The sequence below is a fragment of the Streptomyces sp. NPDC002138 genome (assembly GCF_040296485.1).
GTDB lineage: Bacteria > Actinomycetota > Actinomycetes > Streptomycetales > Streptomycetaceae > Streptomyces.
On record NZ_JBEOXE010000053.1, the window covers coordinates 1 to 52143 of the forward strand.

At 73.9% G+C, this 52143-nt stretch carries 37 protein-coding genes and 1 pseudogene; 18 read left to right on the top strand and 20 right to left on the bottom strand.

Annotated features, from left to right (window positions below; translation table 11 throughout):
* Window positions 1-101: 101 nt before the first annotated feature.
* Window positions 102-1613 carry a glutamate synthase subunit beta gene (locus ABT084_RS28235; protein ID WP_351049599.1) on the bottom strand — a complete coding sequence of 504 codons (1512 nt, stop codon included), beginning with the start codon at window positions 1611-1613 and terminating at the stop codon, window positions 102-104.
* 244 nt (window positions 1614-1857) lie between these two features.
* Between ABT084_RS28235 and ABT084_RS28240 the strand changes: the two genes are divergently transcribed.
* From ABT084_RS28240 to ABT084_RS28260, 5 genes are all read left to right on the top strand, one after another.
* Window positions 1858-3339, top strand: a complete 1482-nt coding sequence (locus tag ABT084_RS28240) for an aldehyde dehydrogenase family protein (RefSeq protein ID WP_351049601.1) — start codon at window positions 1858-1860, stop codon at window positions 3337-3339.
* A gap of 92 nt (window positions 3340-3431) precedes the next feature.
* Complete coding sequence (locus ABT084_RS28245; RefSeq protein ID WP_351049678.1) at window positions 3432-4952, top strand: GMC family oxidoreductase; 1521 nt, start codon at window positions 3432-3434, stop codon at window positions 4950-4952.
* On the top strand, window positions 4949-6127 hold the full coding sequence (locus ABT084_RS28250; RefSeq protein ID WP_351049603.1) for a quaternary amine ABC transporter ATP-binding protein: 1179 nt from the start codon (window positions 4949-4951) through the stop codon (window positions 6125-6127). The genes ABT084_RS28245 and ABT084_RS28250 overlap by 4 nt, the downstream gene beginning before the upstream one ends.
* A 109-nt stretch (window positions 6128-6236) precedes the next feature.
* Window positions 6237-8282 (top strand): ABC transporter permease subunit, encoded by a 2046-nt coding sequence (locus ABT084_RS28255; RefSeq protein WP_351049605.1) that lies wholly within the window; start codon window positions 6237-6239, stop codon window positions 8280-8282.
* Window positions 8275-9252: an ABC transporter substrate-binding protein gene (locus tag ABT084_RS28260; protein ID WP_351049608.1), complete on the top strand. Its 978-nt coding sequence runs from the start codon at window positions 8275-8277 to the stop codon at window positions 9250-9252. Before ABT084_RS28255 ends, ABT084_RS28260 begins: the two co-directional genes overlap by 8 nt.
* A 57-nt stretch (window positions 9253-9309) precedes the next feature.
* Here ABT084_RS28260 and ABT084_RS28265 read toward each other — a convergent pair whose 3' ends face one another.
* Both ABT084_RS28265 and ABT084_RS28270 read right to left on the bottom strand, forming a co-directional pair.
* Window positions 9310-9561, bottom strand: coding sequence for an EF-hand domain-containing protein (locus ABT084_RS28265; protein WP_351049610.1), 252 nt, complete (start codon window positions 9559-9561; stop codon window positions 9310-9312).
* 176 nt (window positions 9562-9737) lie between these two features.
* Window positions 9738-11024, bottom strand: a complete 1287-nt coding sequence (locus tag ABT084_RS28270; RefSeq protein ID WP_351049612.1) for a virginiamycin B lyase family protein — start codon at window positions 11022-11024, stop codon at window positions 9738-9740.
* Between the two features lie 291 nt (window positions 11025-11315).
* Here ABT084_RS28270 and lanKC point away from each other — a divergent pair, with 291 nt between their 5' ends.
* The 3 genes from lanKC (at window position 11316) to ABT084_RS28285 (ending at window position 17870) form a co-directional block, all read left to right on the top strand.
* Complete coding sequence (lanKC, locus tag ABT084_RS28275; RefSeq protein ID WP_351049615.1) at window positions 11316-13982, top strand: class III lanthionine synthetase LanKC; 2667 nt, start codon at window positions 11316-11318, stop codon at window positions 13980-13982.
* The gene (locus ABT084_RS28280; protein WP_330328788.1) at window positions 13979-14122 is read left to right on the top strand and encodes a SapB/AmfS family lanthipeptide; all 144 of its coding nucleotides are present in this window, start codon (window positions 13979-13981) and stop codon (window positions 14120-14122) included. The genes lanKC and ABT084_RS28280 overlap by 4 nt, the downstream gene beginning before the upstream one ends.
* Before the next feature lie 79 nt (window positions 14123-14201).
* Entirely contained in the window at window positions 14202-17870 is a 3669-nt protein-coding gene (locus ABT084_RS28285) for an ATP-binding cassette domain-containing protein (RefSeq protein ID WP_351049617.1), read from the top strand.
* A 20-nt stretch (window positions 17871-17890) separates the two neighbouring features.
* On the opposite strand, the gene ABT084_RS28290 is transcribed toward ABT084_RS28285, so the two are convergent.
* The 4 genes from ABT084_RS28290 to ABT084_RS28305 all read right to left on the bottom strand — a co-directional run bounded on the left by ABT084_RS28290 (window position 17891) and on the right by ABT084_RS28305 (window position 22529).
* Window positions 17891-18499, bottom strand: a complete 609-nt coding sequence (locus ABT084_RS28290; protein ID WP_351049620.1) for a response regulator transcription factor — start codon at window positions 18497-18499, stop codon at window positions 17891-17893.
* 242 nt (window positions 18500-18741) lie between these two features.
* Window positions 18742-19638 (bottom strand): DUF8017 domain-containing protein, encoded by an 897-nt coding sequence (locus tag ABT084_RS28295; RefSeq protein WP_351049623.1) that lies wholly within the window; start codon window positions 19636-19638, stop codon window positions 18742-18744.
* A gap of 269 nt (window positions 19639-19907) precedes the next feature.
* Window positions 19908-21524, bottom strand: a complete 1617-nt coding sequence (locus ABT084_RS28300) for an outer membrane protein assembly factor BamB family protein (protein WP_351049625.1) — start codon at window positions 21522-21524, stop codon at window positions 19908-19910.
* Between the two features lie 66 nt (window positions 21525-21590).
* Window positions 21591-22529: a GDSL-type esterase/lipase family protein gene (locus tag ABT084_RS28305; RefSeq protein WP_351049628.1), complete on the bottom strand. Its 939-nt coding sequence runs from the start codon at window positions 22527-22529 to the stop codon at window positions 21591-21593.
* Window positions 22530-22712: 183 nt separating this feature from the next.
* Between ABT084_RS28305 and ABT084_RS28310 the strand changes: the two genes are divergently transcribed.
* The gene (locus ABT084_RS28310) at window positions 22713-24560 is read left to right on the top strand and encodes a serine/threonine-protein kinase (RefSeq protein WP_351049631.1); all 1848 of its coding nucleotides are present in this window, start codon (window positions 22713-22715) and stop codon (window positions 24558-24560) included.
* Window positions 24561-24567: 7 nt separating this feature from the next.
* Here ABT084_RS28310 and ABT084_RS28315 read toward each other — a convergent pair whose 3' ends face one another.
* From ABT084_RS28315 to ABT084_RS28325, 3 genes are read right to left on the bottom strand one after another with little or no spacing between them, the layout of a single operon-like run.
* Window positions 24568-26634: a dipeptide ABC transporter ATP-binding protein gene (locus tag ABT084_RS28315; RefSeq protein ID WP_351049633.1), complete on the bottom strand. Its 2067-nt coding sequence runs from the start codon at window positions 26632-26634 to the stop codon at window positions 24568-24570.
* Window positions 26631-27578 (bottom strand): ABC transporter permease, encoded by a 948-nt coding sequence (locus ABT084_RS28320; RefSeq protein WP_351049636.1) that lies wholly within the window; start codon window positions 27576-27578, stop codon window positions 26631-26633. The genes ABT084_RS28315 and ABT084_RS28320 overlap by 4 nt, the downstream gene beginning before the upstream one ends.
* 31 nt (window positions 27579-27609) lie before the next feature.
* Window positions 27610-28593, bottom strand: coding sequence for an ABC transporter permease (locus tag ABT084_RS28325; RefSeq protein WP_351049638.1), 984 nt, complete (start codon window positions 28591-28593; stop codon window positions 27610-27612).
* Between the two features lie 264 nt (window positions 28594-28857).
* On the opposite strand from ABT084_RS28325, the gene ABT084_RS28330 reads away from it, so the two are divergent.
* Window positions 28858-30549: an ABC transporter family substrate-binding protein gene (locus ABT084_RS28330; RefSeq protein WP_351049641.1), complete on the top strand. Its 1692-nt coding sequence runs from the start codon at window positions 28858-28860 to the stop codon at window positions 30547-30549.
* Window positions 30550-30572: 23 nt separating this feature from the next.
* Here the strand turns inward: ABT084_RS28330 and ABT084_RS28335 are convergent, their stop codons facing one another.
* Window positions 30573-31418: an SDR family oxidoreductase gene (locus ABT084_RS28335; protein ID WP_351049644.1), complete on the bottom strand. Its 846-nt coding sequence runs from the start codon at window positions 31416-31418 to the stop codon at window positions 30573-30575.
* A gap of 227 nt (window positions 31419-31645) precedes the next feature.
* Here ABT084_RS28335 and ABT084_RS28340 point away from each other — a divergent pair, with 227 nt between their 5' ends.
* From ABT084_RS28340 to ABT084_RS28350, 3 genes are all read left to right on the top strand, one after another.
* Complete coding sequence (locus ABT084_RS28340) at window positions 31646-32923, top strand: cation:proton antiporter (protein ID WP_351049647.1); 1278 nt, start codon at window positions 31646-31648, stop codon at window positions 32921-32923.
* Window positions 32924-33090: 167 nt separating this feature from the next.
* Window positions 33091-37059, top strand: a complete 3969-nt coding sequence (locus ABT084_RS28345) for a Pls/PosA family non-ribosomal peptide synthetase (RefSeq protein ID WP_351049650.1) — start codon at window positions 33091-33093, stop codon at window positions 37057-37059.
* A 36-nt stretch (window positions 37060-37095) separates the two neighbouring features.
* A complete protein-coding gene (locus ABT084_RS28350) occupies window positions 37096-38499 on the top strand; it encodes a M1 family metallopeptidase (RefSeq protein ID WP_351049653.1) in 1404 nt (467 codons plus the stop codon).
* A gap of 16 nt (window positions 38500-38515) precedes the next feature.
* Here ABT084_RS28350 and ABT084_RS28355 read toward each other — a convergent pair whose 3' ends face one another.
* Window positions 38516-38716 (bottom strand): hypothetical protein, encoded by a 201-nt coding sequence (locus ABT084_RS28355; RefSeq protein ID WP_351049656.1) that lies wholly within the window; start codon window positions 38714-38716, stop codon window positions 38516-38518.
* A 222-nt stretch (window positions 38717-38938) separates the two neighbouring features.
* On the opposite strand from ABT084_RS28355, the gene bla reads away from it, so the two are divergent.
* Both bla and ABT084_RS28365 read left to right on the top strand, forming a co-directional pair.
* Entirely contained in the window at window positions 38939-39883 is a 945-nt protein-coding gene (gene bla / locus ABT084_RS28360; RefSeq protein WP_351049658.1) for a class A beta-lactamase, read from the top strand.
* 252 nt (window positions 39884-40135) lie between these two features.
* Window positions 40136-40756 carry a GPP34 family phosphoprotein gene (locus ABT084_RS28365; RefSeq protein ID WP_351049661.1) on the top strand — a complete coding sequence of 207 codons (621 nt, stop codon included), beginning with the start codon at window positions 40136-40138 and terminating at the stop codon, window positions 40754-40756.
* Window positions 40757-40860: 104 nt separating this feature from the next.
* Here ABT084_RS28365 and ABT084_RS28370 read toward each other — a convergent pair whose 3' ends face one another.
* On the bottom strand, window positions 40861-41586 hold the full coding sequence (locus ABT084_RS28370) for a TetR/AcrR family transcriptional regulator (RefSeq protein WP_351049680.1): 726 nt from the start codon (window positions 41584-41586) through the stop codon (window positions 40861-40863).
* A 295-nt stretch (window positions 41587-41881) separates the two neighbouring features.
* Between ABT084_RS28370 and ABT084_RS28375 the strand changes: the two genes are divergently transcribed.
* Window positions 41882-43534: a CocE/NonD family hydrolase gene (locus tag ABT084_RS28375; protein ID WP_351049683.1), complete on the top strand. Its 1653-nt coding sequence runs from the start codon at window positions 41882-41884 to the stop codon at window positions 43532-43534.
* Here the strand turns inward: ABT084_RS28375 and ABT084_RS28380 are convergent, their stop codons facing one another.
* From ABT084_RS28380 to ABT084_RS28390, 3 genes are read right to left on the bottom strand one after another with little or no spacing between them, the layout of a single operon-like run.
* Window positions 43535-43921, bottom strand: a complete 387-nt coding sequence (locus ABT084_RS28380; RefSeq protein WP_351049664.1) for a hypothetical protein — start codon at window positions 43919-43921, stop codon at window positions 43535-43537.
* A 17-nt stretch (window positions 43922-43938) separates the two neighbouring features.
* The gene (locus ABT084_RS28385; protein WP_351049667.1) at window positions 43939-45300 is read right to left on the bottom strand and encodes an MFS transporter; all 1362 of its coding nucleotides are present in this window, start codon (window positions 45298-45300) and stop codon (window positions 43939-43941) included.
* Window positions 45297-45944, bottom strand: a complete 648-nt coding sequence (locus ABT084_RS28390; RefSeq protein WP_351049669.1) for an ArsR/SmtB family transcription factor — start codon at window positions 45942-45944, stop codon at window positions 45297-45299. The genes ABT084_RS28385 and ABT084_RS28390 overlap by 4 nt, the downstream gene beginning before the upstream one ends.
* Window positions 45945-46033: 89 nt before the next feature.
* Here ABT084_RS28390 and ABT084_RS28395 point away from each other — a divergent pair, with 89 nt between their 5' ends.
* Window positions 46034-47020, top strand: a complete 987-nt coding sequence (locus tag ABT084_RS28395; protein WP_351049671.1) for a hypothetical protein — start codon at window positions 46034-46036, stop codon at window positions 47018-47020.
* A 77-nt stretch (window positions 47021-47097) separates the two neighbouring features.
* A pseudogene (locus tag ABT084_RS28400) lies at window positions 47098-47262 on the top strand (aspartate/glutamate racemase); the annotation flags it as partial.
* A 78-nt stretch (window positions 47263-47340) separates the two neighbouring features.
* On the opposite strand, the gene ABT084_RS28405 reads toward ABT084_RS28400, so the two are convergent.
* The 4 genes from ABT084_RS28405 to ABT084_RS28420 all read right to left on the bottom strand — a co-directional run.
* Complete coding sequence (locus ABT084_RS28405; protein WP_351049673.1) at window positions 47341-47694, bottom strand: PRC-barrel domain-containing protein; 354 nt, start codon at window positions 47692-47694, stop codon at window positions 47341-47343.
* A gap of 240 nt (window positions 47695-47934) precedes the next feature.
* Entirely contained in the window at window positions 47935-48096 is a 162-nt protein-coding gene (locus tag ABT084_RS28410; RefSeq protein WP_053676175.1) for a hypothetical protein, read from the bottom strand.
* Between the two features lie 105 nt (window positions 48097-48201).
* A complete protein-coding gene (locus ABT084_RS28415; protein WP_351049675.1) occupies window positions 48202-50412 on the bottom strand; it encodes a catalase in 2211 nt (736 codons plus the stop codon).
* Between the two features lie 213 nt (window positions 50413-50625).
* The coding region (locus ABT084_RS28420; protein WP_502969216.1) for an alpha/beta hydrolase family protein at window positions 50626-52143 on the bottom strand (1518 nt) is incomplete at its 5' end.

Consider the following 52143-nt stretch of genomic DNA (forward strand, 5'->3'; position numbering starts at 1 on the left):
GAGTACGTCCAGTACACGGGCCTCCGGTCGGCGCACCGAGAGCACGCACCGGACACCCCTCCTTCCCCACGCACATCCGTCAGACACCCCCTAGGCGACGGTCACCAGGCGCCCTCTTCCAGGGGCAGGAGCAGGGGCCGGTCGTGGGCGCGGACGGGGGCGGGCAGGGCCGTCCCGCCCGTCAGGTAGCGGTCCACGGCGGCCGCCGCCGAGCGGCCTTCCGCGATCGCCCACACCACGAGGGACTGGCCGCGCCCGGCGTCGCCCGCCACGAACACCCCGGCGGGGGTCCGGCCCCGGGCGCCGAGGGCCGCGAAGTCGGCGTCCCGTGCGAAACGGCCGCCCGCGTCACGGGTGAGTCCGAGCTGCCCGCCCAGCGGGCAGGCCCGCTCGGGGCCCGTGAACCCCAGCGCCAGCAGGACCAGCCCGGCTTCGATCACCCGCTCGGTGCCCGGCAGGGAGCGGCGCCCGAGGGGCTCCACGGCGGTCAGGTGCAGGGCCCGCACCCGGCCCGCCGGGTCGCCCTCGAAGTGCACGGTCGCGCTGGAGAACGCCCGCGGGTCGGCGCCGTGGCGGCTGCGGGCCTCCTCGTGGGCGTGGGAGATCCGGTAGACCTTCGGGTAGAGCGGCCAGGGCTGGCCGTCGGGCCGGGTGGGGCCCGGTTCCGGGTTGATGTCGAGCTGGACCACCGAGCGCGCCCCCTGGCGCAGGGCGGTGCCCAGGCAGTCGGATCCGGTGTCCCCGCCCCCGACGATGACCACGTGGCACCCCTCGGCGCTCACCTCGGGTGCGGCGAGGTCGCCCTCCGCGACGCGGTTGGCGCCGGTGAGGTAGTCCATGGCCTGGTGGATGCCCCGGAGGCCGCGCCCCGGCACCGGCAGTTCCCGGCGCTCCGTCGCGCCGACGGCGACCACGACCGCGTCGTGCGCGCCGCGGAGCCCCGCGGCGTCGATCCGGCCGCCGATGTCCGCGTCCGTACGGAAGACGGTTCCCTCGTCCCGCATCTGCTGGACGCGCCGCTCCAGGTGGGACTTCTCCATCTTGAAGGCCGGTATGCCGTAGCGGAGCAGCCCGCCGATCCGGTCGGCCCGCTCGAAGACGACGACGGTGTGCCCGGCCCGGGTCAGCTGCTGGGCGGCGGCGAGCCCGGCGGGGCCCGAGCCGATGACGGCGACGGTCTTGCCGCTGAGCCGCCCCGGCGGCGCGGGCGCGGTGTATCCGTGCTGCCAGGCCTGGTCGGCGATGGTCTCCTCGACGTTCTTGATCGTCACCGGATCGGCGTTGATCGTCAGGACGCAGGCGTCCTCGCAGGGCGCCGGACAGAGCCGGCCGGTGAACTCGGGGAAGTTGTTCGTCGCGTGCAGCCGGTCCGAGGCGGCCCGCCAGTCGCCGTGGGCGGCGTAGGCGTTCCAGTCGGGGATGAGGTTCCCCAGCGGGCAGCCCGCGTGGCAGAAGGGGATGCCGCAGTCCATGCAGCGGTTCGCCTGCTCGGACACCAGGGGCAGCAGGGCCTGGCCGGCGTGGACCTCCCGCCAGTCGCCGAGCCGCTCGTCGGCGGGGCGCGCCGGGACGGAGCGCCGGGGCGTCTTGAGGAATCCGAACGGATCGGTCATGCGCCGCCTCCATGACTCACGTGCGGATACGGCGGTCCGACCAGGTTACGCCCGGTTCCTCCGCACTTCCCAGCGGCGGGAACCAGCCTCGCGCGGGCCCGTGGGGCCACGGCGAGCGGTGCGTCGAACGTGACACCGGTCACTTTCCGTGACGCATGGGACATGGCTTCCGGGGTCCAGGGCAGACGGCCCCCACCGCACACCGCGGAGAGGCCGCGGTGCGACATCGGAGGTACAGCGCGTCGTGTCCCAGCAGAGCATTCACACAGCCGGAAGGTGGCGGCCGTCCTCGACGGGCGCCACGCGGGAGATCCTGGATCCCGTCGACGCCACCGTGCTCGCGGTGGTCGCCGAGGGTACCGCCGCCGACGCGGACGCGGCCGTCGGCGCGGCCCGCGCCGCCTTCGACGGCGGGGAGTGGCCACAGACCCCGGTGGCGGAGCGCGCCGCCCTGCTGCGGCGCACGGCCGACCTGCTCCAGCGCGACCGCGAGCGGATCGCCCTGCTGGAGAGCCGGGACGCGGGCAAGACCCTCGAAGAGGGCCGGGTCGACGTGGACTGCGTCAGCGACGCGTTCCGCTACTTCGCCGACCTCGTCCTCGGCGAGGGCGGCGGCCGGGTCGTGGACGCCGGATCCCCCGACATCCACAGCGTGGTCGTGCATGAGCCGGTCGGCGTGTGCGCCCTGATCACCCCGTGGAACTATCCGCTGCTCCAGGCCAGTTGGAAGGTGGCTCCGGCGCTGGCCGCGGGCAACACCTTCGTGATCAAGCCGAGCGAGCTGACCCCGCTCAGCACGGTCGTCCTGATCGAGCTGCTGCTGGAGGCCGGGCTGCCGGGCGGTGTCGCCAACATCGTGACCGGCGCCGGTGACCCCGTCGGGGCCCGTCTCGCCGCCCACCCCGACGTCGACCTGGTCTCCTTCACCGGCGGCCTCGCCAGCGGCACGAAGGTCGCGCACGCGGCGGCCGACACCGTCAAGAAGCTCGCGCTGGAACTCGGCGGCAAGAACCCCAACGTCGTCTTCGCCGACGCCTGCGCCACGGCGGCGGGCTTCGACACCGCCGTCGACCAGGCCCTCAACGCCGCCTTCATCCACAGCGGTCAGGTCTGCTCGGCCGGCTCCCGGCTGATCATCGAGTCGTCGGTGCGCGACCGGTTCGTCACCGAACTGGCCCGCCGCGCCGAGAAGATCCGCCTCGGCCGCGGCACCGACCCCGGCGTCGAGTGCGGCCCGCTGGTCTCGGCCGCCCAGCGCGAGCGCACCGAGTCGTACGTCGCCTCCGCCCTCGCGGAAGGCGCGGTCCTGCGCGCGGGCGGCGAACGCCCCGACGGGCCGGGCTTCTTCTACCGCCCGACCGTCCTGGACCGCTGCGACCGCACGATGCGCGTCGTGCGCGAGGAGGTCTTCGGCCCGGTGCTGACCGTGGAGACGTTCCTCACCGAGGACGAGGCCGTGGCCCTCGCCAATGACACCGAGTACGGACTCGCGGGCGCCGTCTGGACGGCCGACCCGGGCCGCGGCCGCCGGGTGGCGGGCCGCCTGCGCCACGGCACGGTCTGGATCAACGACTTCCACCCCTACCTGCCGCAGGCCGAGTGGGGCGGCTTCGGGAAGTCCGGCATCGGGCGCGAGCTCGGACCGTCGGGCCTGGCCGAATACCGCGAGGCCAAGCACGTCTACCAGAACCTCGCGCCCCGTCCCGTCCGCTGGTTCGCGGGCTGAGAGGAGACCTTGTGACCCCCCACACACCCACGCACACCCAGACCCGGACGCACACGCACCCGGGCACGCCCGCGCACACGGCCCCGGAGCACATCCGGGAGTACGACTACGTCATCGTCGGCGGCGGCACCGCGGGCTCGGTGATCGCCTCCCGGCTCACCGAGGACCCGGACGTCACCGTCGCCGTCATCGAGGGCGGACCGAGCGACGTCGACCGCCCCGACGTGCTCACCCTGCGCCGCTGGATGGGCCTCCTCGGCGGCGAGCTCGACTACGACTACCCCACCACCGAGCAGCCGCGCGGCAATTCGCACATCCGGCACAGCCGCGCCCGCGTGCTCGGCGGCTGCTCCTCGCACAACACGCTGATCGCCTTCAAGCCGCTGCCGTCGGACTGGGACGAGTGGTCGCAGGCGGGCGCCGAGGGCTGGCACGCCGCCGCCATGGACCCGTACTTCGACCGGCTGCTGAACAACATCGTCCCCGTCGGCGAGGCCGACCGCAACGCCATCGCCCGCGACTTCGTGACCGCGGCCGAACAGGCCCTGGGCGTACCCCGTGTCGAGGGCTTCAACGCGAAGCCGTTCCACGAGGGCGCCGGGTTCTTCGACCTGGCCTACCACCCGGAGACCAACAAGCGTTCCTCCGCCTCGGTGGCCTACCTGCACCCCGTCATGGACGACCGGCCCAACCTGACCCTGATGCTGGAGACCTGGGCGTGCCGCCTGGAGCTGGAGGGCAAGCGGGCGCGCGGGGTGCACGTACGGACCGCCGACGGCGCCACCTCGCTGGTGTCGGCCCGCCGCGAGGTGGTCGTGTGCGCGGGCGCGGTCGACACCCCGAGGCTGCTGCTGCACTCGGGGATCGGCCCGCGCGAGGAGCTGACGGCCCTCGGCATTCCCCCCGTGCACGATCTGCCCGGAGTCGGCGAGAACCTGCTGGACCACCCCGAGTCGGTGATCGTGTGGGAGACGGACGGTCCGATACCCGAGAACTCGGCGATGGACAGCGACGCCGGACTGTTCGTGCGGCGCGACCCGCAATCGGCGGGTCCGGACCTGATGTTCCACTTCTACCAGATCCCCTTCACCGACAATCCGGAGCGGATCGGCTACGAACGCCCGGCGCACGGCGTGTCGTTGACCCCGAACATCCCCAAGCCGCGCAGCCGCGGCCGGCTGTACCTCACCAGTGCGGACCCCGAGGTGAAACCCGCCCTCGACTTCCGGTACTTCACGGACGAGGAGGACTACGACGCGCGCACCCTGGTCGACGGCATCAGGATCGCCCGGGAGATCGCGGCGGCCGCGCCGCTGGCCGGCTGGCTGAAGCGCGAGGTGTGTCCCGGTCCGGAGGTCACCGGTGACGAGGAGCTGAGCGCGTACGCCCGCTCCGTCGCGCACACCGTCTACCACCCCGCGGGCACCTGCCGGATGGGGGCCGCGGACGACACCGGGGCCGTGGTGGGGCCCGACCTGCGGGTGCGCGGGCTGGACGGCATCCGGATCGCGGACGCGTCGGTCTTCCCGACGATGCCCGCGGTCAATCCGATGATCGGAGTGCTCATGGTCGGCGAGAAAGCCGCCGATCTGCTGGGAGGCGACGCACGATGAACACCACTGGAAGCACCCACGGCAGTTCCCACGGCACGGCCACCGGCGGCGGTACGGCGGGCAGCCGTACGGCGGCGGGCGCCATCGGCACCGGACGCCCCGCCGGCGGATCCGCACCGGACACCCGGCCGCCGGTCTTCGCCGTGGACGGCCTCTGGAAGGTCTTCGGCCCGCGCGCCGCGGCCGCCAAGGTGCCCGGCTCGCCCCTCGCCGACCTGTCCGCCGCCGAGCTGCGCGAGCGCACCGGCTGCACCGCCGCCGTCCGTGACGTCACCTTCGACGTCCGCAAGGGCGAGTCCTTCGTCGTGATGGGCCTGTCCGGTTCGGGCAAGTCCACCCTCGTGCGCTGCCTGACCCGGCTGATCGAGCCCACCGCCGGTTCCCTCGCCATCGACGGCGAGGACGTCCTCGCGATGGACCGGACCCGGCTGCGGGAGCTGCGCCGCCACCGCGCCGCCATGGTCTTCCAGCACTTCGGCCTGCTGCCCCACCGCACGGTGCTGGACAACATCGCCTACGGCCTGGAGATCCAGGGGATGGGCCGCGCCGAACGCCGCGCCAAGGCGGCCGAGATGACCGTCAAGGTCGGCCTCGACGGCCTCGAGGAGCGCCGCCCCCACGAACTCTCCGGCGGTCAGCAGCAGCGCGTCGGCCTGGCCCGCGCCCTCGCCGCCGACCCCGAAGTCCTGTTGTTCGACGAGCCGTTCAGCGCCCTCGACCCGCTGATCCGGCGCGAGATGCAGGAGGAGGTGGCCCGCCTGCACCACGAGGAGGGCCGCACCATGGTCTTCATCACCCACGACCTCAACGAGGCGCTGCGCCTCGGCGACCGGATCGCCCTGATGCGCGACGGCCGGATCGTGCAGACCGGCACGCCCGAGGAGATCGTCGGCTCCCCCGCTGACGACTACGTACGGGACTTCGTCCGCGACGTACCGCGCGAGCAGGTGCTCACCGTGCGCAGCGCCATGCGTCCCGCGACGGCGGGCGAGGCCGAGCGGGGCGTGTCCCTCGCCCCCGCCACCACCGTCGTGGCGGCCATCGAGGCGGTGGCCCGCAGCGGCGGGCCGGCCCGGGTCGTCGACCGGGGCCGCTGCCTGGGCGTGGTCGACGACGCGGCCCTGCTCGCCGTCGTCGCGGGGATACCCGGCCCGGCGACCGGGGAGGCCGCGTGAGCATGCGAACCGCCCTTCCCGTGACCCGGACCACCCCTCCCGTGACCCGGACCACCCCTCCGGGGAGCCGGACCGCCCGCCCCGCCACCGGAGCGCGGGGGTGGCGCCGATGACCTCCGCCACCACGTCCGTACGCGAACCCGCGCCGCCGGAAGCCGGCCGCGATCCGCGCTCGGCCGCCGCCTCGTCGTCCTCCGGGACGGCGCCGCGCCGCATCGGGTCCGCCGCCCGCTTCCGCGTCGGCCGCCGGGTCCTGCCCCTCGCCGTCGCCGCGGCCGTGCTGGGCACGCTGGGCGTCCTCTACCCCGGCGCGGGCAGCTGGCCCGGCGCCCTGGCCGTCGACCTGTCGGGCCCGCTCGGACGGGCCGGTGACTGGATCATCGACCACCGTGACAGCCACCCGCTGTTCCTCTACTTCTTCGGACACGTCAGCAACGCGGTCGTGGTGTCCGTGCGCGCCGTGTACGTCGTCCTGCTCGCCGCCGGATGGACCGGCGTGACCGCCCTGGCCGGGCTGGTCGCCTGGCGCCTCGCCGGTGTCCGGCTCGCGCTGACCTCCATGGCCGCCTTCGCCGCCTGCGGCCTGCTGGGCATGTGGGTGCCGACGATGCAGACCCTGGCCCTGATGGTGGTGGCCGTCGCCGCCTCCGTCGTCGTCGGCGGCCTGCTCGGCCTGGCCGGCGGGCTCTCGCCGCGCACCGAGCGCGTCCTGCGGCCCGTACTCGACACCATGCAGATCCTGCCCGCCTTCGCGTACCTGCTGCCGATGGTGCTCGTCTTCGGCATCGGGGTGCCCGCGGCCGTCCTCGCGACCGTCGTCTACGCCGCCCCGCCCATGGCCCGCCTCACCGCGCTCGGGCTGCGCGGGGCCGACGCGGGGGTCCTGGAGGCCGCGGCCTCTCTCGGTGCCACGGGCCGCCAGCGGCTGCTGACCGCACGGCTCCCGCTGGCCCGCGGGCAGATCCTGCTCGGCGTCAACCAGGCCATCATGACGGGCCTGTCCATGGCCGTCATCGCGTCGGTGATCGGCGCGGGCGGCCTCGGCGACCGGGTCTACCAGGCCCTGGCCTCCGTCGACGTCGGCGCGGCGCTCGCCGCGGGCATCCCGATCGTGCTGCTCGCCGTCGTGCTGGACCGCACGGCGGACGCGGCGGGCGCCCGACTCGGCGCCACCCCCCGGCCGAGCGCCGAACTGCACTTCCTGCGGCGCGTGTTCGCGGGCTGGTACGGACGGCTGCTCTGCCTCCTCGCCGCCGTCGCCGTGGCGGTCCTGGGCCGGATGCTGGGCACCGCCCAGTGGCCCGGGTCCTGGACGGTGCCGCTCGCGGACCCCGTTAACCGGGCCGTGGCCTGGATGACCGACCACCTCTACTCCGGGGTTCCCGTGGTCGGCGGCACCGCCGACTGGGCCGCCCGCTTCACCGGGCTGCTCCTCGACCCGCTGCGCTCCGGGCTCCAGGCGGCCCCCTGGTGGCTGCTGTTGCTGGCCGTGGCCGCCCTCGGCCTGGTGGTCGGGACCTGGCGCTCCGCCCTGACCGCCGTCCTGGCCCTGGCCGCCATCGGTGTGCTGGGCGTCTGGGATCCCGCGCTGGACACCCTCTCGCAGGTGCTCGCCGCCGTCGCGGTGACCCTCGTACTGGGCTTCGCGATCGCGGTCGGCGCGGCCCGCAGCGCCCGCGCGGAGCGGCTGCTGCGGCCCGTGCTCGACGTGTGCCAGACGATGCCGCAGTTCGTGTACCTCATTCCGGTCGTCGCCCTCTTCGGGGTCGGCCGCGCCCCGGCGGCGGCCGCCGCCGTCGTGTACGCGCTGCCCGCGGTCATCCGCATCACCACGCAGGGACTGCGCGGGGTGGAGCCCGCCGCGCTGGAGTCCGCCCGCTCCCTCGGAGCGACCGGATCCCAGCAGCTGCGGCAGGTCCAACTGCCGCTCGCCCGGCCCGCCTTGCTGCTGGCCGTCAACCAGGCCGTCGTCCTGGTCCTCGCCGTCGTCATCATCGGCGGCCTGGTCGGCGGGGGCGCCCTCGGGTACGACGTGGTCCTCGGGCTCGCCCAGGGCGACCTGGCCACCGGGCTCGTGGCGGGGGCGGCGATCGTCTGCCTCGGCCTCGTGCTCGACCGCGTCACCCAGCCCGCGAAGGAGGCCCGCAATGCCTGAGACACGACCGACCACCCGCCGCGGGGCCGTCGCCGCGCTCGCCGCGGCGACCGCCCTGGCCGTCCTCACCGGCTGCGGAGCGGCCGACATGACCCGCCAGACCTCCCCCTACGCCGCCGCCCGGGGCGCGAAGACCGTCACGCTGTCCGTCCAGTCCTGGGTCGGCGCGCAGGCCAACACGGCCGTGGCGGGCTACCTGCTCGAACACGAGCTGGGCTACCGGGTGGACACCGTGCAGGTGGACGAAGTGCCCGCGTGGGACGCCCTCAGCCAGGGCCGGGTCGACGCGATCCTGGAGGACTGGGGCCACCCCGAGCAGCAGAAGCGGTACGTGGAGGACAAGAAGACCATCGTCGGCGGAGGCGACCTCGGGGTCACCGGCCACATCGGCTGGTTCGTGCCGACGTACTTCGCCGAGCAGCACCCGGACGTCACCGACTGGAAGAACCTCGGCAAGTACACCGACCAGCTGCGCACGCCGGAGAGCCGCGGCAAGGGCCAACTGCTGGACGGCTCCCCCTCGTACGTCACGAACGACAAGGCCCTGGTGAAGAACCTGGGCCTGGACCTGGACGTGGTCTTCGCGGGCTCGGAAGCCGCCCAGATCACCCAGATCAAGCAGTTCGCGAAGGAGAGGAAGCCCTTCCTGACGTACTGGTACAAGCCCCAGTGGCTCTTCGAGCGGGTCCCGATGACCGAGGTCAAGCTGCCCGAGTACACGCAGGGCTGCGACGCCGACCCCGGGAAGGTGGCCTGCGCCTACCCGCACACGCCGCTGCAGAAGTACCTCAACGCGCGCTTCGCCGAGGAGGGCGGGCGGGCCGCCGCCTTCCTGAAGAAGTTCCACTGGACGGTCGAGGCGCAGAACGAGGTGGCCCTGATGATCGCCGAGGAGAAGCTCACCCCGCAGCAAGCGGCCCGGAAGTGGGTGGAGCGGCACGAGGACGTCTGGCGGCCCTGGGTCGCCTGACCGGCCCGGGCCCGCCAGGACTGACCGGCCCGGGCCCGCCAGGACTGGCGGGCCCGGTCACCAGCCGAACCGGCGGTCGGCCTCGCGCTCGAACTCCGCGAAGGTGAGGACGTCGTCGCCGTCCAGGTTGGCCCGGTCGAAGAGGGCCGAGGAGGCGTCGACGTCGCCCACGCCCCAGAAGGGCAGGTCACCGGCGGCGGCCAGGGTGGGCCCCTTCGCCCGCAGGGCCGAGATCACCTCGACGCGCGTCAGGACGCCGTCGTTGTTCAGATCGAGTGCGTCGAAGAGCTTGCGGGCCTTCTCGCTCATGACGTGGTCCTTTCCGCAGGAGGGGCGGCGGGGCGGGTCCGCCGGCCGACAGCCTATGACCCGCCCCGCGCCGGCCCGCCGCCGGTCTCCCCCGCCCGTCTCCGGTCTCCCCCCACGGTCCGGAGGCGGGCGCCGGGGCACCGTGGTGTCCTCCGGGAAAGAGACGGCCCGGCGCTTCAGGGCCGCCCCGGCCGCACGGCGCCTTGCGCGGAGGCGGGGGCGTACACCGAGGTCCCCTCGTACCGGGCGAGGTACCCGTGCCGGTGGAGGGCCTCGGAGAGGTGGTCGAGCACGGGCTCCGGGGCGTGGACCACCGCGTCGCAGCGGGCCGTGCCGCGGTGGTCGGTGACGGCGGCGCACAGGGTGCGCTTGCGCCAGGCGTCGCTGAAGACCACCGTCTGGCCGGGTACGGGGGTGTGGCGCGCGGTGGTGAGGGTGGCGGCGAGGCCCCTGACGGTCAGCGTCTGCGGGTGGGACCCGTGCAGGGCGGTGGCGGGCGCCGCCGTGAGGCGGGTGCGGGTGGGCGGGACCGCCAGGCCGGTCGGGGTGTTCAGACCGGTGAGGGGCAGGACGCTCTGCCCGCCGCCGTCCGGGTCGAGGCGCAGCACCCGGTTGTTGAAGGCGTCGGCGACGAAGAGGTCGCCGCGCTCGTCGAGGGCCAGCCCGAGCGGATCGCTCAGCCCGGTCGCGGGGACGGTGCGCTGGCCCGAGCCGTCGGCCTCGACGCGCACCACCCGGTTGTTGCCGGTGTCCGAGACGTACAGGTTGCCCCGCGGGTCGAGCACGATCCCGGCGGGCTGGGAGAGGCCGGTGATGGGGACGGTGGTCTGCCGGGCGCCGCCGCCCGGGAGTTTGACGACCCGGTCGTTGACGAAGTCCGAGACGTAGAGGGCGCCTTCGCCGTCGAAGGCGAGGCCCCAGGGGTGCAGCAGCCCGGTGGTGGGGACGGTGACCTGGCCGCTGCCGTCGGCGGCCACCTTGACGACGCGGTCGTTGAAGCTGTCGGCGATGTACAGGTCGCCCGCACCGTCGAGGGCGAGCCCGAGCGGGCGGGACAGCCCGTCCGTCGCCACGGTGACCTGGGGGCCGCCGTCCGAGGGGAGGCGCACCACCCGGTTGTTGCCGGTGTCCGAGACGTACAGGGCTCCGGCGGCGTCGACGGCCATGCCCGTGGGGCGCACCAGGCCCGTGGCGGGGACGACGGTCTGCCCGCCGCTGCCGTCGGCCGGTACGCGCAGGACCCGGTCGTTGCCGTAGTCCGAGACGTACAGCGGGGTGGCCACGGCCCCGGTGCCGGGTGTCCCGGCGGGCTCCGGACCGGCGGCGGCCACCGCCCCGGAGGGGCCGAGCGCGAGCGCGCACAGCGTCAGCAGGGCCAGTACAGCGCCGATCCGGCGCCCGGCGGGCACCGGCCGGAGCGGCCCGGGGGCCTCGGGAGCCTCGGGAACTGCGGAGCGGGGCACGGCGCACCTACCTGTCCTGGTCGTCCGGCCGCCGAGGCTAGCGGCGCGGACCCGCCCGGTCCGCCGCACCACGCCACGGACCCGCGCGCGTGCACACGGATGGCAGCCGGTGGGCGGCCCCGGGCGCCGCGCCGCGGCGGCTCGAGCGCGCCCCGGTGCCCGCCCAAGTGACTCGTGCGTACTGCACACCGCATCGGTGACACGCGTGACTGTCGCGGCCCCCGGCGCGGATGACACCTTGATGCAGCCGGGCCAGCCGGGCCAGGCGGGCCACCGACCGAGGGAGTACGGGTGAACAAGGGGTACGCCGCCTTCTGCGACGCAGACCGCTGGTTCTACGACGCGCCCTACCGGCGTGCCGAGGAGAACTACCCGGCCGCGCTCGCCCCCGTACCCGAAGGGTGGCGCTCCCACCGCAGCGGCGACTGGTACGCGCTGCGGCCCATCGGATCCGAACTGCCCTCCCAGGGCTGGAAGATCCACGTGTCGGCCTGCCTGGACAACGCCGAATCCGTCCTGGAGCGCGTCCACGCCTACTGCTTGGCCCGGGACATCGCCTTCAAGTTCGTGCCGAGCCGCTACCTGCTGCACCTGCGCAACGCCAAGTACGCGGACCGCGCGGCCAGCGGCAAGTTCCTCACGGTGTACCCCGCCGACGAGGAGCAGTGCGGCCGCGTCGCCGAGGAGCTCGACGCCCTGCTCTCCGGCGAGCGCGGGCCGTACATCCTGAGCGACCTGCGCTGGGGGACGGGCCCCGTCCACCTGCGCTACGGAAGCTTCACCCTGCGGCACTGCTACGACGAGCACGGCGAGCTGGTCCCGGCGATCGAGGCACCGGACGGGCGGCTCGTCCCCGACCCCCGGGGGCCGGTGTTCCAGCCTCCGGAGTGGGTGGAGCCGCCCCCCTTCCTGAAGCCGCACCTCGACGCGCGCTCCGCCATCACCCTGGCGGACATCCCTTACACGGTCGAGCGGGCCCTGCACTTCTCCAACGGCGGCGGGGTCTACGCCGCCCGGGACGCCCGGACCGGGGAGGCGGTCGTCCTCAAGGAGGCCCGGCCGTACGCCGGACTGGCCGCCGACGGGGCGGACGCGGTGGCCCGGCTGCACCGCGAGCAGGCGGCGCTGGAGCGGCTCGCCGGACTGGACTGCGTCCCCTCCGTCCTCGGGGCGTTCACCGTGGGCGACCACCACTTCCTGGCGCTCCAGTACCTGGAGGGCAAGCCCCTCAACACCTACTTCGCCCGCAGGCACCCGCTGATCGAGGCCGATCCCGCGCCGGAGGAGCTCGCCGCCTACACCGCGTGGGCGCTGAAGATCCACGAGCGCGTGAGCGAGGCGGTGGACGCGGTGCACGCCCGTGGGGTGGTCTTCAACGACCTGCACCTCTTCAACATCATGGTCACCGAGGACTCCGCGGGCGAACCGTCCGTCGCGCTGCTGGACTTCGAGGCCGCCGCCCACGTCGACGAGGGGCTGCGGCAGACGGTCGCCAACCCGGCGTTCGTCGCCCCGGCGGGCCGCCGCGGCTTCGCGGTGGACCGCTACGCCCTCGCCTGTCTGCGCCTCGCCCTGTTCCTGCCGCTGACCAGTCTGTTCGCGCTGGACCGGGCGAAGGCGGCGCACCTGGCGGCCATCGCCGCGGAGCAGTTCCCCGTACCGCGCCGATTCCTGGACGAGGCCGTCGAGGAGATCCTGTCCGGGCCGGACGAAGCGGACTCCGCGGGGATCACCGCGGGCCGGGCGCCCGGCGGCCGGATACCGGCCCCGGCGGGTCCGTACCTGCCCGTCGCGCCCGGGGACTGGCCGGCCGCCCGGGACTCGATGACCGCGGCCCTGCGCGCCAGTGCCACACCCGGGCGGGAGGACCGTCTCTTCCCGGGCGACATCGCCCAGTTCAGCTCCGAGGGCGGTGGCACCGGATTCGGGTACGGCGCCGCGGGAGTCCTCTACGCACTCGCCGAGACCGGCGCCGAGCCCTGGCCGGAGGCCGAGGAATGGCTGCTGGCCAGAGCCGCGGAGCCCGGCTCCGGCACCCCGCTCGGCTTCTACGACGGCCTCGCGGGCACCGCCTGGACCCTGGACCGGCTCGGTCACCGGGAGCGGGCGCTCGACCTCGCCGAACTCCTGCTGGAGCAGCCGTGGCAGGAGATCGGCCGGGACCTGCACAGCGGGCTGGCCGGCCTCGGCCTGGCGCTGGACGCGCTGGGCACGGCGACGGGTGAGGGCGCGCTGCACGCGGCGGCCGTGCGCTGCGCCGAACTGGCCGCCCGGGACGGCGCCGCACCCCGGCGTGCGGGTCTGCTGTACGGCGGCTCGGGCCCCGCCCTCCTCTTCCTGCGCCTGTACGAGCGCACGGGCGAGCAGGAGTACCTGGCCCTCGCGCGCCGCGCCCTGCACCGCGATCTCGACCAGTGCGTGACCAGCGCCTTCGGCACCCTCCAGGTCGACGAGGGGTGGCGCACGATGCCCTACCTCGGGGCCGGCAGCGTGGGCATCGGAATGGTGCTGGACGACTGGCTGGAGCACGGCTCCGAGCCGCGTTTCGAGCAGGCCCGCCTGGAGATCGTACGGGCCGCCCAGGCCACCTTCTACGCGCAGCCCGGGCTGTTCCGCGGCGCTGCCGGGATGGTGCTGTACCTGGCGCGGACCACCACCCCGGGCCCGGGCACCCGCGCCGACGACGTCACGCGCCAGATCGACGCGCTGGCCCGGCACGCGGTCCCCTACCAAGGCCATCTGGCCTTCCCCGGCGAGCAGTTGATGCGCCTGTCCATGGACCTGTCCACGGGCACGGCCGGAGCACTGCTGGCCCTCGGCAGCGCCGCGCCCGACGGTCGCGCGCAGCTGCCGTTCCTCCCACCGCTGCGGCGCGCCGCGGCGGTCCCAGAGCCGGTCCCGTACCTCGGGGCCGTGACCCATCAGGATGACCCAGCGAAGAAGAGGAATCTGACATGACGCTTCTCGACCTGCAGTCGATGGAGACCATCAAGGAAGAGTCGACCGAGGCCACCTTCGGTGGCGGCGGCGGTGGCGGCAGCCGGGCCAGCCTGCTGCTCTGCGGTGACAGCAGCCTGAGCATCACGACCTGTCACTGATCAGGTCCCTTTCGGGCCCGGGCGGTTTTCACCGCCCGGGCCCGCACCCCTTTTCCCCCGTCCCGTGGAGCCCGTGCGGATGACCTCGCCCGATGTGTCCGACGAGGCGGCGCTCGCGCGCGGCGGCGACCGGGCCCTGGTGGCGGCGGCCCGCCACAGCGCCGGCCGCACCGCCGCCGTCGGCGTGTGCTCGATCGGCGCCGCCGTGGCGGCCCTCGCCGAACCGGCCGTCCTCGGCCACACCCTCGACCTGCTGCTGCGCGGCGATCCCCGCGGGCCCGCCTGGACGCTGTGGTGCGCGCTGGTCATCGCCGCCGAAGTCCTGCTGGACGCGGCCGTGACGCGGCTGACCGGGCGGGTCAACGGCCGCTCCACCGCCTGGCTGCGGCGCCTGGGCCTGACCCGGCTGCTGGGCACCGCCCCGCACCACGCGGCGCGCCACTCCCCCGGCGACGTCGCCGCCCGGCTGACGGCGCACGCCACCGAGGCCGGGACCGCTCCGGCGGCCGCCGCGGGCGGGGTGGCCTCGGTGCTGCCGCCCCTCGGGGGGCTGATCGCGCTCTTCGTCATCGATGTGTGGACCGGCCTCGCGTTCCTGGCCGGACTGCCTGTGCTGGCCGTGCTGTTGCGGTCGTTCGCGCGCGATTCGACGGCCAGCGTGAGCCGGTACCAGCAGGTCCAGCTGGCGATGGCGGGGCTCCTCGTCGAAGCCCTCGCGGGCGCCCGGACCATCGCCGCCGCCGGCACCCTCCCGCGCGAACGTGCCCGGATCCTGCGCCAGTTGCCCGCACTCGGCACCGAGGGTCGGCGGATGTGGCGGGTCTACGGCGGGACCACGGCCCGCACGTCGGCCCTCATGCCGCTCCTGTTGTACGTGGTCCTCGGCGTGGGCGGCATGCGGCTCGCGGCGGGGGCGCTGGGCGTCGGAGCCCTCCTCGCCGCCGTCCGCTACGCCGGGCTCGCGGCCGGGGTGGGCGCCGTGACCGGCCGACTGGCCGCGGTGGTGCGGGGCCGGGCGGCGGCCCGGCGGACGGCCGGCCTCTTCACCCTGCCGCATCTGCCGTACGGCACCCGGGAGTTGCCGCCGGAGGGGCCGGGCGCCCTGGAGCTGCGCGGGGTGCGCGTGGTACGCGAGGGCCGGGCCGTCCTGGACGGCGTCGACCTCGTCGTGCGCGGCGGCACGACGGTCGCCGTGGTGGGACGGTCCGGGTCGGGAAAGACGCTGCTCGCCGCGGTGGCGGGACGCCTGACCGACCCCGACGCCGGGCGGGTCCTGCTCGACGGGGTGCCGCTGGCGGAGCTGTCCGCGCGGGCGCTGCGGCGGGACGTCGGCCACGCCTTCGACCGGCCCGCGCTGGCGGGGCGGACCGTCGCCGGGGCGATCGCCTTCGGCGCGGCTCCGGAGCCCGGGCGCGAGGAGGTGCGGGCCGCGGCGCGGGCGGCGGGGGCGGACGCCTTCGTACGCCGCCTGCCCGACGGGTACGACACCCCCCTCGCGGACGCCCCGATGTCCGGGGGCGAGATCCAACGCCTCGGCCTGGCGCGGGCGTTCGTGCGCGCGGGGCGGCTGCTGGTGCTCGACGACGCGACCTCCAGCCTGGACACGCTCACCGCGCGCGAGGTCGAACGGGCCCTGGCCGAGCGGGTCCGCCCCGGCACCCGGCTCGTCGTCGCCCACCGCATCTCCTCCGCGGCCCGGGCCGACCAGGTGGTCTGGCTGGAGCGCGGCCGCGTCCGGGCCGCCGGCACCCATGCCGACCTGTGGCAGGACCCGGCCTACCGCGACGTCTTCGCCCCGCCGCCGGAGCGCGCCGGGGCCCTGCCCGGCCCGGCCACGGACCGGGAACCCGGGACCGGGCCGGTCCCGGGCGGCTCCCGGCCGGTCGAGGGAGCCGGGACCGTGGCGGCCCCCCTGCCGGATCCCGGGGACGGGCCGCGGCCCCCGGATCCGGGCGCCGACGCACCCCGGCCCGAAGGCCGGCGCGGGGCCGGGGTCTGGCGGCGGGTCGGGGGAGAGGGGCGGCGGTTCCTGCGGGGGCGGGCCCGGGTGCTGGGCACGCTCGCGCTCTGGTCGTTGCTGGAGTCCGCGCACACCTTCCTCGGGGGGTACGGCGTGGCCCGGGCCCTGGACGACGGGTTCCTCACCGGGCGGACCGGGACCGGGGTCGCCTGGCTGGCGGCGGCGGGAGCCGGGGCGCTCCTCGGCGGCGTCGCGCTGCGCGGGGTGTTCACCGCCCTCGCGGAGCTCGTCGAGCCCCTCCGGGACGGCCTCGTGCGCCGGGCCGTGCGCCACGCCCTGGGCGCGGCGGTCGCCGATCCCGCGCGGCCTGCGGACGCGAGCGCGGTGTCCCGGCTCACCCAGCAGACCGAGATGGCCCGCGACTCCTTCGCCGGACTGGTCCTGACCGCCCGTTCGTTCGTCTTCACCGCCGTCGGCGCGCTGCTCGGCATGGCCGCGCTGGCGCCCGTACTGCTCCTCGTCGCCGTGCCCCCGCTGCTGCTCGGGCTGGCCGCCTTCCTGGCCACGCTGCGCCCCATGGCGGCCGTGCAGCGGGACGCCCTGGACACGGACGAGGCGCTCGCCGCGCGGGTGGGCGAGGTGGCGGCCGGCCTGCGCGACATCGTGGCCTGTGGCGGCGGCGCGGCCGCGACCGCCCGGGTGGAGCCCCTGATCGCGGCGCAGGAGCGCCTGACCGGACGGCTCGCCCGCTGGGGGGCGATGCGGACCCTGGCGCTCGGGGTGGCGGGCCGGGCGCCCGTCGTCGCCCTGCTCGCGGCCGCGCCCTGGCTGCTCGGCCGCGGGGTCACGGCGGGCGCGCTGGCCGGTGCACTGACGTACCTCACCCAGTCCCTGCTGCCGGCGCTCAACACCCTGATGGCCGCGCTGGGTTCGGCGGGGACCCGGCTGCTGGTGGTGCTGGACCGCTTCTGCGAACCGGTGCGGCCCGCGGCACCCGCGCCGCCCCCGTCCGCCGCGCTTCCGGCCGGGCGGCCCACCGGCGCCGGCGCCGCGGCCGCCGAGTTCCGCGGCGTCGCCTTCGCGTACGGGCCGCACGCGCACCCCGTGCTGGACGGCCTCGACCTCACCGTCCGGCCCGGCGAACACCTCGCCGTCGTGGGGCCCAGCGGCATCGGCAAGTCCACGCTCACCGCCCTGCTGGCGGGTCTGCTGCGGCCCGACCGGGGCGCGGTCCTGGTGGCCGGAGCGCCCGCCCGGCGGCCCGGCGCGCCGGAGGGGCCGGACCCCCGGCGGACGCTCCTGCCGCAGCAGGCGTACGTGTTCACCGGCACGGTGCGCGAGAACCTGACCCACCTGTGCCCGGGAAGCGTGCCACCGGCCCGGCTGGAGGCGGTGGTGGCCGCCCTCGGGCTGGAGCCGCTCCTCGAGCGCCTCGGGGGCCCGGACGCGGTGCTGGATCCGGCCCGGCTCTCGCAGGGCGAGCGGCAGTTGCTCGCGCTCGCCGCGGCCCACCTCTCCCCCGCCCCGCTGCTCCTGCTCGACGAGGCGACGTGCCATCTGGATGCGGAGACCGAGGACCGCGCCGAGCGGGCCCTCGCGGCCCGCCCGGGCACACTGGTGGTGGTCGCCCACCGGATCTCCTCGGCCGCCCGGGCCGACCGGGTGCTCGTCCTGGACGGCACCCGGGCAGTGTGCGGCACGCACGCGGAACTCCCGGCACGGTCGGCCTTGTACCGGGACCTCGTGGGGATGTGGGACGCGGAGGACGGCGCGGTCAGGTCACGCTGAGCCGCCCGGGCGGCCGAGGGCTACACCCACCCCGCGCTGCGGGATATGCGTATGGCGTCGATGCGGTTGCGGGCGCCGGTCTTGCGGGTCACGGCCGCCATGTAGTTGCGGACGGTGCCGCTGGCCAGGTGCAGGGCGCGGGCGATCTCGGCGATCGAGTCCCCTTCGGCGGCGCGGGCCAGGACGCTCAGTTCGCGCGGGCTGAGCGGCACCGGGTCGGCCTCCAGGAAGGCCGAGGCGAGCGAGGCGTCGATGAAGCGCTCGCCCGCGGCGACCTTGCGGACGGCGCGGACGAGCTGGCCGGGCGAGCCGTCCTTGTCGACGTAGCCGAGGGCCTTCGCCTGGAACGCGCGGCCGAGCCGGCCGGGGGTCCCGGCCGTGGCCAGGACGAGCAGGGGGGTCGGCGGGTCGAGGACCTTGCGGTCGGCGCCCCCCTCCCCCGCGAGGACGGCCGTGGCACCCGGACAGTCGATGTCCACGACGGCCACGTCTGGTCGTAAGGACTCGGCACGGCGCGCCGCCGTCCTCCACCCCGCCGACGTGACGTCGAACTGGCCCTCTGATCTCAACAGGGCGGCCAGGGCGGATCCGACGAGGCTGACGCTGTGCAGGACGAGGACCTTCGTCATCAGGATGCTCCAGGGGACGGGCGGTTCGGGTGAAGACCAATCAGCACCTTCCGGCTGCCCCGGTACCGCCCTGGCGGAACGTCACCTCTGGGGGCGTGCGGGGGCGCATGGCCGTAAACGGGCGCCTCCCGGGTGCTCCCGCACGCCTCTGTGCTGACCGCTCACCTCCGACCGCCCCGCCCCGTCTTCCGGATACGGCCGAATCCCGCCCCTCGGCCCTTCCGCGGGCTGTGACGGCAGGGTCAGGGGGTCTCGTCCGGGTCGGCGGTGACGGCCGTCAGCCGGACCGTGCTCAGGATCCGCATGATCAGGTCGTCCGTGACGGCGCCCGGCACGCCCGTCCTGCCGTAGAAGTCCCAGGCCACGAGGTCGCCCTTGGAGTTCTTGAACCCGAAGACGATCGCCTGGCCGTCGCCCGCGCACTTGTTGGGTTTCGGCGCTCCCTGCGAGTGCGCCTTGACGTAACTGCCCTTGACGCCGGACTTGGTGGTGTAATCCACCGCCTTGTCCCACTTGACGAGGCTCTTGTCCGGTTGGGTGTACGCGGAGTAGACCCAGGTCGGCGCCATCTTCTCGGCGACCTCACGGGTGTCCTTGGCGCCCTGGGCGCCCTTGGTTCCGGTGGCGCCGAGCTTGTAGTCGTCGATCCTGCCGTCGCCGTTCCCGTCGAGGCTGCACCACTTCGACTTGTAGAAGGCGGGCGCCGTGTGCCCGATGAGGATCTTGTCCGGGTCCGTGTCGTCCGAGTAGCCGCTGAAGACGGTGGGCTCCGCGACCTCCCATTCCGGCGGTACGTCGAAGGCCGTGCCGCGTTCGGGGTTGACGACCGCCTTCCAGCCCTTGATCGTCGGCGGCACGGCGGCGGCACCGGAGGGCGACTCCGAGGCGGAACCCGACGGCGAGGCGGGGGCGGAGGCGGACGGGGACACGTTCTTGTCGTCAGCCGCCTTGTCGCCGGTCCCGTCGTCCCCCAGCAGGGCCACCGCGGTGACCGTGGCCGCCGCCACCACGACAACCGCGGCGCACAGGACGATGACGGCGGTCGTCCGCGCGCGCTTGACGTCCGGCGGCCGCGGCACCGGTGACTGCTGCGGGGTCATGAACGGACCGCCCGGCGCGTACGGCAGGGCCGACGGCACGGTGGGCGGCTGCGGGGGTTCGGCGGGCGGCGGCGAGGCGGGCGGGGGCGAGGGGACATGCGGAACCGGGGGGTCCCGATAGGGGTTGTGAAACTGCTGGTGAGGGTCCTGCTCGCCCCCGGGCGTCTGCTCTCCTGGCCACATGGCGAGTAACGATAGGCGTGCGCCGCCCCACTGACCACAGCAGGTCCGGCCCCGCCCGGGCGGAGCGAGAATTCCGGCCAGGGCGGGGCGTTGGCGCGGGCCGCGGGGCCCGATGCCTACTTGGCCTACTTGCCGAACGACAGGATCGCGTGGTCCACCTTGCCCGGCTCCGGGCCCTGCACCCGGCCGTTGAGCAGGAAGAGCCGGCCTCCCGCCCAGAGCGGGTGCACGCCGTGGGCGTAGAAGACGGATTCGGGACCGCGCGCGGCCGCCGGGCTCTGCAGGAACACCTGCGGCGCGCCGCCCGTCGGCGCGAGCGTCGCCATCGCTCCCGAGTGGCCGGCGCCGTCCTCGATGTAGACGACGGCCTTGCCGTCCTCGACGGCCAGGGGCCACATCGTGCGGCCCTTGTCGGGCGTCGCGGCGTGCCACTTCTCCTTACCGGTGTTGAGGTCGACGGCGATGACCTCGTCGGTGTCGTCGAGGCCGAGCGTGGAGCCGGTCTTGCCCCCCGCCATGTAGATCGTGTCGGCGTCGGCCGCGACGCCCGGGCATTCCTGCAGGCCGTCGGGGGTGCCGAAGCCGTTGCACCGGCCGGTGACGCCGAAGTTCTGCTCGCTCTGCGAACGGACCGCGCCGTCCGCGGTGAAGGCCGTGAGGCTCCAGGCCCCCTTGTCGGAGTGGTAGGCGGCGACGACCAGCGGATCCACGGAGAGGACGCGGCCGATCGTCCAGCCCGCCTCGAACTTGTGGCTCCACTTGGGCTCGCCCGTGGCCGGGTCGGCCTGTTGGACCATGCCGATCGAACCCGAGCCGCCCTTCGGATCGGGACAACTGCGGATGACGATCAGCTTGGAGCCCCCACCGAAAGCCGTCGGGTAACACCCCTCCGCCTTGAGGGTTCCGAAGAGCTTGTGCCCGTCCGTTACCGAGAAGGCGCTCGCGTTCGCCGACCGGGCGACCGCGACCGTGTCACCCGTGATCGCCATCTGGTACTCGTTGGTGGTGTCGAAGGCGTTCTCCTTCGGCACCGGTACCTTCCAGCCCGCCTGGCCGGTCGTGAGGTCGATCTGCTGGAGCTGCGTGCACTGCGCCTTCTCGGCGTCGCTCTCCAGGAGGCCGACGACCAGCTTCCCGGTGGCGGTGGGGGCGTGCGGGGCCCCGCACAGCGGAGTCGCCAGCGCGACCTTCCACTTCTCCTGGCCGTCGGCCACCGCGTATCCGACGACTTCCTTCCTCATCGCCTTGACCACGACGTCGCCGACCCGCCAAGGGCCGAACTGCTCGGCCCCCGAACCCGCCAGCTGGGTCTGGTTGTCACGCAGCCACACCCGCGCCTCACCGGGCTTGATACCGGCGTTGGGGTCGTAGGGCTCCGGGCCGCCGCCCGGGCCCTTGCCGTCGCCCTTGTCCACGGTGGGGGTACCGGACGGCTGCGACGGCCCGTCGTCGGCGATGGGCTTCACCGGCTTGTCGTCACCGCCACCGGTCACTGCGTACACCCCGCCACCGATCGCCAACAGGGCCACGATCAGGGCCCCGATCACCACGACGGGCCGCCTGCCCGCGAAACGGCTTGGCCGGCCGCCACCGGGCGCGGGGGGCGGGGGGCCGCCGAACTGCCCGTATCCCGGCTGCGTTTGTGGCTGCTGGGTCGGCTGCGGCTGCGGCTGCGCGTAGGGGTTCCCCGGAACCGGTCCGTGCGGGGGCTGCGGCGGTCCGCCGGGCTCGTGGCTGCTCATGGGAAGAGTGTGGCCCGTGAGGTTCTCACGAACCAGGGCACCCCCGGCCGTATCCGCCGCGGCGGCTCAGCGGCCGAGAGCGGCGAGGTGCCGGTGGAGCACCCGGTGCCCCTCGGGGGTGGGGTGCAGACCGTCGGTGAACAGTTCTCCGCTCCCGCGCAGCGGCTCCCACAGGTCGAGGAAGTCGACATGGTTCTCCTCGCACCAGGCCCGCGCCGACGCGCGCAGGGCCTGCGCGCGCTCCCGGGTGAACCGCAGGCCCTCGTAGTCGGCGGTGCGTTCCTCGTCGAGCCAGACCGGTCCCGCCACGACGAGCCGCGCGTTGTGGCCGAGGGCGGTGGCCGCCAGCGCACCGAGGTGCTCCGCGATCCGCGCCAGCCCGTCACGGTGGTCTCCGGGGACGACGACCGGCACGGCGGAGTCGTTGACGCCGGCGGCGACGAGCAGGGTGTCGGGCCTGCGGGCGGCCAGCAGCGCGGGCGTCTGCTCGCTGACGTCGGCCAGGGTGCTGCCGGGGACGGCGAGGTTGAAGACCCGGTGCCCGGACTCGTCGAGCGCGATGTGGGCGGCCGCCAGGCGGCCCGCCCAGCCACCGCTCGGATCGCAGCGCCCGTAGGCGATGCTGTCGCCCACGATCACGATGCGCTGCGCGGCGCGCAGCGGCTTCGCGTCCAGGTACGCCCAGGTGCTCTCGCCGGAGGTCAGCAGCACCCGCCGACGGGCATAGTCGTCCACCTCGTACGCGTCGGCCGCGGCGAGGTCCTGGTCGGTGAGGCACAGGACGACGCCCTCGACCGTGGCGCCGATCTCGCGCTCCAGGGTCAGGTGTACGTCGAGTCCGCTGGCGGCGATCACGGCCGGGTCGGTGATGGGCAGCGGCCGGGTCGTGTGACCTGCCAGCGCGGCCGGTGCGGTGGGCACGGGCCGGCCGAAGAGGGCGGTCTGCACGCGCTCGTCCTTCAGCGTGCCGAAGGAGAACAGGGTGTGGGGACGCGATGCGGTCACTGAGCCGGGTGGCCTTCCGTGCGGGGATGATCACGCCCACCCTAACGGCCCGGCGAACCGGGCCGAAGGGGGACGACCCGGACGTCCGTCGGCGGGCTGCCGGACAACCACCCCTGACGTATTGGCGGTTGGGGCCCCTCAGGTAGATTTCTAAAATCTGATTCCAATTCTGACGGGGCTGACGTGTTAGAGCTGAGCGGGAGCGGGGCCGGGCCGCTGGAGGCTGAGGATCCGCGGCGGATCGGGACGATCGCGCTGGCGGGCCGGCTCGGGGCCGGTGGCATGGGGCGGGTGTACCTCGGGGTCCACGAGGGGCGGTACGTCGCCGTCAAGCAGCTGCTCGCCTCCGTCGTCGGGGAGGACGCGGACTTCCTGCGCCGGTTCGGGCACGAGCTGGACAACCTCTCCAAGCTGCCCGACCGGGCCACCGCGCCGTTGCTGGCGAGTGACCGCGGTGCGCGGCCGCCGTGGTTCGCCACCGCCTACATCCCGGGACTCACCCTGGCCAAGGCCCTCGAGCTGCACGGCGGGCCGCTTCCCGCGGACGCGCTGTGGCTCCTGCTGCGCGAGGCCGCGGCGGGCCTGGCCGCGGTGCACGGGCTCGGGATGGTCCACCGGGACCTGAAGCCCTCCAACGTCATGCTGACGCCGGAGGGTCTGACCCTCATCGACTTCGGCATCGCCCGCGCCGCCGAACAGAGCCAGCTGACCCGGACGGGCATGGTCGTGGGCACGCCCGCCTACATGGCGCCCGAGCAGGCTTCCGGCAAACGCCAGGTCAGCGGTGCCACGGATGTGTTCGCGCTGGGCTCGGTCATCGCGTACGCGGCCTCGGGCCGGCCCCCGTTCGGCGAGGAGTCGGGGCACGGCGTGCTGTACCGCATCGTCCACGAGCAGCCAGAACTGGGCCCGTTGCGCGCGCTGGATCCGGAGCTCGCCGAACTCGTCGAAGCCTGCCTCGACAAGGACCACGAGGGCCGCCCCACCGCCGCCGAACTCCAGGAACGCGCGGCGCGCCGTGGGCCGTTCGCCGCCCCGCTGTGGCCGGCGGCCATCACCGCGTGCCTCGCCGAGCGGGCCGCCTTCGCCGCCGACGTCCAGCGGATCGACGTACCGACGCTGCCGCTCACCGGTCAGCAGCCGGAGCGGGCCGCGGACGCGGGCGGGGTCCCCGCCACGGGCGCGGACGGCGTTCCCGTCCCGCACGAGGACGCGAAGGCCGCCTCCGTGGCCACCTCCGACGCGCGCCGGTCCGAGCGGCCCGAGCGGCGCCGCCGCACCCGGATCGTGCTGGCCGTGGTCCCCGTCGTCATGGTCGCGGGCGGGACGACCCTGGCCATCCAGTACCTGCCGTTCGCGTTCTCGCCGCCGGGGGGCGTCCAGGGCGGTCCTGCGGTCTCGGTCTCCGTGCCAGCCGGCGGCCAACCGGGCGGTACGACGGCGAGCGGCTCCCCGTCGGCTCCCGTGTCACCGGGTCCCGGGCAGTCCCCGGCCGCGGGCACCCCGGGGGCGGACGGCAAGGGCGGTGCCCGGACGGGCGCCCCCGCGGCCTCGTCCCAGACCCCCGGCGGCGCGGGCGCCGGTCCCGCTCCGGGCACCGCGAGCACCCCCGCCGGGGGCGCGGGCGGCGCCGCGAACGGCCAGGGCGGCGGCGCCTCCTCCGCGCCCCCGGCCGCCGGGACCTACCGGTTCAAGAACGGCAACGACGGCTCGTGCATCACCCAGGTGTACGGCTCGTCGGACTCCGGCGAGTGCTCGGACGCCTCGGCGAAGTGGACCGTACGCAGCACCTCGGACGGCGGTTTCCAGCTCGTCAACCGGCAGAGCGGCGGCTGCCTGTACTCCAACGGCCTCAACCAGGCCGTCTTCGTGGGCGATTGCGGGCAGGGCGCCGCCCGGTGGCGTACGGGCTCGGGCGGCAGCCTGCGCGCGGAGTACGGCGGCGGCTGCCTCGACCTCGGGATGGCCGGCGGCCTGAACACGAGCACGTGCGCGGGGACGGCGGCCCAGCGCTGGACGCGCCAGACGTAGACACCCCCTAGACCACTTCCCGCACCGTCGGGAAGTGGCAGGAGGCCACGTGGTCGGCCGCGTGCGCGGTCGGCTCCGGGACCTCCGTCTCGCAGCGCGCGCGCCGATCCGGGTCCAGCCCCGCGTACACCGGGCACCGGCCCCTGAACCGGCAGCCCTCGTAGCGCCGGGTGGGGCTCGGCGGGTCGCCCGCCAGCAGGATCCGGTCGCGCTGCCGCTCGCGCTCGCGTTCCGGGTCGGGCAGCGGCACCGCGGACAGCAGCGCCTGGGTGTACGGGTGGCGGGGGCGCTCGAAGACGTCCCGGACGGCCCCGGCCTCGACGGTCCGCCCGAGGTAGACGACGCTGACCCGGTCGGCGATGTGCCGTACGACGGACAGGTCGTGCGAGACGAAGAGGTAGGCGAGCCCCAGCTCCGACTTGAGCCGCCGCAGCAGGTTCAGGACCCCGGCCTGGACGGACACGTCGAGCGCGGAGACGGGCTCGTCGAGCACCAGCAGCTTCGGCCGCACGGAGAGCGCCCGGGCGATCCCGATGCGCTGGCGCTGTCCGCCGGAGAACTCGTGCGGGAAGCGTTCGGCGGCGCCCCGGTCGAGCCCGACCTGGTCGAGGAGTTCGGGCACCCGCCGGGCGGCGCTCACCCGGTCCGTCCCTTGTGCGCGGAGCGGTTCGGCGATGATGTCACCGACCGGCATGCGGGGGTCGAGGCTGGCCATCGGGTCCTGGAAGACGATCTGCACCTGGCCGCGCAGGGCCCGTCGCTCGGCCTTGGTCAGCGTGGCCGAGGACTTTCCGAACAGCTCGATCTCGCCGCCCTCGGGCCGGGCGAGGTGGAGGAGTTCGAAGAGGGTGGTGGACTTCCCCGAGCCCGACTCCCCCACCAGCGCGAGTGTCTCCCCGCCGCGGATGGCGAGGTCGACCCCGTCGACGGCGTGCACCGTCCCGATCCGCCGCTTGAAGGCGCTCCCCTTGAGCACGGGGAACGTCTTGACGAGCCCGGTCACCTTGAGCACCGTTTCCCCGGTGGCGCGCTCGGGCGCCGGCGGGATCTCGGGCACGGGGTAGACGTCGAGCACGCCGAGCCCCTTGTCCACGATCTCACCGGCACGGAGGCACGCGGCGAGGTGCTCCGCGCCCTCCGCAGGGCCGTCCGGCGCCACGGGCGCGAGGCCCGGGTCGCTCTGCGCGCAGCGGTCCTGGGCCATCGGGCAGCGCGGCGCGAAGGCGCATCCCGGCCCCGCCTGCCCCGCCGCGGGCGGCGATCCGGGGATGGGGACGAGCGCGCCGCCGCCCCCGTCGAGCCGGGGCACCGCCCCGATCAGCCCCATCGTGTAGGGCATCGAGGGGCGCCCGAACACCTCGGAGGCCGTGCCCGTCTCGACGATGCGCCCCGCGTACATGACCGCGACCCGGTCCGCCGTGCCCGCGATGACCCCGAGGTCGTGGCTGACCAGGACCAGCGCCGCCCCGGTCTCGCGCTGGGCCGTGCGCAGCACGTCGAGGATCTGCGCCTGGATGGTGACGTCCAGGGCCGTGGTCGGCTCGTCGGCGAGCAGGACGTCCGGGTCGTTGGCCATGGCCATCGCGATCATGGCGCGCTGCCGCATCCCGCCCGAGAACTCGTGCGGGAACGCCTGGGCGCGCAGGGCCGGTTCGGGTATGCCGACCAGGTCGAGGAGTTCCACCGCGCGCGCCCGGGCGCGGTCCCGCGAGACGTCCTGGTGGGCGCGGACCGCCTCCGCGATCTGGTCGCCGATCCGGTACACCGGGGTGAAGGCGGACAGCGGGTCCTGGAACACCATCCCGATGCGCTGCCCGCGCACCGCCGTGAGCGCGGTGTCCGAAGCGCCGACCAGCTCGGTCGGACCGAGCCGGACCGAGCCCCGTACGGCGGCGTTGGCGGGGAGGAGGCCGAGCATCGCGAGCGCGGTCGCGGACTTGCCCGAGCCCGACTCCCCGACCAGGCCCAGGACTTCGCCGCGGGCGAGGGAGAAGCTCACCCCGCGCACGGCGGGGACGCCGTCGAAGTCGACTTCCAGGTCCGTGACGGACAGCACCGCGCCGGTCGCACTCATCGGCCGACTCCCTTCGCTCCGGTGCGGGCGGGCCCGGGGGTGCGCTTCGACCGCGTCGACGTCGGGTCGAGCGCGTCCCGCAGCCCGTCCCCCACCAGGTTCACCGCGAGGACGAACACGATCAGCAGCCCGGCGGCGAAGAAGAACATCCACGGGTAGGTGACCGCCGCCCCCGTGGTGCTCGCGATCAGCGTGCCGAGCGAGACGTCCGGCGCCTGGACGCCGAACCCGAAGTACGAGAGCGCGGTCTCGCTCATCACCGCGCCGCCGACGGCGATCGTCGCGTCGATGATGAGGAACGAGGCGATGTTGGGCAGGATGTGCCGCCAGATGATCCGCAGCGGCCCCACGCCCATGTACACGGCCGCCTTGACGAACTCCCGCTCCTTGAGCGACAGCGTCATCGACCGCACCACCCGCGCCGTGATCATCCAGCCGAACACGGCGAGCAGCGCGACGAAGGCGACCCAGCCGCCGCCGCGCAGCCGCGGCGAGACGATCGCGATGATCAGGAACGACGGGAAGACGAGCAGCAGGTCCACGAAGAACATCAGCAGCCGGTCCGGCCAGCCGCCGAAGTATCCGGCGCAGGCGCCGACCAGGGAGGCGAGGACCGTCGAGAACAGTGCCACGAGCAGCCCGATGATCAAGGATTTCTGGAGCCCTCGGACGGTCTGCGCGAAGACGTCCTGGCCGATCCGGTTGGTGCCCCACCAGTGGTCGGCACCCGGCGCGGACCGCAGCGCGGTGTAGTCGATGTGGCTGTAGTCCCACGGGCTGACGAGCGGCCCGGCGAAGGCGAGCAGGAAGAGGAGCAGCAGGACGGCGGCGCCCCCGAGCGCGCTGCGGTTGTGCAGGAAGCGGCGCAGTACGACGGTGGTGCGCCCGGCGGGGCGGGCGACGCCCGGCGTGCCCGGGACGCTGCTCTCGATGACGGCGGTCATGGTCGGCGATCTCCTGGATCAGGCGTCTGGGTCAGGCGTGGCGGATGCGCGGGTCGAGCGCGGCGTGCAGCACATCCGCGAGGAAGCCGGACAGGAGCACCGTCACGGCGGCGAACACGTTGACGGCGACGACCGAGTTGACGTCGTTCTTGCCGATGGAGGAGATGAACCATTCGCCCATGCCGTGCCAGCCGAAGATCGTCTCGGTGAAGGTGGCGCCGGTGAACAGGGCCAGGAATCCGTAGCTGAAGTACGTCGACATGGGGATCAGCGCGGTCCGCAGGCCGTGTGTGAGCAGCACCCGGCGGCGGCTGAGGCCCTTGGCGGCGGCGGTGCGCAGGTAGTCCGATCCGAGCACGTCCAGCATGGTGGAGCGCTGGTAGCGGCTGTAGCCGGCGATCGCGCCGAGCCCGATGGAGATGGTGGGCAGCAGCAGGTGGACGCCCCGGTCCTTGAACACCGCCCAGAAGCCCGACTCGACACCGGGGGTCTTCTCGCCGGTGAACTGGATGACGTCGGTGCCGGTCCTCGTGTTGAACCAGATCGCGCCGATCTTGAGCAGAACGGCCAGGAGGAACACGGGAGTCGAGAGCAGCACGAAGGAGGTGAGCGTCACCATCCGGTCGGACAGGCGGTACTGGCGCACGGCCGTCCAGGCCCCGATGAGCACGCCGATCACGGTCCCGGCGATCGTACCGAAGAGCAGCAGCCGCAGGCTGACGCCGATCCGCCGCCCGAACTCGGCGCCCACCGAGGTCCCGTCGATGGTCTGCCCGAGGTCGCCGCGCAGGGCGTGTCCGGCCCAGGCCGCGAAGCGGGAGACCAGCGGGGTGTGGTCGTTGACGCCGAGCGCGGTGAGGTGGTGGTCCACCGAGACGGGTGACAGAGGGGGCTGCCGGCCCTCGTAGTACGCCCGCGGGTCGAGGGCGTAGGAGGCGAGCAGGTACGAGAGGCAGACGGCGGCCAGCAGCAGCACGGCGTAGTAGCCGAGCCGCTTGGCCAGGTAGGCGGCCACGGGGTGAACCTCCGCATGTGCTCGTGATCCACGGGGGATCGTCAGGACAACGCGACACCCGGAGGTGGCCCGGGGATCACGGCCGCGGCAGGTCAACCTGGCGAATTAGTCGGCTTGTTGACACAGCTTGACCGCTGTTTGTTGCGGACATGCTAAGAAAACATATCGGGATTCCAGCAGGCCTCCCCGCGGAGCGCAAGATCTCCTACGGTCGGCCCAGCCTGCGGTCCCGCACAGGCCGCCCACAACCGGAGGAAGTGTCCGATGCGCAGAACCACGGTCGTCGCCCTAGCAGCAGCCCTGTCGGCCACCCTGCTGGTGTCCGCCTGCGACTCCTCCGGCGCGGACGACGACGCATCGGCGAAGAAGGAGGCGGCGCCCGCCGTCGACGGACAGAACATCAACGCACAGCCGGTGAGCGCCCTCAAACAGGGCGGCTCGCTGAGGATCGCCATCGACCAGTGGATCACCCAGTACAACATCAACCAGGTGGACGGGCAGCAGGGCGACGGCGCGGAGATCGCCAGGGCCGTCCTGCCGCACCTCTTCTACGCGGACGCGAAGGGGGTCGGTCAGCCGAACCCCGCCTTCCTGGCCTCGGCGAAGGTCGTCTCGACCAGCCCTCAGGTGATCGAGTACCAGCTCAACCCGAAGGCGCACTGGTCCGACGGAACACCGCTGGGCTGGAAGGACTTCGAGGCGCAGTGGAAGGCGCTGAACGGCTCGGACAAGGCCTACGAGGCCGCCGACACCTCCGGCTACGACCAGATCGCGAAGGTCGAGCAGGGCGCCGACGAGCACGGGGTGAAGGTCACCTTCACCACGCCGTACGCCGACTGGCAGCGGCTCTTCGACCCGCTGTACCCGGCCGCCTATACCGACACCCCCGAGAAGTTCAACAAGGGCTGGGCGGAGAAGGCACCGGTCACCTCGGGCGCCTTCAAGGTCGGTACCTACGACAAGACCGCGCAGACCATCACGCTGGTCCCCGACCCGCAGTGGTGGGGGGACAAGCCCAAGCTGGACTCGCTCGTCTACCGCGTCCTGGACCGCTCCGCGCGCACCGAGGCCTTCCTCAACAAGGAGCTGGACGAGGCGCCCGCGCTGCTGCCCGAGGACTACAAGCGGCTGGTCAAGGACCCCGCGACGGACATCCGGCGCGGCGCGCGCTGGGACGAGGTGCACATCACCCTCAACGCCGCGCGCGGCCCGCTCCAGGACGTCAAGGTGCGCAACGCGCTCCAGGCGGCCATCGACCGCAAGGGCATCAACGCCAGCTTCGCCAAGGACCTCTCCTTCGAACTGAAGCCGCTGAACAACCACTTCTTCATGCCGAACCAGGCGGGCTACAAGGACAACTCCAGCGAGTTCGACGCCTACGACCCGGCGAAGGCGGCCAAGCTCCTCGACGAGGCCGGCTGGAAGGACGCGGGCCAGGGCAAGCCGCGGACCAAGGACGGCAAGGAGCTGACCCTGGACTACACGCTCAGCGCGGGCGGTTCCTCCGCACAGGAGGACCAGGCCCAGCTGGTGCAGCAGCAGTTGAGCGCCGTGGGCGTCAAGGTCGACATCAAGAAGGTCCCGGCGAACGACTACTTCAGCAAGTTCGTCAACACCGGGAACTTCGACCTCGTCAGCTTCCGCAACGTCGACGAGGCCTACACCTCGAAGCTCATCCCGGTCTTCCAGCAGCCGCAGGGCAACAACCTCTTCCAGAACTTCGGTTCGGTCGGCAGCCCCCGGATCGACGAGCTGCTGAAGAAGGCCGGCCAGACCACGGACCGCGCCGAGGCCCTGCGGCTCTACAACGAGGCCGACGCCGAGATCTACAAGCTGGGCCACTCCATCGAGCTGTACCAGCGCCCCGAGATCACCGCGGACCGCAAGGGCCTCGCCAACTTCGGCGCGGGCGGCCTCGCGGACGTCGACTACACGAAGGTGGGCTGGCAGAACTGACCCGGGCGGGGCGGCCCGGCGGTTCAGCCGGCCGGCGGCGGCAGCGGCCCGGGCCCGACCAGGGCACGGGCCGCCGCGAACTCTTCCCGGGCCGCCTCCTCGGCCACCTCCAGGTACGCGAAGGCGTCCTCCCCGATCGGGACGCGCAGCGGAGTGGCCGCCTCGGAGGCGACGAGCGCCAGCACGGTGTCGGCGAAGTCCTCCGGTCTCCCGTACTCCTGGTTGTCCTCCATCCCCCGGAACCCGTCGAGCATCTCGCCGGTCGCCTCCGCGTAGACCGGGAGGCGGTGCGCCGCCTCCGCGAGCGAGGCCCCGTACCGGGTGGCGAAGACGCCGGGCTCGGCGACCGTGACCCGTACGCCGAAGGGGGCGACCTCCGCGGCCAGCGCCTGGCTCATGCCCTCCAGGGCGTACTTGCCCGCGACGTAGGACGCCAGCCCGGGGAAGGCCATGCGGCCGCCGAGCGAGGAGACGTTGACGACATGGCCGTGGCCCTGGGCTCTCATCAGCGGCAGGACCAGGCGCGTCAGGCGCCAGGGTCCGACCAGCAGGGTCTCCAGCTGGTCGCGCAGCTCGGCGTCGCCGACCTCCTCGACCGTGCCGAAGAGGCCGCTGCCCGCGTTGTTGACGAGGACGTCGATCCCGCCCATGCGCTCCACGGCGGTACGGACGGCCCGCTCGCACTGGTCGGCGTCGCGCAGCTCCAGTTCGACCGGCGTGACCCGCCCGGGCCAGGCCCGGACCAGCTCCTCCAGGGCCGCGGCCTTGCGGGCGGTCACCGCCACCCGGTCGCCGGCGCGGGCCGCGGCCGTGGCCACCGCCCGTCCCAGCCCCGAGGAACACCCCGTCACCAGCCAACGACGCTCCATCGGATCCCCCTTCGACGTCCACACCGGCCGCCATGGTCACCGCGTCCCGCCCGGGCCGCACAGCCCCCGGTATCGGCGCACGGGAGCGCGGGGGCGCGAACCCCCGGCCCCCGCACGCCGCCCGCCGCCGCGGGCCCGGCACCCGGGACCGCAGGCGTCACCTCACGCGTCACAAGCGTCACCTCACGCGTCACAAGAGGCGTCACCAACCCCGGGAAGGTGCGGTGGTGACACTCTCGGCAGCGGGCCCCGCCGTCCCCGCCACCTCCGGCGTCACCGCGAGCGTGCTGCTCGGGCTGGCGGTCGTCCTCGCCGTCGCCCACCTCTTCGGCCGTCTCGCCCAGCGGGTCCGCCAGCCCGCCGTGATCGGTGAGATCGTGGCCGGCCTCGCCCTCGGGCCCAGTCTGCTCGGGCTGCTCCCGGGCGGCCTCTGCGACCGGCTGTTCCCCGCGGACGTTCGCCCGTTCCTGACCGTCCTCGCCCAACTGGGCCTCGTCCTCTTCATGTTCGGCGTCGGCTACCGGGTCGAACCCGCCCGGCTGCGGGGCTCCGGCCGACAGGTGGCGGCCGTGTCGCTGAGCTCGCTCGCCCTCCCCTTCCTGCTGGGCGCGGGCCTCGCGGTGGTCCTGGCGGCTCGCTCCACCACGGCGCGGCCTGCCCCGCACGGCCTGCCGGCCTCCGCCCTCTTCCTGGGCGTGGCGATGTCCGTCACCGCCTTCCCCGTGCTGGCCCGGATCATCGACGAGCGCGGCCTGAACCGGAGCCGGCTCGGCGCGGTGGCGCTCGCCTGCGCCGCCGTCCAGGACGTCCTCGCCTGGTGCGCCCTCGCGGGGGTCGTCGCCCTGGTACGGGCCACCGGCCGGGCGTCGCCGGTGTGGCCGGCCGTCGAGGCGGCCGTCTTCCTCTGCGCCCTGCTCTACGCCGTCAGGCCGGGCCTGCGGTGGCTGCTGGCGCCCGGGCGGCGCCGGGCCGGGGGGCCGTTCACGCACGCGGTCCTGGTCACCGGGCTGCTGCTGAGCGCGTGGGCGACGGAAGCGATGGGTCTGCACGCGGTCTTCGGTGCCTTCGCCTTCGGCGCGGTGGTCCCCCGCGGGCACGTCGACGCGGGCGCGCCGCAGGCCGCCGAGCGCATCGAGCAGACCAGCCTCCTGCTGCTGCCCGCCTTCTTCACCGTGACGGGTCTCTCGACGGACCTCGGGGGGCTCGGCCTCCAGGGCGCGCTCGTCCTGGCGGCCGCGGTCGTGGTCGCCTGCGCGGGCAAGTTCGCGGGCGCCTTCGGCGCGGCCCGGCTCACCGGGGCCCCGGCGCGCGAGTCGGCCGCCCTCGGCATCCTCCTCAACACCCGCGGGCTGACCGAACTGGTCGTCCTGAACGTCGGCCTCTCGCTGGAGGTCCTGGACTCCAGGACGTTCACCGCGATGGTCTTCATGGCGCTGATCACCACCCTGATGACCGGGCCGCTGCTGCACCTGGTCCTGGGCGGCCGGCCCGGGGACCAGGCCTAGGCGGCGCCGTCCAGCGCTCCTTTTGCGCCGCCCGGGCGGCTTCGGCGAGAGAACCCATGACCGCGGCACTAGACTGACCGGCTGTTTGGTGCTGGACCGGAACAACCCTGGCAAACCTGGGCTCCACCGGCGACCCGGACGTTTCCGGGACCGAGACGCGAGGGCCGATGGCAGCCACACCTGAGCACGGTGAACTGACACTGCTCGCCGACGGGACCGCCCTCGACGACGGCGAGGGGCACGGGGACGACGAGGGGCCCGGCGGCCACGGAGGCGACGGGGGGCACGGGGAGCCCGGCAAGTCCGCCCTGTTCTCCGCGGGCCCCCCCGCCCCGGCACGCACCCTCGTCGACATCTTCGAGGCCACCGTCCGGGCGTATCCCGACGAGCCCGCCCTGGACGACGGCACCGCCCGGCTGACCTACCGGGCGCTGGCCGCCGAGGTCGAGCGCCGCCGGCGCGCCCTCGCGGCCGCCGGGGTGGGGCTGGGCGACCGGATCGGCGTACGGGTGCCGTCCGGGACGAACGAGCTGTACGTGTCCATCCTCGCCGTGCTCGCCGCGGGCGCCGCCTACGTGCCGGTCGACGCGGAGGACCCGGACGAGCGGGCCGAGCTGGTCTTCGGCGAGGCCGGGGTGCGGGCGGTGCTGGGCGCCGGGCGCCGCATCGACGTCACCGGCCTGCCGGACGCCCCGGCCGCCGCCGCGCGGCCCGGCCCCGAGCAGGACGCGTGGATCATCTTCACCTCCGGCTCCACCGGCAAGCCCAAGGGCGTCGCCGTGAGCCACCGCAGCGCCGCCGCCTTCGTCGACGCGGAAGCCGCGCTGTTCCTCACCGAGGATCCGATCGGCCCCGGCGACCGTGTCATGGCCGGGCTGTCCGTCGCCTTCGACGCGTCCTGCGAGGAGATGTGGCTGGCCTGGCGCTACGGCGCCTGCCTCGTGCCCGTCCCCCGCTCCCAGGTGCGCAGCGGCGCCGACCTCGGCCCCTGGCTGATGGAGCAGGAGATCAGCGTGGTCTCCACCGTGCCGACGCTGGCCGCGCTCTGGGAGCCCGAGACCCTGGACGAGGTCCGGCTGCTGATCTTCGGCGGGGAGGCCTGCCCGCCCGAGCTGACCCAGCGCCTGGTCACCGAGGGCCGCGAGGTCTGGAACACGTACGGACCCACCGAGGCCACCGTCGTCGCCTGCGCCTCCCTGCTGACCGGCGCGGAACCCATCCGGATCGGCCTCCCGCTGAACGGCTGGGAGCTGGCCGTGGTCGACGAGTCCGGCGAGCCCGTGCCCATGGGCGGCAGTGGACAGCTCGTGATCGGCGGCGTCGGCCTGGCGCGCTACCTCGACCCGGCGAAGGACGCCGAGAAGTACGCCCCGCTGGAATCCCTCGGCTGGGAGCGGGCGTACCGCAGCGGTGACCTCGTCCGCGCCGAACCGGAGGGGCTGGTCTTCCTCGGCCGCGGTGACGAGCAGATCAAGCTCGGCGGCCGCCGGATCGAGCTGGGCGAGGTGGACGCCGCGCTGCAGGCGCTGCCGGGCGTGGCCGGAGCGGCGGCCGCCGTGCGCACGGCGCGCAGCGGCAACCAGCTGCTCGTCGGCTACGTCGTGACCCAGGAGGGCTGGGACCGGGCGGCGGCCACCCGGCGGCTGCGCGCCGAGCTGCCCGCCGCCCTCGTGCCGCTGCTCGCACCGGTCGAGGAGTTGCCGACCCGGACCTCGGGCAAGGTGGACCGCGACGCGCTGCCGTGGCCGCTGCCCGACCTGGAGACCAGCGGTCCCACCGAGCAGCTGTACGGCACCGAGGCCTGGCTCGCCGAGCAGTGGAGCGAGACCCTCGGCGTGGCCGTCACCGGCGGCGCCGACGACTTCTTCGCGATCGGCGGCAACAGCCTCGCCGCCGCCCAGCTCACCACCCGGCTGCGCACCCGCTATCCGCGGGCGGCCGTCCTCGACATCTATCAGCAGCCCACCCTGCGCAAACTGGCCCGGCGGCTGGAGAAGTCCGTACGGGACGACGGCGCGGCCCGCGTCGTCGCGCCCGTCCCGCTCCGCTCCCAGCTGGTGCAATGGTTCCTGCTGCTGCCGCTCTTCACCCTGGCCGGGCTGCGCTGGACCGTGCCGGTGCTGGCCCTGGGCAACGTGCTGCACTGGTTCGGCCCGTATCCGTGGGCGCCCACCGCCTCGTGGTGGCTGGTCGGCGCGGGCGCCGTGCTGCTGTTCAGCCCGCCGGGCCGGCTCGCGATCTCGGCGGGCGGCGCGCGGCTGCTGCTGCGCGGGGTGAAGGCGGGGCGCTACCCGCGCGGCGGCAGCGTGCACCTGCGGCTGTGGACGGCCGAGCGGCTGGCCGAGTACTCCGGCGCGACCTCGCTCAGCGGTTCCTGGCTGGAGCGGTACGCGCGGGCGCTGGGCGCCAAGGTCGGCCCCGAGGTGGACCTGCACTCGCTGCCCCCGGTGACGGGCATGCTCAAGCTGGGCCGCGGCTGCGCCGTCGAGTCCGAGGTGGACCTCTGCGGGCACTGGCTCGACGGGGACCGGCTGGAGATCGGCCCGGTCAAGGTGGGCGCGGGCGCGGTGGTCGGCACCCGCAGCCTGCTCTTCCCCGGTGCGCGGGTCGGCAAGCGGGCGGAGGTGGCCCCCGGCTCCGCGGTGGCCGGGCAGGTTCCCACCGGCCAGCGGTGGGCCGGGGCGCCCGCCGTCAAGCTCGGCAAGGCCAAGCGGAACTGGCCCGGGGACCGCCCGCCGCGCCCGGTCCGCTGGCGCGCCGCCTACGGGGCGGCCGGGTTCTGCCTCACGGCCCTGCCCGTGCTCGCCACGCTGCCCGCCCTGCTGGTGGCGAGCCGGTTCGTACCCGCCGACGCGGAGGCGGGCCAGGCGCTGCGCGGAGCCCTGCTCGCCGTGGTGCCCGCGGCGCTCGCCTTCGGGTGCGCGTACGCGCTGCTCCTGCTGGTCTCCGTACGGCTGCTCAGCCTGGGGCTGCGCACCGGGGTCCACCCGACACACAGCAGGATCGGCTGGCAGGCCTGGACGGTCACCCAGCTGATGGACCTGTCCCGCGAGACGCTCTTCCCGCTGTACGCCGGGCTGATCACCCCGGTGTGGCTGCGGCTGCTCGGCATGAGGATCGGCCGGGGCGCGGAGGTGTCCACCGTGCTCGCGCTGCCGAGCCTCACCACCGTGGGCGAGGGCGCGTTCCTCGCCGACGACACCCTGACCGCCCCCTACGAGCTGGGCGGCGGCTGGATGCGGATCGGGCACTCCGCGATCGGCCGCCGGGCGTTCCTCGGCAACTCCGGCATGACCGCGCCCGGCCGTACGGTGCCGGACGGCGGGCTGGTCGGCGTGCTGTCCGCGACCCCGAAGAAGGCCAAGAAGGGCAGCTCGTACCTGGGTCTGCCGCCGGTCCGGCTGCCGCGGTCCACCGCGGACTCCGACCAGAGCCGGACCTACGACCCGCCCGCGCGGCTGCTGTGGGCGCGCGGCCTGGTCGAGACGTGCCGGCTCCTCCCGGTGTTCTGTTCGGCCGCGCTGGCCGTCCTGACCGTGGCGGCGCTCTGCGCGCTGAGCACCTCGACCGCGCTCGGCGCGGGCGCGGCCGCCCTGCTGTCCGGAGCGGTCCTGCTCGCCGCGGGCCTCGTCGCGGGCGCGGTGACCGTGGCCGCGAAGTGGCTGCTGGTGGGCCGCCACCGGACCGGCGAGCACCCGTTGTGGAGCGGCTTCGTGTGGCGCAACGAACTGGCCGACACGTTCGTCGAGGTGCTGGCCGTGCCCTGGCTGGCCGGATCGGTACCCGGTACGCCGCTGCTGGCCCTGTGGCTGCGGGGGCTCGGTGCGCGGATCGGCCGGGGCGTGTGGTGCGAGAGCTACTGGCTGCCCGAGACGGACCTGGTGGCGCTGGGTGACGGGGTCAGCGTGAACCGGGGCTGCGTGTTGCAGACACACCTCTTCCACGACCGGATCTTGAGGACGGATACTGTGGTCCTCCATGAGGGCGCCACCCTGGGCCCGGGCGGAATCGTCCTGCCCGGGAGCACGGTCGGCGCCCACAGCACACTGGGTCCCGCCTCCCTCGTGATGGCCGGTGAATCCGTCCCCGCCGGCACCCGTTGGCTGGGCAACCCGATCGAGGCGTGGCGGACCTGAGAGGGCCCGGGCACAGCGCAGGGAACGGAAGCGTCCATGAGTGGCCAGACGACAGCGGCATCCGACCCGTACTTTCCGGCCAACGGTGACCCCCGCTACCGCGTGCACCGGTACGAACTCGCTCTGGAGTACCGTCCCCGCCCCAACCGGCTGGCGGGGACGGCCCGGATCAGCGCGATCGCCGGGCGGGCTCCGCTCTCCGAGTTCTTCCTGAACCTGGCCGAGTTCAAAATAGGGCGGGTCCTGGTCAACGGCCGGGCGTCGCACTCCACGCACCGGGGCGGCAAGCTCCTCGTCCGGCCCGCCAAGCCGCTGCCCGCCGGTACCGCGTTCACGGTGGACGTCCACTGGGTGGGCAACCCCAAGCCGGTGCGCAGCCCGTGGGGCGGCATCGGCTGGGAGGAGCTGACCGACGGCGCTCTCGTGGCCAGCCAGCCGGTCGGCGCGCCGTCCTGGTACCCGTGCAACGACCGGCCGGCCGACAAGGCCTCGTACCAGATCTCGGTCAACGTCCCCTCCGCCTACACCGTGGTGGCCGTCGGCCGGCTGCTCACCCGGACGACCAGGGCCTCCACGACCACGTGGGTGTACGAGCAGCCCGCGCCCACGTCCAGCTACCTGGTCGGGCTGTCCATCGGCATGTACCAGACGGTACTGCTGGGGGACCCGGGGCTCGGGGGCGTCCCGCAGAGCGCCCACGTCCCGGCGCACCTGCTGCCGCGGTTCTCCCGTGACTTCGCCCGCCAGCCCGAGATGATGCGGCTGTTCGAGGAGCTCTTCGGGCCCTATCCCTTCGGCGAATACGCGGTGGTCGTCGCCGACGAGGAGCTGGACGTCCCGGTGGAGGCCCAGGGCCTCTCCCTGTTCGGCGCCAACCACGTGGACGGCGCCCGGGGATCGGAGCGCCTGGTCGCCCACGAGCTGGCGCACCAGTGGTTCGGCAACAGCGTGACCATCGCCGACTGGCGGCACATCTGGCTGAACGAGGGCTTCGCGAAGTACGCCGAGTGGCTCTGGTCGGAGCGCTCCGGCGGCCGCAGCGCACACGAACTGGCCGCCGTGGCACACCGGTTGCTGGCCTCGCAGCCGCAGGACCTCACCCTGGCCGACCCGGGCCGGAAGCTGATGTTCGACGACCGCCTGTACCAGCGCGGCGGTCTCGCCGTGCACGCGCTCCGCTGCGCCCTGGGTGACCTCGCGTTCTTCCGGATGCTGCGCGAGTGGGCCACGGCGCATCGCCACGGCGTGGTGAGCACCGCCGTTTTCACCGCCCACGCGGCCCGTTACGCGACGGAGCCGGTGGACGACCTGCTGGCCGCCTGGCTGTACGAGCCGTCCCTCCCGCCCCTGCCGGTACCGGCCGGACGCCCGTCGGCACCGGCGCCGGCGCGGCCCGCGTACCCGCCGACGAACGGCGAGCACGCGAGCCACGGCCGGTGACCCGGGCGGATTCAGGTCAGTTGTTCGAGCCGACCGTGTTGTTGTGACCGGCGTTGAAGACGTCGTCAGCGGCGAACTGGCCCCAGTTGCCGAAGACGAAGGTGTACGAGGCACCCTCGGGCACGGTCACATTGACATCGGCGGCCGCGGCGGAGGCACCGCCCAGGACGATGACGAGCGCGGCGGCGGCGGTCAGTACGGCGGAAACAGAGCGCACGGAAAGGCCTTTCGTAGGTCGGACGAAGGGGCACGGGTGAACAACCCCGCCCGGCGAACGGACGGGCCCCCAGTCAAGGAGCACCCACCGCACATCGCCCGCAGGCACTCCGGCCCGCCCCCCAGAGCAACCGCTTTGTACCAGCGCCGGGTGGGAACCACGCCTTCCGGATATCCACTCCTCCTGGGTGACGACGTTCCGTCCCTTGGAGGAGTGACCACCTTGAACACCTCGGACACCTCGGACAAGACCCCGTCCCGCCGCAGGGTGCTCGCGTGGGGAGCCGGGACCGGAGCCGGAGCCGCGCTGGCCCTCGGCCCGGCGACGAGCGCGAGCGCGTACGCCGCCACGCCCGGCGGCGGCGGCGCCCCGCTCGCCCGTGAGCTGGCGGCCCTGGAACGGCGGCACTCCGCCCGCCTGGGGGTCTACGCCCACGACACCGCGACCGGCCGGAGCGTGCGGTACCGCGCCACCGAGCGCTTCCCCCTCTGCTCGGTCTTCAAGACGCTCGCGGTCGCGGCCGTGCTGCGCGACCTCGACCGCGACGGGGACTTCCTGGCCCAGCGCATCCGGTACACCCGAAAGGACGTCACCGACTCGGGGTACGCGCCGATCACGGGCACGCCCGAGAACCTCGCCGCCGGCATGACGGTGGAGGACCTCTGCGCCGCCGCCATCCGCTACAGCGACAACGCGGCGGCGAACCTCCTCCTCCGCGAGCTGGGAGGGCCCGCCGCGGTCACCCGGTTCTGCCGCTCGATCGGAGACGCTACGACGCGCCTCGACCGCTGGGAGCCCGAGCTGAACTCGGCCGAACCGTGGCGTACGACCGATATGACCAGCCCCCTCGCCATCGGGCAGAGCTACGCGCGCCTCGCGCTGGGCGACGCCCTCCCGGCCCGGCAGCGCGAGCGGCTCACCGGGTGGCTGCTGGCCAACACCACGGGCGCCGCGAAGCTGCGGGCGGGCCTGCCGTCCGACTGGACCGTCGCGGACAAGACCGGGAGCGGCGCGTACGGAACCAGCCACGACGTGGGCCTCGTCCGGCCCCCGCACCGGCCGCCCCTCGTGATGGCCGTCCTGACGACGAAGCACGAGCCCGCGGCCCCGGCCGACAGCGCCCTGATCGCCGAAACGGCCACCCTGCTGGCGGCGGCGCTGGGCTGAGCCGGGTGGGGCCGGGTCGGGTTGGATTGGGCTGGGTTGGGCTGGGTTGGGCTGGGTTGGGCTGGGTTGGGCTGGGTTGGGCTGGGTTGGGCTGGGCTGAACGGGGCGGGGCCGGCCCGGGTCGGCGTCGACGAGACCGCCCTCGCTCTCCCGCCGTTGGCAGTCGGCGGGAGCGGTCGGAACCCCCCGAGTGCCGCCGCGTCCCTCCATAATCGCCAAGGAACTGCCTGCCCCGTCGAAAGGCGCCCTTCAATGACCACCCCGCGGGACTTGTTGATCGTCACCATGGACATGAAGTCCAGCCGCCCCGTCGAACAGGGCGAGCTGTCGCTCGCGCTCGCGGGCGCCGAACTGCTCGAGCTCCTCGCCTCCCGGGCCATCGCGCTGGACGGGGATCACATCGTGCCGGGTGACCTGCCCGCCCCGGCCGACGACCGCCTGTTGGACGGGGCGGCCTCGTCGCTCGTCCGGGAGGCGCCCCACGAGTCGGTCACGGACTGGCTGTGGCGCCGGGGCCGCGGCCTCTCCGCGGCCTACCGGGCCGAACTCGAAGCGGAGGGGCAGCTCGTCCGGGAACGCCGCCGCGGGATCTCCTTCCGCGCCGGTCAGCCGGTGCTGGCCGATTCGCCCGCGCGCCGACGGGCCGGGGACCGCTGGGCGTCGGACGACCCCGTCCTCGCCACCCTCGCGGAAGCCGTCGGGGTGCAGCCCCGCGGCGAGCGGACGGACGACGCGCCGGACGTGAGCGACGACGCCGTCGCGACCGTACTGGCCGCCGTCAACGACGCGCTGGTGGAGCTGGCGGCCGTACGGCAGCGCCGGGCCATCGAGGACGCGGCCTTCGACAACATCTGGCGCGGCAGCGGCGGCTGACGGTCCGGGGGCGGTCGCGGTGGCCGTGGCCGTGGTGGCGGCTGTTGCCGTGGTGGCGGGGGGTGCGGTGGCGGGGGGTGCGGTGGCGGTGGCGCGTCAGCCGGTCACGTGCTCGCCGCACCGCCCGCCGTGAGCCCGTCGATCATGCGGTCGAGGAGGCGCTCGAAAGCGGCGTCGGGCCCGGCGTCCTCCGGGGCCGACGCCGACGCCGACACCAGGGCCGCGGCGAGCCTGGGGTACCTGCCGCTGAGGGCCACGCCCTGCAGGTAGCGGGCCTGCGCGTCCTGGAGTTCGCTGGAGGTGCGGCCCGCGGCCACGGTCGCCTGCTCCTGGGCGAGTTCGTACGAGACGTGGCCGGCCACGAAACCGGTGAGCAGGCTGAACGCCTCCAGCCCTGCCCCGGCCTCCAGGCCCGCCGCTTCCAGTGCGCCGAGCGCGTACTCCAGGACCGTCAGCGTGCGCGGGCCGAGCGTCTGCCGGGTGTGCAGCGCCGCGGGCAGCCACGGGTGGCGCCGCATGATCGCGCGCTGTTCCCGGGCGAGGCGCCGCAGGTCGGCGCGCCAGTCACCGGACGGTCCGGGCGGAAGCCGGTGGTCACCGCTGACGTGGTCGACCATGAGCTCCAGCAGCGTCTCCTTGTTGGGGACATAGCTGTAGAGGGACATCGTGCCGGCGCCGATCCGGGACGCGATGGCGCGCATCGTGACGGCGCCGATCCCTTCGGCGTCGGCGATGGCCACCGCCTCGGCGGTGATCTCGGCGCGGCTGTGCGCGGGCGGCCGCCCGCGTCGCGGGCCTTCGGTCTGCGACCAGAGCAGCTCCGGATCCACCCCGGCCGCGCGGCCGGACGCACCGGACGCGTCTGTACGGGCCACTGCGGCCCTCCCCTCTCTCCTGTTGCCCCATCCAACCATCCTGTATTCTCGTACAACGTACGAGAAGTACGGGGAACTCAGCAATCCAGCAATCCAGCAATCCAGGAATCGGGGCACAGTGACCACCGCCAAGACGCCCACCGACACGACCGTGGCCGCGACCACCACCGGCGCCGCGACCACCACCGCCGCCACACCCCGCCCGTCGGCGAAGAAGCCGCCCCTGTCCGTGCGGTTCGCGAGGCGGTCCATGCGGGGCCTGCCTCCGAAGCTCCACGACATCGCGTGCGAAACGGATCTCGTCGTTCCCGCCGCGGACGGCAGCCCGCTGCTGACGGATCATTACTTCCCTGTGTCCGACGGCGATTTCCCCACGCTCCTGATCCGTTCTCCGTACGGCCGCGGCTTCCCCTGGGCCCCGATGTACGGCGTGCTCCTGGCCGAACAGGGCTTCCACGTCGTCCTGCAGAGCTGCCGCGGGACCGGTGGTTCCGGCGGCGCGTTCCACCTGTGGCGCAACGAGGCCGCGGACGGTCACGCCGCCGTCGCCTGGCTGCGCCGCCAGTCCTGGTTCTCCGGTGTGCTGGGGACGATCGGACCCAGCTACCTCGGGTACGTCCAGTGGGCGCTCGCGCTCGACCCGCCGCCGGAACTGCGGGCGATGGTGGTCCAGGTCGGCCTCCACGATCCGCACCGCCTCTTCCACAACGAGGGCGCGTTCGCCTTCGAGAACTCCCTCGTCGTCGGCGTCGGGATGACGAACCAGCACCGGGGGCTGGGGCGCTTCGTCGGGGCCACCGTGCGGCTGATGCGCCACCTCCGCGGGATCACCCGGTCCCTCCCCCTCGCTGAGGCGTACGTCCCCGGCCTGGGCGGGCGGGTCCCGTTCCTGGACGAGGTGATGGCCCACCCCGAGGCGGCCGACCCGCACTGGCGGGGGGCGGACGTGGGAGCCGCCGCCGACCGTCTGGCCGTTCCGACCAGTCTGATCGGGGGCTGGCACGACGTGCTCCTCGACCAGAACCTGGAGCAGTACGACAGGCTGCGGCGCGCCGGCTGCGAGACCTCCCTGCTCGTGGGCCCCTGGACGCACACCTCCGCACTGCAGCAGGGCTGGCCCGAGGTCTTCGCCGAGAGCCTCGCCTGGCTACGGGCCCACCTGTGCGGGGACCCGTCGGGCCTGCGGACGACGCCGGTACGGGTGCACGTGGGCGGCAGCGAGGAGTGGCGCGACCTCCCCGACTGGCCGTCGGCGGGGGCGGGCCGGCGCTGGTACCTCGACGGCGACGGCACCCTGGACGACCGGGCCGCCGGGGGCGATGGCGGGGCCGGGGGCGGGGACGCGTCCCCGGTGCCGTTGGGGGCCTTCCGTTACCTCCCCGCGGACCCGACCCCCTCGGTCGGCGGCCCGCTGCTGTCGGCCAAGGCCGGTCGCCGGGACAACACCGCCCTGGAAGCGCGGGAGGACGTACTGACCTTCACCACCGCCCCGCTCACCGAGCCGGTGCACCTCCTCGGGCCGGTCAGCGCGGAGCTGAGCGTCAGCGTGGACACCGGCCACGCCGACGTCTTCGCCAGGCTCTGCGACGTCGATGCCGACGGCCGGTCGACCAACGTCTGCGACGGGATACGACGCCTGCGCCCCCCAGCGGAATCCCCCTCGTCCGCGACCGCCATGACCCCGGTCACGGTGGCGATGAGTTCCACCGCCCACCACTTCCCCGTCGGGCACCGGATCCGCCTGCAGATCAGCGGCGGCGCGCACCCCCGCTTCGCCCGCCACACCGGCACGGACGAACCCCTCGCGACGGCCACCCGGCTCGTGCCGTCCGAGATCTCGCTCCACCACCCGTCCGCCCTCGTTCTCCCCACCGTCCGCGAGGAGCCCCCGGCCGCCGGGTGATCAGCGCCGTGCGGAGATGACGATCAGGAGTGACACGAGGCCGGTCACCACCAGGCTCCCGATCAGGACCAGGCCCACGCCGACGACGTAGAGCCCGCTGGAGTCGTCCGACCAGTCGTAGGCGGCGGCCACGGCCAGCCCGGTACTGGTGCCGAGCACCGCGGCCGCGACGTGCCCCCGGGAGGCCGCCCAGTACACCGGCGCCAGCAGGGTCAGCCCGAGCCCGATGACCTGCCACGCCTCGTACGGACCGGTCGTCGAACCGTCCGGGTGCACGTCGCGGTGCTGGTCCCAGCCGAGCCACGCACCCCACATGGCCATCGCCACCACCGCCGCCACGACGCCTGCCCACAGGGGGTGGGCCGCTTCCCCCAATCGTTTGCGCATGCCCCCAGTGTCACGGCTCACGGCCGCCCCGATCCGGCGATGCCGGTCCGTTGGTCACCACGCCGAATCCACAGAAGGGCGGCCGCCAGCAGTGCGGCACCTCCCAGCAGCCAGGGCAGGGAAGGGGAATCCGACGGAAGGAACCCGATGATCAAACCGGTGAGAGCGCCCGCCAATTGCAGGGCGAGGGACTGTACGGACAGCGCGGTGGCGCGGCCCGCACCCTCGACACGGCGGTGCAGGATGTCGTTCTCGCTCGGTCCCGCGGCGCCGAGCCCCAGGTAGACGAGGCCGTAGCCGACGCCCGCGAGGACCGTGGACGCCGCCCCCGTGAACGCCGCGGTGACCCCGAGCAGGAGCAGACCGCCCGCGGCGGCGCCCAGGCTCACCATGACGGCCCGCTCGCCGCCGGCCGCGAGGCGTGCGGTCAGCGGCGCGAGGTGGCTGCCGACGGCGGAGCACACGAAGCCCGCGCACGCGAGCGCGGCGAAGAGCACCGCGCCCGACTCCGACGCACCCGTGAGAGCCGCGGCCCGGCCCGGGGTCAGCAGTTCGATCGCGGCGAGGGCGCCGCCGACGGCCCCCGTGCTGAGGAGGACCCTGCGGACCAGCGCGTCGCGCCCGCCCAGGCGCAGTCCGCCCGCGACGGTGGCCGGGATGCCGCGGAGTACGTCGCCCAGCGCGGCCGCCGGCCGGGGCGGCTCGGGCAGCGCGGTCAGCACGTACAGCACGAAGGCGGCTTCGACCGCCGCCCCCAGGAGCAGCGGCACGGAAAGGGGCAGGACCAGTCCGGAGGTCGCCCCGCTCAGCCGGGCACCGAGACCGGGGCCGAGTCCGATCAGCCACGGCACGGCTCCGCCGAGCAGAGTGCCCGCCGCGAGCGCGGCGGAGGTCGCGGAGGAGCCGCGGGCCAGCCCGGTCCGCAGATCGGCACCGGGCCCGGAGCCTGCGTGGACGGTGTCGACGTACCAGGCTTCGGCCGGCCCGCTGGAGAGCGCCCGGCCCGCGCCCATCAGCACCATGCCTAGCCCGAGCAGCCAGCCGGTGGTACCGAGCCCGAGGAGGATGAGGGCGATCAGGTTCAGCGCGCCGGCGCAGGCCAGGACGGCCCGGCGTCCGAGGACGTCGGACAGTCCGCCGGTGGGCAGTTCCAGCGCGGCGGCGGTCAGGGAGTGCGCGGCGAAGAAGCCGGCGATGCCCGCCATGGCCATTCCGCGCTCGGTGAAGAGCAGGATCAGGGGCGCGATGGTCAGCCCCAGGGGCAGCCAGAACCACGCGCAGACCGCGACGTAGCGGCGGCGAGCGGTGCCCGCGTCCAGCGGGCGGGCGGTGTGGGCGTCTTGGCGTGGTGCGGTGCGTATGTCCAGCGGGCCGGTCATGACGCGCCCCCGGCGTCGGCGCCCGCGGGGGCCTGGGCGTCCGCTTCCGCCACCCCGGGGTCGCGCGGGGCCAGCGGCAGCCCGGCGGTGAGGAGGACGATCTGCGCGGCGCGCGGATCCGCCGCGTCGCGGGCGGTGAGCCCGGCCAGGGTCCGGCCGACCACCTCCCAGAGTTCGGTGAGGGACTCGGGGGTGAGGCGCGGCATGAAGTCGCTGATCCCGGACGGCTCGACCCACTCCCGGCCGAGCCGTCCCTCGGCGAGGTCGGCCTCGTGCCGGGCCAGAGACGCCGCCAGGTGCTCGATCTGGGTCCTGCGCGACAGGCTGACGTAGGCACGGCTGCCCGGTGAGTCTTCCATGGCCGCACCGCTCCAGGTGGTCGCCGCGTGCACCGCCTGCCAGCGACGCTCCCGCCCGTCGCGATGCTCGGCCTCGGCGACGAACGCGTACTTCGCCAGCACCCGCAGGTGATAGCTGGTGGAGGCGGACGACTCCCCCGTCCTGACCGCGAGTTCACTCGCGGTCGCCGGTCCGTCCTGCCGGAGCATCCCGAGCAGGCGGATGCGCAGGGGGTGCGTGAGGGCCTTCAGGGCTGCCGCGTCCTGCTCGGGATCGAGCACGCGCTTCCGCTCTTCGCTGATCATGAACGGGAGAGTAGAACGCTCCGAAGGTTTCCAAAAGTATTTTTGCAGAATTTCTTTGGGAACCACGCCGTACCCGTACCGTGTCCCCCGTGATCACCACGAAGGCGCGCGTCGAGGCGCTGCTCGCCGACATACCGGAGCTGGCGCCGTACGTGCGCGAGGCGACGCTGCTGCGGCCGACGGCGGGGCGGCCCACCGCGCTCGACAGCCATGTCGGCGGGCCGTTGCGGTGGCCGGTCGGCGAGCCGTGGCCCGTGTGCGAGGGGCCGCACCTGGCCGAGGTGCGGGAGAAGCTCTCCGCCGCGGACCGGGAGACCTTGCGGCAGATCGACCGCGCCATGCGCGAAAGGCGGGCGGGCAGGCCGGACTCCGCGTACGAGGTCACCCACGAGGAGGCCGAAGTGCAGGCCCTCATCATGGACGGCGCCGGCATGCTCGACATGGTCACCTGGGAGCTGGTCCGGCACGTACCGGTCCCGATCGTGCCCGGCGTGCCGATGGTCGCGGTCCTCCAGCTCCACGCGCGGGACGCACCGACGCTCGACTGGCCGCGGGGCACGGACGTACTGCAGATCCTGTGGTGCCCGCAACAGCACACCGACCTGCCCGGGCAGCCGCACTACGGGGGTTGGGGGCCCGCGGTCCAGCTCCACCACCGCTCCGCGGGGACGCTCACGGCCCCGGCCCCGGCCCCGGCCATCGCACCGGTGGACGCGGTGGACTCGTACCTGCCCCAGCCGTGCGTACTCGACCCCCTGGCCGTGACCGACCTCCCCGACCAGGACGAGCTTCCGGAGGAACTCCTGACCCGGGCCGAGGCCTGGGCGGAGGCCCGCGAGGCCGAGTACCACCGCGAACTCTCCTGCCAGGAGGGCTGGAAGGCCGGCGGCTGGCCGAGCTGGCACCAGACGGACCTGGTACCGATCGACTGCCCCGTCTGCGGCGCCCGGAACCACCTGCTCCTCACCCTGGACAGCGGCCACGCCCCGGGCCTCGGCGTCGGCGGCTTCGGTGAACTGCGCGTCTTCACCTGCCCCACGGACGCCGCACACCCCTTCCACCTGAACATCCAATAGCCCGGTAGCGGCCCCGTCCTTCAGTTCTCCATGAGTCGGAGGCGCCAATACCCCCAAGCACTCAGTGGAGTTGCCAGGACCTGGGCGCCCGGGGGGCGGAGGGCGTCATCCTGGGGTGCACCGAGATCGAGCTCCTCATCGGCTCCGAGGACAGCCCCGTACCGCTCTTCCCCACCACCCGCCCGCACGCGGAGGCAGCGGTCGACGCGAGCCTCACCGACCGGGGCGACACCCGGAGGTGAATGTGGGCGGGGGCGGCAACCGACCGGTTGCCGCCCCCGCCCACCTTCACGTCCGCGTCCACCCGCGTCAGGCGGGCGTCACACGCGGTGCGGGCCGTCGTAGTACCCGCCGACCTGGCGGTGGTAGTCCAGGTCACCGAGGTGCTTGTCCTTGTCGAACTCGGGAGCATTCTTGATCTGCTCCTTCGTCCGGTCGACGAAGATCTTCCGCTCCTCGGCGTCGATGCGGCCGACCGTGCCCGCCGGCAGCAGGACTTCCTTGCCGAAGATCCACGGGCCGGTGTCGACCACGATGTACGCGGAGCCGACCTCCTCCGAGTGCTTGTCGACCTTGCCGATGGAACCGTCCGTCGCCTCGACCTTGTAGCCCGTCAGATCCGTACCGGCCAGGTGCCCGGACGTCTCGCGGTAGCCCCACACGTTCTCAGTCATGCGAAAAACAACTCCTTCGGTCATCAAAGGGACAGGAGAGGCGGGAGGGGATCGAATGGAATGGAATCGACTGGATTCCGCCCCCAACTCCCTTTCTCGAGTCCATTTCCCAGCTCGCTTTTCCGGATTCTTTTCAGGCTCCCTTTCGGGCTCCCTTTCCGCTGACACGGAAGGGAACCGCGGGCCACCGCCATACCTTGCTTGTATTACCAGCTTGCTTGTACTACCGGCTCGCTTGTACTACCAGCGATACCAGCGACCGCTGCCGCCCTTCGGGCGGGCGACGAAGCCCACCAGCCAAAGGACCAGGACGGCGATAGCCACCCACCAGAGAATCTTCACCGCGAAACCCGCGCCGAAGAGAATCAGAGCCAGTAGAAGAACGAGAAGCAGGGGAACCATAGTTATCAACCTCCGAAGCGACTTCTGCCCGACCATGGCCCGCTCATGCGTGCGAATCCCGCCTGTTTTTCGCCGCCGAAACCGGGCAGCAGAATCGGTCGCGGATCACGCGGCGGGCGGGAACCTGTCCCACGCGCGGTGTTCACCCAGGGCTGCGGTGACCGCGTCCACGACCGTCGTGACGTCCTCGTGCACGGCGACTCCGGGTTCGTCCGCGCCGATTCCGGCGGCCTCGATGAGGCGCCGCCCGTCGTTCCAGGCGCCGATGGCCTTGCCGTGCCGGTAGGCCTCGGTCATCAGCAGGAGGACGCGGGGGTCGGGGCCCTGCGGCGGGACGGCGGTACCGGCCTTCGCGTCGCGCGCCCCGTACGCGTCGGCGCCCGCCGCGGGGGTGCCCGCGAACACGAGGGCGTCGAACTCGACCGAGCGGGCGGTGGCGAAGGTGCGCTGCACCGCGATCGGATCGCCCTCGGGGCCGAGCGTGCCGCCGACCGGGGCGATGACGAGGGGCACCATGCCCGCGTCCAGGATCTTCTGCCGGAGGGTCCGTACGCCGTCCAGGTGGGCGCTCGCGTCGGTGACGATGCCGATCACGCGGCCGTCGGTCGGCCAGGTGCGGCCCAGCTGCGAGAGGGCCGGGCTGGGATCGGCTCCGACCAGCGGCACGGTGGCCTGCGGGGCCGGCAGGCCGAGGCCCGTGGCGACCTCCTCGCACAGCTCGGGGTCGATGTTCGCCAGGACCTTCAGGGTGCGTTCCTTGACGGCCTGCTCGAGGCACTTGTTCAGTTCGAAGGTGTAGGCGGCGATGATGTGTTCGCGCTCGGGCGGGCTCATGCTGAGCCAGAAGAGGCGGGCCTGGGTGAAGTGGTCCGAGAAGGAGGCCGGGGCCGCCCGGACCTTGCTCGCTTCCGGGATCTTGACGGGCGTCTCGATGAAGGCGCTCGTGTCGGCTCCCGCGAGGAACGGGCAGCCTCCGTCGAGGCTGTTGGGGCGGTAGGGGGCCACCCCGGTGTGCACGGCGCTCTGGTGCATGCCGTCGCGGAGCATGTCGTTGACGGGAGCGTGCGGCCGGTTGATGGGGATCTGGCCGAAGTTGGGGCCGCCCAGACGGCTGATCTGGGTGTCCAGGTAGGAGAACAGCCGCCCGGCGAGCAGCGGGTCGTCGGTGACGTCGATGCCCGGCACCAGGTGGCCGGGGTGGAAGGCGACCTGCTCGGTCTCCGCGAAGTAGTTCCTGGGGTTCGCGTTCAGGGTCATCAGCCCGATGGGCTGCACCGGCGCCAGCTCTTCCGGGACCATCTTCGTGGGGTCGAGGAGGTCGATGCCCTCGAACATCTGGTCCTCGGTGTCGGGGAAGACCTGGATGCCCAGCTCCCACTGCGGGAACGCGCCCGATTCGATGGCGTCGGAGAGGTCCCGGCGGTGGAAGTCGGGGTCCATCCCGTTGATCAGCTGCGCTTCCTCCCACACGAGGGAGTGCACGCCCAGCTTCGGCTTCCAGTGGAACTTCACCAGCACGGTGTCCCCGGCCGCGTTGACCAGGCGGAACGTGTGGACCCCGAAGCCCTCCATCATCCGGTAGGACCGCGGGATCCCCCGGTCGGACATGTTCCACAGCGTGTGGTGGGTGGCTTCGGTGTGCAGGGACACGAAGTCCCAGAACGTGTCGTGCGCGCTCTGCGCCTGCGGGATCTCGCGGTCCGGGTGCGGTTTGGCCGCGTGCACGATGTCGGGGAACTTGACGGCGTCCTGGATGAAGAAGACGGGGATGTTGTTGCCGACGAGGTCGAAGGTGCCTTCCTCGGTGTAGAACTTCGTCGCGAAACCCCGGGTGTCGCGGACCGTGTCGGCGGAGCCTCGCGAGCCCAGGACGGTGGAGAACCGCACGAACACCGGCGTTTCGACGTCCTTGGCCAGGAAGGCCGCCTTGGACACCTCGGCGGCCGTGCCGTACCCCTGGAAGACGCCGTGCGCCGCCGCGCCCCGCGCGTGCACCACCCGCTCCGGAATCCGCTCGTGGTCGAAGTGTGTGATCTTCTCCCGCAGGTGGTGGTCCTGGAGCAGGACCGGCCCGCGCGCCCCCGCCTTCAGGGAGTGGTCGGAGTCGTACAGCCGCGCGCCCTGGGCCGTGGTCAGGTAGGCGCCGCTCTGGGCCCGGCGCGCCTGGTCCGCTCCCGTGGCCTGACCCGTCGGGCTCACCGTCTCGGGGCCCTGCTGATCCGCCTTCGGCGGCAGCGGCTGGGCGGGCCGGGCCGGCTCGCCCGGCAGGCCGCCACCGGCCGGTTCGGAGGCCTCGCTGGTGCGCTTCGTGGTCATCTCTTCTCCCAGGGGACGATCGACTGGACGCTTCACCCATGACCGGGGAGCGTCCGCTCTCAAACGGGGCCGGGTGTTTCTCACCCGCCCTCACGGCAGTCGCCCATCGGCCTCACGGCGGGGCGTGTCCGTCGCTTACCCCCTCCGCGGGAATGAACCCCGTGATTCAGGACGATTCGGTGAATAGGACGCATAGGATCGCCTGGCCGGGCTTCAGCCGAGGTGCTGTTCGAGCCAGTCCGCCGCGGTGCGCCGGTACAGGCGCCGGTTGTCCGCCCGCAGGAACTCGTGTCCTTCGTTGCGCAGCGTCAGCTGTCGCGCCGGCACCCCGCGCTCGCGCGCCGCGCGGACGAACTGCTCCGACTCCGTCGGCGGCACGTTGGTGTCGTGCTCGCCGTGGACGGCCAGGACCGGAGCGCGCAGCTGGTCGACCCGGCTCATCGGGGACAGACCGCGGAGCAGCTCCCGGTCGTGTTCGGGGTGGCCGTACTTGGCGGCGGCGGACTGGGCGATCCACGGCTCCGTACCGGCGAAGAAGGTGGCGAAGTCCGACATCCCGCAGACCGCGACCCCCGCACGGAAGAGGTCCGGGTGCCACACCAGGGAGGCCATGGTGAGGTAACCGCCGTACGAGCGCCCCATCACCCCGAGCCGCAGGGGGTCGGCGTACCCGAGCGAGACGACGTGCGCGGCGCAGTCGGCGACGTCCTCGATCGCCGCGAACCGGCCGGCGCCGAGGTCGGCGTCCACGAAGGACCGCCCCCAGCCGGAGGACCCGCGGACGTCGGGGGCGAACACGTCCAGGCCCCGGCCGAGCAGCTCGTGGTACAGCGGGTTGAACACCGGCCGTTCCTGTTCCTCCGGGCCGCCGTGCAGGTGGACGACGCACGGGGCGGGCCGGCCCGGGTCCCGGTCGGGCGCGCGGTAGTACCAGCCGCCGAGCACCAGCCCGTCGCGGGCCCGGCAGCGCAGGGGCACGGGGCGTACGGGCGCGGGGCCGGGCGGGGCCGCTTCCTCGTCCCGGGCCGACCAGCCGGTGCGTACGGGCAGGAGGGCCCCGTCCCATTCCCAGATCCCCGGCCGTCGTTGGGAGCCCGACAGGGCGGCGAAGAGTCCGCCGCGCTCCACGGGCGCGATCCGGGTCACCACCTCGTGGGGCAGGACCGGGCGGTTCCGCGGTCCGGTGTCGGGGTCGGTGGGGGCGAGGGGCAGGGCCACGCTCTCCAGTTCCGTCGCGCCGTGCGCGTTCCACGCGAGGACGGCCCACCGGCCGTGGTCGGGCACGCTCAGCAGGTCGAGCGCGGACTGCGCCCGCTCGGCCGCGACGCTGACGCCCCGGCCCGCGCCGTCCTCGTCCAGCCGGACGCGCAGGAGGGCCGCGAACTCCCGCTCCGCGTCGCTGCGCAGCCACAGCGTCCGCGCGTCGGCGGAGAACCGGCCGATCCACGGGTCCCCGTCGGCGACGTGCAGCGAGAAGGCGGTGCGGCCCGAGAGCGTGTCGAGTACGAAGCCTTCCCGGCGGCCGCGCGGGCCGCGCCGGACGAGCGCGAAGCGGCCGTCCGCGCTCGTGTCGCACACGCGCAGCGAGGCGGCTCCCTCCTCGCGGTACAGCAGGACGGGTGCGTGCGCCCCGTCCGGCCGACCTGTCCGGGGACACGGCGCTGCGCGCGGCCCGGGAGGAGTTCCTCGCCGCCGAGGACGCGAAGCACCCGCGGCTCGCCGAGGTCCGCG

Coding starts and splice junctions, on each gene's coding strand:
- ABT084_RS28285 (WP_351049617.1), top strand. CDS start 14,202: ATGACCTCGCCCGATGTGTCCGACGAGGCGGCGCTCGCGCGCGGCGGC.
- ABT084_RS28235 (WP_351049599.1), bottom strand. CDS start 1,613: ATGACCGATCCGTTCGGATTCCTCAAGACGCCCCGGCGCTCCGTCCCG.
- ABT084_RS28315 (WP_351049633.1), bottom strand. CDS start 26,634: ATGAGTGCGACCGGCGCGGTGCTGTCCGTCACGGACCTGGAAGTCGAC.
- ABT084_RS28330 (WP_351049641.1), top strand. CDS start 28,858: ATGCGCAGAACCACGGTCGTCGCCCTAGCAGCAGCCCTGTCGGCCACC.
- ABT084_RS28300 (WP_351049625.1), bottom strand. CDS start 21,524: ATGAGCAGCCACGAGCCCGGCGGACCGCCGCAGCCCCCGCACGGACCG.
- ABT084_RS28265 (WP_351049610.1), bottom strand. CDS start 9,561: ATGAGCGAGAAGGCCCGCAAGCTCTTCGACGCACTCGATCTGAACAAC.
- ABT084_RS28250 (WP_351049603.1), top strand. CDS start 4,949: ATGAACACCACTGGAAGCACCCACGGCAGTTCCCACGGCACGGCCACC.
- ABT084_RS28385 (WP_351049667.1), bottom strand. CDS start 45,300: ATGACCGGCCCGCTGGACATACGCACCGCACCACGCCAAGACGCCCAC.
- ABT084_RS28320 (WP_351049636.1), bottom strand. CDS start 27,578: ATGACCGCCGTCATCGAGAGCAGCGTCCCGGGCACGCCGGGCGTCGCC.
- ABT084_RS28375 (WP_351049683.1), top strand. CDS start 41,882: ATGCGGGGCCTGCCTCCGAAGCTCCACGACATCGCGTGCGAAACGGAT.
- ABT084_RS28280 (WP_330328788.1), top strand. CDS start 13,979: ATGACGCTTCTCGACCTGCAGTCGATGGAGACCATCAAGGAAGAGTCG.
- ABT084_RS28290 (WP_351049620.1), bottom strand. CDS start 18,499: ATGACGAAGGTCCTCGTCCTGCACAGCGTCAGCCTCGTCGGATCCGCC.
- ABT084_RS28410 (WP_053676175.1), bottom strand. CDS start 48,096: ATGGTTCCCCTGCTTCTCGTTCTTCTACTGGCTCTGATTCTCTTCGGC.
- ABT084_RS28350 (WP_351049653.1), top strand. CDS start 37,096: ATGAGTGGCCAGACGACAGCGGCATCCGACCCGTACTTTCCGGCCAAC.
- ABT084_RS28335 (WP_351049644.1), bottom strand. CDS start 31,418: ATGGAGCGTCGTTGGCTGGTGACGGGGTGTTCCTCGGGGCTGGGACGG.
- ABT084_RS28345 (WP_351049650.1), top strand. CDS start 33,091: ATGGCAGCCACACCTGAGCACGGTGAACTGACACTGCTCGCCGACGGG.
- ABT084_RS28260 (WP_351049608.1), top strand. CDS start 8,275: ATGCCTGAGACACGACCGACCACCCGCCGCGGGGCCGTCGCCGCGCTC.
- ABT084_RS28415 (WP_351049675.1), bottom strand. CDS start 50,412: ATGACCACGAAGCGCACCAGCGAGGCCTCCGAACCGGCCGGTGGCGGC.
- ABT084_RS28390 (WP_351049669.1), bottom strand. CDS start 45,944: ATGATCAGCGAAGAGCGGAAGCGCGTGCTCGATCCCGAGCAGGACGCG.
- ABT084_RS28255 (WP_351049605.1), top strand. CDS start 6,237: ATGACCTCCGCCACCACGTCCGTACGCGAACCCGCGCCGCCGGAAGCC.
- ABT084_RS28405 (WP_351049673.1), bottom strand. CDS start 47,694: ATGACTGAGAACGTGTGGGGCTACCGCGAGACGTCCGGGCACCTGGCC.
- ABT084_RS28380 (WP_351049664.1), bottom strand. CDS start 43,921: ATGCGCAAACGATTGGGGGAAGCGGCCCACCCCCTGTGGGCAGGCGTC.
- ABT084_RS28365 (WP_351049661.1), top strand. CDS start 40,136: ATGACCACCCCGCGGGACTTGTTGATCGTCACCATGGACATGAAGTCC.